The following is a 55,974-nucleotide window of genomic DNA, read 5'->3' on the forward strand; positions in this document are numbered from 1 at the left end:
GACGGGGGCGACTACGTTCTGATGCTCCCCACGGAGGTCTGAACGTTGCCGCTTGAGCGGGCCGCGCTAGCACAGGTCTGCCGGAAAAACGGCATACAGGACTGAGCCGCCGTGGCATCGCTCAAAGCGCTAGGTCACTTAACTGGTCACTCGTAAAGTTGTCACCGATGGTTACCCTGACGGGAGCCTGACCGGTGTTCCTCATGCTGACTCTCTTGTCGGCGCTCAACCCGAAGAAAAGCCTTGTGTATCTCCTCGCCTCACCCCGCCGACATCTTTAACCAGACACCCCGCATGTCTGCTTTCGCACCCGTAGCAGACCTCGATTTCAGCCCTGCGCGAGCCCCCAGCGAAGTCACCGCTAACGTTGATTACTGTATAAAAACCCAGTACATTTGTCTCACCCGAAACAAGGGTTTGCTGACTGTTTCCAGACTTCCTGCGGCAAGAACTGCCGACCTGGGCAGCAGCACGAGCACACGGAGAGAGGTGGCTTGTGGAAATGCATAGAACCCCCGTCAAAGGCACCCTAGATGCCACGGCACCGGCCCCAAGCAAGGCCGAGCAACTAATCGCCTCTATGGTGGCCCACGTGGCGCCCAGAGGGACGGGGACAGAGGCCGAAATGTGGGAACGGATCGCCACGGCGTATGCCGAGGTGACCGGAGTGCCGCTTGATCGGGCTGAGCCCTACAACGTCGCGCTCGCGTCTGCGGTCTTGAACCACCCGTCTATCGGACGGCTACTCCACGACGAACCGTTCGCTCGCTGAGAGCCGCGTTCGCGCATCTATCCCCGCCCCTATGGTCTAGCGGCTGGTTGGGCCAGCCACCTCTTGAAAGTTCTTCATGTTCGTGTCCGTGTTCCGTAAAGAAATCTGGTTCGAGACTATCTCGCTTTCGGATTCCTTGTTAGCATTCGAGCGTTTGCCTGGAGGGTTTGACCTGACGGTCGGCCCCTTGCATCTCATCATCGAAAACCGAAAGGATCACCGCAATGTCCCGCCAATCCTTCGAGGTGGACCGCATAGCGATCAACAAGCTGATGCGCATTCTGGATACCTTCCGACAGGCGTATCCGGGAATGACAGCCGACCAAGCAATGACCCTGCTGTGGATCGCATCAGAGCCTGACAACACTCAGATTGCCATTGCCGACATGGCAGGCATCAGCCGCCCCGCCATCTCCCGCCATGTGGAGGTGCTCGGCCCTCCCCGAACCAAGCTCGGAAAACAGGTGGGCGCGGACCTTGTGACCAATGACTACGCCGAAGACGACCACCGAAAGAAGGTTCTTCGGTTGACTGCTTCCGGCGAAAAGCTGGTGAAGTCCATCCAACATCTTTTGAAGTAACGGAGGCTACATGCCCATCACACCACGCGGAAATTCGTTCATGGTCTCGCATGGGTCCGGCAAGGACCGCGTGAGGCTGACCCGCAAGACCCTGGCCGAAGCCGAAACGCTCCTGGCCGAGTTGGAGGCTGCGGAGAAGGCCGAAGCAGCAGCCAAGCTCCTGGCGGCTCAGCGGGGCGACCCCACGAAGACCCTTCAGGACGCCTACGACCGCACGTATCGCGAGAAATGGAAGGGCTCCAAGGGCGAACGCACTACGGTGCTGAACGCAAAGCAGATGCTCGCCTTGCTCGGCCCTGATACTCTCGTGACCGAGATAGACTCGGATTCGATAGCCGATGCGCTCAACGCTCTGGAGGATGGCGATGACGACACGGACGGCAACTCGGCTGCGACGGTCAACAAGAAGCTCGCAGCGTTGAACGTGATGCTGAAGGGCTGCATGGATCGCGGGTGGCTGAAGGCGATCCCGCACACCAAGCGCCGCAAGGAAGGCAACCGGCGCACCTTCTGGTACACCGAGGACGACGAGCGCGAGATGCTCGCAGCCTGCTACCGCCTGGGCCTCCCTGAGCTGGCCGACTGGATCACCTTCGGGATCGACTCAGGCATGCGACGGTCAGAGATGCTGCGCCTCAAGACGGCCGACTGTTTCAACCGCCACATCCACCTCCACAACGGTGAGACGAAGAACGATCAGGGCCGCGTGATCCCCACCACGGACCTGGCCGAGGCCATCGTGCAGAAGGCCCGCGACCGGAACGACGTGCGGGTGTTCCAAGGGATGACCCAAGCGATTCTGCGGGGCCAGTGGGATGCCCTTAGGACCTACCTGAAGAAGGAGGAGGACCCGAAGTACATCGTTCACGTCCTCCGCCATACGTGCGCCACGCGGCTCGCTATTGGTGGCGCCACAGCGCCGCAGATCATGGCCTACATGGGCCACAAGGCCATCCAAACCTCGATGATCTATATCCACCTCACGGGGCACAACCTGGCGGGCGTCTCCGACCTCCTGAAGCGGACTCCGCTGCCGCGTCCTGAGCTGAAGGTGGTTGGGGGTTAGAGGTGCTCGCTCCCGTGGTAGCCCTCTAGGGTCTCCCGAGCGGGCACCAGCACCCACGTTTGGGCGTAGTCGCTGAAGCCTCCTATGCCATCTTCGATTCGCTCAATGCCGCTGTAGCTCCAGAAATCCACGCCCATGCAGATGGGCTGGGCATCCCACAGAGGCGGCGGCGCCGGTTCCGCCCGGCTGAGCATGTACATGCGCCCTACTTTGGCATAGCGATGGAGCATGTGAAGGTGCTCTGTCTCAAGCAAGAAGATGCCCCGGAACGGCCGCAATCGGCCTCGCTGCCAACCAGGGATGAGCTTCCCGTTCTCACGGGACCGAACCATGTCCATAACCTGCATCCTGCTCATACTGGATAAATATACAGTATTAAGGATGATTGAAAGCGAAGGAAACATACCGGCACAATTCCACATGCACCAGCCCAAGCAAATCTTTGACTACCACGTATTCATCGCTCGGCTTCAGAAACTTGTCGACCAAGTAGCGGAGACTCCGCAAGACCAAAGGCACGCTAAGTCAGAGTGGTTCCAAATGTGGCGACTTGAGGCGTCCGACTTGCTCAAGCGTGCTCAAAACCTGCACGACCGCAGTGAAGTGGCTTCTGGCTTGCCTGTCCGCGATTTTGGTAAGTCCTCAGGCCCACCATATTCGCGACAGCATTTCCGCGAAGACATGGACGCCACGCTCCGCGAGTTCAAGCTGATTATTAAGAACTATGAAGATTTCGGGGCACCAATGGAAAGCAAGTCATCCAGTGCCTCGACAACTACGCGAACTTTGCCTGATGAAAAATTGCCCTCAGGTCCTGCGCAGCCTCACGTCCCTGTAACACCTACAAGCCCGGCTGTCCCTGCCATGCCCTCTGTGCCAGCAGACGGCGAGTTAACCATTGCATGGCTGATTCACAAGATGCCACTGCCGTGGTGGGCATATATTTTTTCCGCAGGCGCTGCCCTTGTAGCCGTAGCGTTCTTCGTGGGTAGGGAGTGGGAGTCTTATCAACAGCAAAAGAGCCGGACCGCCCAAGTTCAGCCTGACCCAACACCACGTCCAGCGCCCAGTGCAGCACCTTCCGAAGCACTTCCGGCTGCATCAGTCGAAACCGCGCCACGGGCGACGTCCCCGGAATACCGTACCCCTACGGCCGCTCCTCTGCCACAAGTTGGCACAGGCTCGAAGCCACAATAGTCTCGAACCTTCACCATTTTCGCCCCCCTTCATTGGGGGACTAACTTGTGGATTTACTCTCGATGTCGAGACAATATGAGGAAAAAAGAAGCCAAAACAGTGGCTTTTAAGTCCGATGTGTCTACCAATTTCACCATCCGGGCGTCAGGTTGAACATCGACGATAACCCAAACAAAACAAGCCCCGGCAACGTGGGTTGGCGGGGCTTGGTGGTCGGGGTCGAATCGAGTTGAACGAGAAGGTGGAGGCGCGACCCGGAGTCGAACCGGGCTAGACGGATTTGCAATCCGTTGCATAACCGCTTTGCTATCGCGCCACGCAGAAAAACGAAATCGACCTAGCGAAAAAAAGGGAAGCTGGAGCTTCCCTTTTTCAAAACTGGAGCGGGAAAAGAGTCTCGAACTCTCGACCTCAACCTTGGCAAGGTTGCGCTCTACCAACTGAGCTATTCCCGCGTTTCGAGCCTCGAATTATATACCAATATTTCGGGGCTCCGAAAGTTTTGCGATCAATCGATCGATCAATGTTTGACGGAGCCCTCGGAAGCCGGTGCCGCCGCGCGCTGCTTGGCCAGTTCGGCCACTGCAGCAGCCGATGCGGCCACTTCTTCGTCGGACAGCGGCTCGGGCATCTTCTCCAGCGCGATCTCGAGCACCTTGTCGATCCACTTGACGGGCACGATCTCGAGGCCGTTCTTCACGTTCTCGGGAATGTCCTGCAGGTCCTTGGCGTTCTCTTCCGGGATCAGCACGGTCTTGATGCCGCCGCGCAGCGCGGCCAGCAGCTTTTCCTTCAGGCCGCCGATGGCCGTCACCTCGCCGCGCAGCGTGATCTCGCCGGTCATCGCGACATCGCTGCGCACGGGGATGCCCGTGAGCGCCGACACGAAGGCCGTCGTCATTGCAGCGCCCGCGCTCGGGCCGTCCTTGGGCGTGGCGCCGTCGGGCACGTGGATGTGGATGTCGCGCTTCTCGAACACCTCGTCCTTGATGCCGAGGCGGCGCGAGCGGCTGCGCACCACGGTGCGCGCGGCCTCGACCGATTCCTTCATCACGTCGCCCAGCGAACCCGTGCGGCTGATCACGCCCTTGCCGGGCATGGTCACGGCCTCGATCGTCAGCAGGTCGCCGCCGACTTCGGTCCATGCAAGGCCGACCACCTGGCCGACCTGGTTCTGCTTTTCCGCGAGGCCGAAGCTGTACTTGCGCACGCCCAGGAACTCGTTGAGGTTCGCGCCGTCGACCGTGACCTTCGGCTTGAGCTGCTTGAGCAACAGGCCCTTCACCACCTTGCGGCAGATCTTGGACAGCTCGCGCTCGAGCGAACGCACACCCGCTTCACGCGTGTAGTAGCGCACGATGTCGCGCACGGCCTCTTCGGTGACGAAGAGTTCTTCGTCCTTCACGCCGTTGTTCTTCATCTGCTTGGGCAGCAGGTACTTGATCGCGATGTTGGTCTTCTCGTCTTCGGTGTAGCCCGAGAGGCGGATGACTTCCATCCGGTCCAGCAGCGCCGGCGGAATGTTCATCGAGTTCGAGGTGGCGACGAACATCACGTCGCTCAGGTCGAAGTCGACTTCCACGTAGTGGTCGCCGAAGGTGTGGTTCTGCTCGGGGTCGAGCACCTCGAGCAGCGCGCTCGACGGGTCGCCACGGAAGTCCGTGCCCAGCTTGTCGATCTCGTCGAGCAGGAACAGCGGATTGCGCGTGCCGATCTTGCTCAGCCCCTGCAGCACCTTGCCCGGCAGCGCGCCGATGTAGGTGCGGCGGTGGCCGCGGATCTCGGCTTCGTCGCGCATGCCGCCCAGCGCCATGCGGGTGTACTTGCGGCCGGTCGCCTTGGCGATCGACTGCCCGAGCGAGGTCTTGCCCACGCCCGGCGGGCCCACGAGGCACAGGATCGGCGCCTTGACCTTGTCCACGCGCTGCTGCACCGCGAGATATTCCAGGATGCGGTCCTTGACCTTCTCCAGGCCGTAGTGGTCGGCGTTGAGCACGGCTTCGGCATTGGCCAGGTCGTGCTTGATCTTGGTCTTCTTGCTCCAGGGCAGGCCGATCAGCACGTCGATGTAGTTGCGCACCACGGTGGCCTCGGCCGACATGGGCGACATGAGCTTGAGCTTCTTGAGCTCGCCCTCGGCCTTCTTCAGGCCTTCCTTGGACATCTTGGCGAGCTTGATCTTCTTCTCGATCTCCTCGATGTCCGCGCCCTCTTCGCCTTCGCCGAGCTCCTTCTGGATGGCCTTGACCTGCTCGTTGAGGTAGAAGTCGCGCTGGTTCTTTTCCATCTGGCGCTTCACGCGGCCGCGGATCTTCTTGTCGACGTTCAGGATGTCGACTTCGCGCTCGAGCTGGCCGAACAGGTTTTCCAGGCGAGCCTTGACGTCGTCGAGGTCCAGCACGGCCTGCTTGTTGTCGAGCTTGAGCGGCAGGTGCGCGGCGATGGTGTCCGCCAGGCGGCCCGGATCGTCGATGCTCGAGATCGAGGTCAGGATCTCGGGCGGAATCTTCTTGTTCAGCTTGACGTACTGGTCGAACTGCTGCATCACCGCGCGGCGCAGCGCCTCGACCTCGGTACCCTTCTCGCCGCCTTCGGGCGCCTCGACGGGCGTCACGTTGGCCGAGAAATGGGTTTCGCCGTCATCGATGCGGTTCACGCGGGCGCGCTGCTGGCCTTCGACCAGCACCTTCACCGTGCCGTCGGGCAGCTTGAGCATCTGCAGGATGGTCGAGACGCAACCGACCTCGAACATGTCCTCGACCGAGGGCTCGTCCTTGGCGGCGGCCTTCTGCGCCACCAGCATGATGCGGCGCTCCGCTTCCATGGCCAGTTCGAGCGCCTTGATGCTCTTGGGGCGACCCACGAACAGCGGGATCACCATGTGGGGAAACACCACGACGTCGCGCAGCGGCAGCAGCGGCAGGTCGAGGGCTTCGGGAGGCAGAGGGGTATGGCCAGACATGCAGATCCTTCGCGTCTTTGGCTTTAAGCCTTTTTCGCAGCTTCGCGGTACACGAGCAGCGGGGGCTTGTTTTCGTCGATGGTCGATTCCTCGACCACCACCTTGTCGACATTGGTCGCGTTAGGCAATTCGAACATGGTGTCGATCAGCGACTGTTCAAGGATCGAACGCAGGCCGCGTGCACCGGTCTTGCGGGCCAGGGCCTTGCGCGCGATCGCCTTGAGCGCCGCCGGGCGGATTTCGAGGTCCACGCCTTCCATCTGCAGCAGCTTGGTGAACTGCTTCACCACGGCGTTCTTGGGCTCGGTCAGGATCTGGACCAGCGCATCCTCGCTGAGTTCCGCAAGCGACGCGACCACGGGCATGCGGCCCACGAGTTCGGGGATCAAGCCGAACTTGATCAGGTCTTCGGGCTCGACTTCGCGGAACACCTCGGTGATGCTGCGCTGCTGCTTGCTCTTGACCGACGCGCCGAAGCCGATACCCGAGGCCTCGGTGCGGTTTTCGATGACCTTTTCCAGGCCGGCGAAGGCGCCGCCGCAGATGAACAGGATGTTGGTCGTGTCGATCTGCAGGAAGTCTTGGTTCGGGTGCTTGCGCCCGCCCTGCGGCGGCACGCTGGCCATGGTGCCTTCGATGAGCTTCAGCAGGGCCTGCTGCACGCCCTCGCCCGATACGTCGCGGGTGATCGAGGGGTTGTCGGACTTGCGCGAGATCTTGTCGATTTCGTCGATGTAGACGATGCCGCGCTGGGCGCGCTCGACTTCGTAGTTGCAGCTCTGCAGCAGCTTCTGGATGATGTTCTCGACGTCTTCGCCCACGTAGCCGGCTTCGGTCAGCGTGGTGGCGTCGGCCATCACGAAGGGCACGTCGAGCATGCGAGCCAGCGTTTGCGCCAGCAGCGTCTTGCCCGAGCCCGTGGGACCGATCAGCAGGATATTGCTCTTGTTGAGCTCGACGTCCTCGCCCTTGGCCTTTTCCTTGTGGCGCAGGCGCTTGTAGTGGTTGTAGACCGCCACCGACAGCATGCGCTTGGCCGGCTCCTGGCCGATAACGTAGTTGTCGAGGTTGGTCTTGATCTCGAGCGGCGTCGGCAGGTCGCTGCGTGCCTCGCGCGCTTCTTCACCCGCGGGCAGTTCGTCGCGGATGATCTCGTTGCAAAGGTCGATGCACTCGTCGCAGATGAAGACCGAAGGGCCCGCGATCAGCTTCTTGACCTCATGCTGGCTCTTGCCGCAGAACGAGCAATAAAGCGTTTTTTCGCTGGAGGAGCCTTTTTTTTCGGCCATGGACAGATGCCTCGTTACAGGGTAGGGACAATGATAACTAAACAAAAACGGCGTTTCCCGTAAGGAAAACGCCGTTTCTGCCATTTGTTGGCGCCACCGGCGCCGGACTTCAACCGCGCTTGGCGACGACCTGGTCGACCAGGCCGTAGTCCTTGGCCTCGTCGGCAGTGAGGAAATAGTCGCGCTCGGTATCGGCCTTGACCTTTTCCAGCGGCTGGCCGGTGCGTTCGGCCAGGATGCGGTTCATCTGGTCCTTGGTGCGCAGGATGTCGCGTGCATGGATCTCGATGTCGGTCGCCTGGCCGCGTGCGCCGCCGAGCACCTGGTGGATCATGATCTTGGAGTTGGGCAGCGAGAAGCGCTTGCCCTTCTCGCCGGCCGCCAGCAGGAAGGCGCCCATGCTGGCCGCGAAGCCCAGGCACATGGTCGACACGTCGGGCTTGATGAACTGCATGGTGTCGTAGATCGCCATGCCGGCGCTCACGCTGCCGCCCGGGGAGTTGATGTAGAACGAGATGTCCTTGTCCGGGTTCTCGCTCTCGAGGAACAGCAGCTGCGCCACCACGAGATTGGCCGTCTGGTCGTTGACCTCGCCCACCAGGAAAATGATGCGCTCCTTGAGGAGGCGCGAGTAGATGTCATAAGACCGCTCGCCGCGGCCCGATTGCTCGATGACCATCGGGACCATGCCGAGGCCTTGGATTTCCTGTGCGCTCATGAATTTGCTCTCCGGAAAGTGAAATCGTTCGCTGTTTGTTAACTGTACGCCTGAGTGAAATGGGGCTCGTGCCGCAAAGCACAAGCCCCATTGGCGTAGCGGGCGAAGACGGAAATCAGCCCTGCTGCTGCGCCATCAGTTCGTCGAACGACACCGACTTTTCATTGACCTTGGCCTTGCCCAGGACGAAGTCGGTCACGTTGTTCTCGATGACCACGGCTTCGACTTCGGCCAGGCGGTTGTTGTCGCTGAAGTACCAGCGCACCACGTCGGCCGGCTTCTCGTAGCTGGCGGCCAGCTCGTCGATGTGGGCCTTGATCTGCTCGGGCTTGGCCTGCAGGTTGTTGGCACGCACCAGTTCGGCCACCACCAGGCCCAGGCGCACGCGGCGCTCGGCTTGCGGGCGGAAGACTTCGTCGGGAATCGGTGCCTTGTCGGCGTCCTTGATGCCGCGCTGCTTCAGCTCGGCGCGGGCGCCTTCGACCATGCGGTTCACCTCGGCTTGCACGCTGGCGTTGGGCAGGTCGAGTTCGGCGTTGGCCACCAGGGCGTCCATCACGGCGTTCTTGTTGCGTGCCAGCAGGCGGAACTTCACTTCGCGCTCGAGGTTGCGCTTGATGTCGGCACGCAGGCCTTCCACGGTGGCTTCGGCGATGCCGAGCGACTTGGCCAGCTGTTCGTTGACTTCCGGCAGGTGCGAGGCTTCGATCTTCTTCACGGTGACCAGGAAGTCGGCTTGCTTGCCGGCCACGTCCTTGCCGTGGTAATCGGCCGGGAACGACAGCGGGAAGGTGCGGCTGTCGCCGGACTTCATGCCGCGCACGGCGTCTTCGAATTCCTTGAGCATCTGGCCTTCGCCGACGATGAACTGGAAGTCTTCGGCCTTGCCGCCCTGGAAGGGCTCGCCGTCGATCTTGCCTTCGAAGTCGACCGTCACGCGGTCGCCATCTTGCGCCACGGCGTCTTGGGCGCGCTGGGCGAAGGTACGGCGCTGCTTGCGCAGGATGTCGAGGGTCTTGTCGATGGCGTCGTCGCCCACTTCGGCCGAGAGCTTCTCGACTTCGGCGCCCGACAGGTCGTTGATCTTGACTTCAGGGAAAACTTCGAAGACCGCGTCGAAGGCCAGTTCGCCTTCGGGTGCGTTTTCCTTCTCGGTGATGCGGGGCTGGCCGGCGACGCGCAGCTTGGCTTCGTTCGCGGCTTGCGAGAAGGCTTCGCCGACCTTGTCGTTCATGACTTCGTAGTGCACCGAGTAGCCATAGCGCTGGGCCACGACGTTCATCGGCACCTTGCCGGGACGGAAGCCGTCCATCTTGACGGTGCGCGCGAGCTTCTTGAGGCGCGAATCGACTTCGGACTGGATGGTGCCGACCGGCAGGGTCAGCGTGATCTTGCGTTCGAGCTTCTCGAGAGTTTCAACGGTCACGGTCATGATGTCTTCCTGGTAAGGGGGCTGTGCGCGGGGCCTGCATCTTTTTATCAATACAGATCAAGGACTTACACGCGCTGGCGGGATTTATGCGGAGGCACGCGGGTGCCGCCTGCAAAACTGGGCAACCCGGGATTCTAATCCGGCGGGAAAGCGGGTTTTCACGGGGTTGAAGCGCGGGGCGATCGGCGGTCAGGTTTGGCCAATATTCGAGTCGTACAGTGACTCTCGATTCATCCTCACTCACAGGGATGCACAGGAAAATTCTCATGCTCCAGCGAATGTTTGCCGCCCTCGCCCTCAGCCTTGCCGTGGCATTCGGCATGCCCTCCCTCGCGCAGGCCAGGACCGACGCGCCGGCTCCGAAAGACCCGACCATCCAGCAGATCTACGAGGCCGCCAACGGCGGCCGGATGTCCGACGCCGACGCGATGATCGCGAAGGTGCTGAAAGACCACCCCGACAGCGCCAAGGCGCATTTCGTGCACTCCGAGCTGCTCGCGGCCGAAGGCAGGCTCGACGACGCGAGAAGCGAACTCGCCAAGGCGAAGGCGCTGTCGCCCGCACTCGACTTCGCCAAACCCGAGGCCGTCGAACGGCTCACGAACAAGCTCGACAAGCCGGCTCCGCAGGCCAGGAGCACGCCCTCCCGCGTGAGCGAGCCCGCTGCGCCGGCACCGCGCGCCGCCGAGAGCCGGACAAGTTCCGTGCCGTGGATGCCCATCGCCCTGCTGGGGCTGCTGGTCGTCGGCTACCTCGCCTTCCGGCGCCGGGTCGCGCCGCCCGCCGCGCCGGCCGCGCCATCGTATGGCCCCGGGCCAGGCATGCCCGGCATGCAGCAAGGTGCGCCGGCGGGCTATGGAAACTATGGAAACTACGGCCCGGGCGGCAACTGGACGCCCGCGCCACCGCCCGCCGCCAGCCCCGGCATGGGCCTCGGCTCGGCCCTTGCCACGGGTGCGGCCGTGGGCGTCGGCGCGATGGTCGCGCAAGAGGCGGTGCGCCACTGGATGCATGGCAGCGACAACAACAGCGTGATCGACAACAGGGACAGCGGCACGACCCGCATCGCCGACAACGGCAACACCGAAATGGGCCGCGGCCTCTGGCCCTCGTCGACCACCCCGGAGCCCGACCGCATCGTCGACAACGACTTCGGCATCAAGGACACGAGTTCCTGGGACGACTCGAGCGGCGGCGGCAGTTTCGACAGCGGCAGCGACAGCAGCAGCGACAATGACTGGTAAAAGAGCCCGCCGAAAAGAAAAAGCCCCGTTCCTCACGAAACGGGGCTTTTTCAACTGCTCGATAGAACTGGCTACTTAGCAGAGGGCTGGTGCGCGGGGCCGGACTCGAACCGGCACGTTCTTGCGAACGTCAGGACCTAAACCTGGTGCGTCTACCAATTTCGCCACCCGCGCGATGCCAATCTTTTCAGGTGAATGCAAAAGCGGACGGGCTTTCTGCGCCACGGATTCCCGTGGGCCAAAGACCATCCGCTTGAAATCGGTCAGCTTTCTATTTTAGACGCTAATCGGCACCGCTTTCGGCTCGCGCTTCACACGGAATGCAGCGGCGTACATCGCAGGCAACGCGAGCAGGGTCAACACCGTTGCCACGATCAGCCCGCCCATGATCGCAACCGCCATCGGGCCCCAGAAAACGCTGCGCGACAACGGGATCATCGCCAGCACCGCGGCAGCTGCCGTCAGCACGATAGGCCGCAGCCGCCGCACCGCCGACTCGACGATCGCGTCCCACGCCGGCACGCCCGCCGCGCGGTCGATCTCGATCTGGTCGATCAGGATCACCGCATTGCGCTGGATCATGCCCATCAGCGCGATCACGCCCAGCAGCGCGACGAAGCCGAACGGCCGGTTCAGCACCAGCAGCGCGCCGGCCACGCCGGCAATGCCCATCGGCCCGGTGATGAACACCAGCAGCGAGCGGCTGAAGCTGTGCAGTTGCAGCATCAGCAGCGTGAACACCAGGAACAGCATGATCGGCACGCCCGCCACGATGGACGCCGAGCCCTTGCTGCTTTCCTCGGCGGCACCCGCCACCTCGATGCGATAGCCGCCCTGCCCGGCCGCGGCCCAGCCGGCCTCCAGCTCGCGCAGCTTCGGCAGCAACTGGGTGGTCACGGTCGCGCCCTGCAGGCCCTCTATGACGTCGCCCTGCACGGTGATGGCGTAGTCGCGGTTCTCGCGCCACATCACGCCCGGCTCCCAGGTGAACACCGGCTTGGCGATCTGCGCGAGCGGAATCGAGCGGCCCGAACTCGTCGGGATGTAGGCATTGCCGATGTCCGAGATGGCCTGGCGCTCGTCGGGCGCCTGGCGCAGCACGATGTCGATGAGAAGGTCGTTCTCGCGGTACTGGCCCACGGTGGTGCCGCTGAACATCGTCTTCGATGCCTGCGCGATGGCCTGGCTGGTCACGCCCAGGGCGCGGGCCTTGGCCTGGTCGACCTCGAGGCGGATCACCTTCACCGACTCGTTCCAGTTGTCGTTCACGCCGCGCATGTTGGCGTTGTCGCGCAGCACTGCCTTGACCTCGTCGGCATGGCCGCGAAGCAATGCGGGGTCCGGTCCGATCACGCGGAACTGCACCGGGTACGCCACGGGCGGCCCGTTGGGCAGCAGCTTGACGCGGCCGCGTACCTCGGGAAACTCCTGCGCCAGCAGCTGCGGCAGCTTCAGGCGCAGCGTTTCGCGCACCTTCAGGTCCTTGGCCAGCACGATGAGCTGCGACACGTTGGTCTGCGGGAACACCTGGTCCAGCGGCAGGTAGAAGCGCGGCACGCCCGAGCCGATCCAGGTGCTGACCGTGCTCACGCCGGCCTCTTCCATGAAACGCTTCTCCACGCGCCTGGCCACTTCCTCGTTCGCGGCGAACGAGGTGCCTTCGGGGAACCAGATGTCCACCAGGATCTCCGGCCGGCTCGAGTCCGGGAAGAACTGCTGCTGCACCTTGCCCATGCCGACGATGCCGAGCGCGAAGATCAGCACGGTGGCGCCGATGGTCATCCAGCGGTGCTGCACGCACCAGTTCACCGCACGGCGGAAGGCGTTGTAGAACGGCGTGTCGAACAGCTCGTGCGGGGGCGCATCGGGGTCGTGCGGCTTCACCTTGAGCAGCAGCGTGCCGAGGTACGGCACGAAGTAAACCGAGACGATCCACGACAGCACCAGCGCGATCACCGTCACCGCGAAGATCGCGAAGGTGTATTCGCCCGTCACCGATTTCGCCAACCCGATCGGCAGGAAGCCGGCCGCCGTGATGAGCGTGCCCGTGAGCATCGGCTTGGCCGTGACGTCGTAGGCGTAGGTGGCGGCGCGCGCCTTGTCGTAGCCCTCTTCCATCTTCCGCACCATCATCTCCACCGCGATGATGGCGTCGTCCACCAGCAGGCCGAGCGCGATGATGAGCGAGCCCAGCGATATCTTGTGCAGCCCGATGCCGAAGTAGTTCATTGCCAGGAAGGTCACCGCCAGCACCAGCGGAATGGTGATCGCCACCACCAGCCCGGGACGCATGTCGATGTACCAGCCGAAGCGCCCGCCCCTGTGCAGCCCGAGCGAGATGATGCTCACGGCCAGCACGATGGCCACGGCCTCGATCAGCACGCCGACGAATTCGTTGACCGAGCTGGCCACCGACACCGGCTGGTCCTGCACCTGCGCCAGCTTCACGCCGGCCGGCAGGCGCTTGTCGATGGTGGCGGTGGTGGCCTTCAGCGCCTTGCCCAGCGCGATGATGTCGCCGCCCTTGGCCATCGACACACCCAGCGCAATCACTTCCTTGCCCTGGTGGTGCACCTTGACCGCCGGCGGATCGACGTAGCCGCGATGGATGTCCGCGATGTCGCCCAGCTTGAGCTGGCTGCCCGAGCTGCCGCGGATGGGCATGTCGCGCAGCTGGTCGACGCTGGTGAACTGGCCGGCCACGCGCACCTGCACCACGTCCTGCGGCGACGAGATGGAGCCCGCGCTCTCCACCGCGTTCTGCGAGCCGAGCTGCTGCAGCACCGCGTTGAAGTCGAGCCCGAGCTGTGCCAGGCGCTTCTGGGAGATCTCGATGTAGACCTTCTCGTCCTGCACGCCGAACTGGTCGACCTTGGCCACGTCTTTCACGCGCAGCAACTGCTGGCGCACGTCGTCGGCCATCGTCTTGAGCTCGGCGTAGCTGAAGCCTTCGCTCTCCAGCGCGTAGATCACGCCGTAGACATCGCCGAAGTCGTCATTGAAGAACGGGCCTTGCACGCCGGCCGGCAAGGTGGCGCGCATGTCGCCGATCTTCTTGCGCACCGTGTACCAGACGTTCGCCACCTCGGTGGACTTCGACGAGTCCTTGATGTTGAAGATGATCTGGGACTCGCCCGGCTTCGAATAGCTGCGGATCTTGTCGGCGTAAGGCGCTTCCTGCAGCGTGCGCTCGAGCTTGTCGGTGACCTGCTCGGCCACCTGCTGCGCGGTGGCGCCGGGCCAGTAGGTCTTCACGACCATGGCGCGGAAGGTGAACGGCGGGTCTTCGTCCTGCCCGAGCTGGAAGTACGCGAACACGCCCAGCACCATCAGCACCACCATCAGGTAGCGCGTCAGGGGCGCGTGGTCCAGCGCCCATCTGGAGAGGTTGAAGCCGGCGGGCTTGTCGTTGGGGTTCGCAGGGCTGCCGCTCATTTGGCAGCACCGCCGGTTGCGCCTGCAGCGATCTCCTTGCCGCTCGCGGCGACGGCCGCCACGGGCTGGGCCGATGCCTTCGCGCCGGCATTGGCGGCGGCCGCGGCCGCCTCCTTCGACTGGTAGATGGTGACCTTCTGCCCCGGCGACAGCACGTGCACGCCGGCGGCCACGACCATCATGCCGGGCGTGATGCCGCTGGCGATGACGGCCTCGTTGCCGTCTGCCGTGGCCACCTGCACGGCCTGCGAGCGCACCGTCATGGTCGATTGGTCGAGCACCCACACGGCCGTGCCCTTGCCCTCCTGGCGCAGCGCGCTGGTCGGCAGCTTCATGACAGCGGTGGTCGCGTGCGCCAGCGCCTGCGGCCGTGCATAGACCGTGGCGCCGAGCGGCGGCGAGGCGGCCGCGTCGATCGCGACCTTGACCGAATACGTGCGCGTCACGGCATCGGCGCTGGCCGCCACCTCGCGCACCTGGCCCTGCAGTTCGCTGCCGCCCGACCAGCCGCGCACGGTGACCGGCGAGCCGATCTTGACGAGCGTGGCGCGGTCTTCCGGCACCGCGAACACCACGTCGCGCGCGCCGTCCTGTGCGATGCGCACGACCGGCGTGCCGGCCTGCACCACCTGGCCCGGCTCGGCCTCTATGGCGGTGACGATGCCGGCCACGTCGGCCACCAGCGTCGTGTAGTTGGCCTGGTTGCCCTGCGAGGAAAGCTGTGCCTGCGCCTGTTCGAGCTGGGCCTGCGCGGCCTTCCAGGTGGTTTCGCGGCGTTCCAGTTCGGCGCCGCTGATGAAGTTCTGCTCGCGCAGTTCGCGATAGCGCTTCAGGTCGGCTGCCGCGAGGTCACGGTTGGTCAGCGCGGCGGCCTGCTGGGCGCGGGCGGCTTCGGCGGCGAGCCGGTAGTCCTGCGGATCGAGTTGCGCCAGCACCTGGCCGGCTTGCACGTGCTGGCCCAGTTCCGCCTGGCGCCGGGTGATCTTGCCCGCCACGCGGAAGCCCAGCCGCGACTCGACGCGCGCCCGCACCTCGGCGGAGAACTCGGGCTGGGCGTCGAACTCGCTCGCCCCCACGGTCACGACCTTGACCGCGCGAACGGGGTCCTCGACTGCGGATTTAGGCGAGCAGCCGGCCAGGAAGACGGCGGGAAGCAGCAGCCATGCGGCGCTGCGGGCGCGGGAAAAGACAGTGGTGGAGGCGGTCATGAGACACCCAGGAGAGGACGAACCGGGCCATTAATGACCCACTGGTTAGTAATCTAGGATAAACCCGAACCACTGTCAATGACCCGCTGGTCACTAGAACCCGATGTGGGCTCCGGCCGCCGCCTACGTACGCTGCCCCATCTCCACCAGCCGGTTGTCCGGCAGCTCGAAATAGTCCGATGCCCGGCCCGCATTGCGCTGCAGCCAGCCGAACAGCGCGCGCCGTATCGGGTTCAGGCCCGGCAGGTTCTCCTCGCCGACCGAGGCGCGCGAGACGAAGTACGAGGTCTTCATCGAGTCGATCGCCAGCGTCTTCTGGTAGGCCAGGATGCGGATGAACTCGGGCACGTCGGGCCGCTCCATGAAGCCGTGCCGCGCGGTGACCACCCATATGCCCTCCATCAGCTGCTCGGCCTCGATGCGGTTGCGCGCATCGACACGCGGCGTGTCGCAGGGCAGCACGCGCAGCACGATGACCTGCTCATGCAGCACCTGGTTGTGCTTGAGGTTGTGCAGCAGCGCATGCGGCACCGCCGTGGCGTCGGGGTTCAGGAACACCGCCGTGCCGCTCACCCGGTGCGGCATGTGCAGCGCCAGCGACTCGATGAAGGGCCGCAGCGGCAGGCTCTCCGCTGCGGCTGCCTCCAGGCCCAGCCGGCGGCCCTTGGCCCAGGTGGTGAAGACCACCATCACCACGACCGCCACCGCCAGCGTGAGCCAACCGCCCTCGGCAATCTTCAGGCTGTTGGCCACCACGAAGGTCAGGTCGACCACCGCGAAGGCCGCCACGCCGACCACCACCGCCACCTTGTTCCAGCGCCACAGCCCCCAGGCCACGATGCCGGCCAGCAGCGTGGTCGTCACCATGGTGATCGACACGGCGATGCCGTAGGCCGCCGACAGCGCGCCCGAGCTGCGGAAGCCCAGCACCAGCAGCAGCACCCCCACCATCAGCAGCCAGTTCACCGTCGGCACGTAGATCTGCCCGATCGCCGTGCCCGAGGTCTGGATCACCCGCATGCGCGGCAGGTAGCCCATGCGCATCGCCTGCGCCGTGAGCGAGAAGGCGCCCGAGATCACGGCCTGCGATGCAATAACCGTGGCCATTGCCGCGAGCACCACCATCGGCAGCACGCCCCACGCGGGAAAGAGCCGGAAGAACGGGTTGTCGATGGCCGCCGGGTTGGCCAGCACCAGCGCCCCCTGCCCGAAGTAGTTCAGCACCAGCCCCGGCAGCGCGATGAACAGCCATGCGAGCCGGATCGGCTTGGCGCCGAAGTGCCCCATGTCTGCATACAGCGCCTCGCCGCCCGTGAAGGCCAGGAACACCGCGCCCAGCACCGCCAGCGACTGCGCCCGGTGCTCGACCAGGAAGCCCAGCGCCCGGCGCGGATCGAGCGCCGCCAGCACCTGCGGCTGCTGCAGCACCTGCCACAGTCCGGCCGCGGCCAGTATCAGGAACCACAGCAGCATGACCGGCCCGAACACCTTGCCGACCACGCCCGTGCCCTTCTTCTGCACCGCGAACAGCCCGATGAGAATGACCACCGTGATCGGCAGCACCGCCTTCTGCAGCACCGGCGCCTGCACCTCCAGGCCCTCGACCGCCGACAGCACCGAGATGGCCGGCGTGATCAGGCTGTCGCCGTAGAACATGGCCGCGCCCACCAGCCCAAGCATGCCGATCACGTTCCATACCCAGGGCTTCGTCTTCGGCCCCGACACCGCGTTGCGCGCCAGCGCCTGCAGCGCCAGGATGCCGCCCTCGCCGTCGTGGTCGGCACGCAGCACGAACACCACGTACTTCAGCGTGACCACGAACATCAGCCCCCAGAAGATCAGCGAGAGCAGGCCCAGCACCGAATCGGGCGAGAACGGAACGCCGTGCTCGGGGTTCATCGTCTCCTTGAAGGCATAGAGCGGCGAAGTGCCGATGTCGCCGAACACCACCCCCAGCGCGGCGATCATGAGCGTCGGCCCCGCCGGGTGCGCCGCCTCGCCGTACGCTGAAACCTGGGACCCGGAAGCCGGTGCGGATGCTTTCATGAGAAGCAGGAAGTTCAAAGTGGCGACGCTGCGAGCATAGTGCCGGGGCGCTGCGTCGTCGCGGACAATCGTGGCGTGTCCGCCACTCCCCACCTTGCCAACCCGCCGGCCCACTACGAGAACTTCCCCGTAGCCTCCTGGCTGTGCCCGCCGCACCTGCGCCCGCCCATTGCCGCGATCTACCACTTCGCGCGCACCGCCGACGACATCGCCGACGAAGGCGAGGCCTTGCCGGATCAGCGGCTGGCCGATCTGCGCGCCTACCGAGAGGAACTGGCTGCCGCCGCGCAGGGCGAGGTGCTGCCGTCATCGCGCTGGCCCCGTGTGTTCGGCCCGCTGGCCCACAGCATCGCGCAGCACAAGCTGCCCGAAGACCTGCTCGCCGACCTGCTGAGCGCCTTCATGCAGGACATCGAGAAAACCCGCGACCACGGCACCTACGCCGACCGCGCCGAGCTGCTCGACTACTGCCGCCGCTCCGCCAACCCGGTCGGCCGGCTGCTGTTGCACCTCTACGGCGTGCACGACGCGCAGGCGCTGGCGCAGAGCGACGCCATCTGCAGCGCGCTGCAGCTCATCAATTTCTGGCAGGACCCGAGCGTCGACCTGCCGCGCGGGCGTTTCTATTTCCCGCTGACCGACTGCGACCGGCGCAGCCTGACGCGCGAGAACTTCAAGGTGTTCGCGCCGCTGTCGCCGGCCCCGCCGCCGCAGGAAGCTATCAATCTGATAGCAGTGGTGTCTTACTGGGCGCGCGAGCTCATGACGGAAGGCGCGCCGCTGGTGCACCGGCTGCCCGGCCGCGCGGGCTGGGAACTGCGGCTCGTGGTGCAAGGCGGGCTGCGCATCCTCGACAAGATCGTCGACCTCGGCTTCGACACCTTCTCGCAGCGCCCCACCGTCGGCAAGGCCGATGCCCCCCTGCTGCTCTGGAAGGCCATGCGGATGCGGAGACAATCACGGCCCATGAAAGCAGCGCCTCCCCGATGAATCCCGAGCAATACGTGCAAGACAAGGCCGCCGCCTCGGGCAGCAGTTTCTATTACGCCTTCCTGTTCCTCCCCAAGCCGCGCCGCGCCGCGATCACGGCTTTCTATGCGTTCTGCCGCGAGGTCGACGACGTGGTCGACGAGGTCAGCGATCCCGGCGTGGCCGCCACCAAGCTCGCCTGGTGGCGCACCGAGGTGGCCCAGTCTTTCGCGGGTACGCCCCGCCACCCGGTGATGCAAGCGCTGATGCCGCATGCCGCGGCCTACGGCATCGAGGCGCGCCAGCTCAACGAGGTGATCGACGGCTGCCAGATGGACCTGGACCAGACCCGCTATCTCGACTTCCAGGGACTCGCGCGCTACTGCCACCTCGTGGCCGGCGTGGTGGGCGAAGTCGCGGCGCGCATCTTCGGCCAGACCGATCCGCAGACCACCGCCTATGCCCACAAGCTGGGCCTGGCGCTGCAGCTCACCAACATCCTGCGCGACGTGGGCGAAGACGCCCTGCGCGGGCGCATCTACCTGCCGGTGAACGAGCTGCAGAAGTTCGACGTGAAGGCGCACGAGATCCTGAACCGCGTGCACTCGGAACGCTTCGTCGCGCTGATGAAGTTCCAGGCCGCGCGCGCCCACGCGGCCTACGACGAAGCGCTCGCCCTGCTCCCGCTGGCCGACCGCCGCGCGCAGAAACCGGGCCTCATGATGGCCAGCATCTACCGCACCCTGCTGCGCGAGATCGAACGCGACGATTTCCAGGTGCTGAACCAGCGCGTAAGCCTGACGCCGGTGCGCAAGTTCTGGCTGGCGTGGAAAGTCCAGGCGCTGGGCAGAATATGACTCGCCCCCAGGCTTCGCGCACTTCGTGTCGCTTCGCCACCCCCCTACCGGGGGCAACACCCGAGGCCCGGCAGAGCCGGCTCCTCGGTGTTCCTGGAAATGGCCCCACGCCAGCGGCACTGCGCGCATGAAAACAGCCGTCATCGGCGCCGGCTGGGCCGGCCTGGCCTGCGCGGTCGAGGCCACGCGGCTCGGGCATGCCGTCACGCTGTTCGAAGCTGCGCACATGCCCGGCGGCCGCGCGCGGCGCGTCGACGACATGCACGGGCTGGCGCTCGACAACGGGCAGCACATCCTGATCGGCGCATACACCGCCACGCTGAAGCTGATGCGCGATGTCGGCGTGGATGTCGACGGCGTGCTGCTGCGCCTGCCGCTGTCGCTGCGCTTTGCGGACGGTGGCGGGCTCAAGCTGCCGCGGCTGCCCGCGCCGCTCGACCTGCTGGCCGGCATCTTCGGCGCGCGCGGCTGGACATGGCGCGACAAGTCGTCGCTGCTGCGCACCGCCATCGGCTGGCGCCTTTCGGGCTTTCGCTGCACCGACAGCGCCACGGTCGCCGACCTGTGCGCCGGCCTCACCCCGCGCGTGATGAAGGAGCTGATCGAGCCGCTGTGCGTGTCGGCGCTCAACACACCCGTGGGGCAGTCGAGCGGCGAAGTGTTCCTGCGCGTGCTGAAGGATGCCCTCTTCAGCGGCAGCGGCGGCGCCGACCTGCTGCTGCCCCGTGCCGACCTGGGCGCGCTGCTTCCCGACGCGGCCATCCGGTGGCTGACCGCACAGGGCGCGCAGGTGCGCATCGGCACCCGCGTGCGCGCCATCGCATCCGAGGGCGGCCGGTGGCGCGTCGACGATGAAATCTTCGACCAGGTCGTGCTGGCCTGCGCGCCGTGGGACGCCGCCCGGCTGGTGCGTGCATCCGGCCTGCAGGCGGATGCCTGGTGCGCAACCACCGAGGCCCTGCGCTTCGAGGCCATTGCCACCGTCTATGTGCGCGGCGCCTCGCCGCTGGCCGAACCGATGCTGGCGCTGCGCAGCGACCCGGCCACCGCCCCCGCGCAGTTCGCTTTCGACCGGGGCCAGCTCGGCGGCATGCAAGGCGTGCTCGCGATGGTCGTCAGTGCCAACGAGGCTTCGCGCGAAGTGCTGGAAGAACAGGTGATCGCGCAGGCCGCCAAGCAACTGGGCCAGACGCGGTTGCAGCTCGTGCAGACCGTGGTCGAGAAACGCGCCACCTTCGCCTGCACACCCGCCCTCGCCAGGCCTCCGTCGGCCATCGTGCCCGGCCTGCAGGCCTGCGGCGACTACACCGAAGGCCCCTACCCGGCCACGCTCGAAGGCGCCGTCCTCAGCGGCCTCGCCGCCGCAAAGGCAATGACCCCATGACCACCGAACTGCGCTACCTCGACTTCGACTACAGCGAAGACACCGAAGGCCACGGCACCTTCGACGCGATGGCGTCGACCACGCCCGAGAAGACGCCCGAGGTCAAGCAAGAGATTGCCGTCGTGCTGGCGTGGGCCGAGGCCACGTTCCCGCACGTACGCGGCGCCCTCGACGAAGGCGCCATGTGGGACTACGACCTGCAGGAAACGCGCGAAGAAAACCCGCGCTTCGACACCGTCACCCTCTCGCTCAGCGGCACCGCAGACTTCTGCGCGGCGCTGCGCGAGCAGTTCGCGCTCGACTGACCGCCCGACAGGAAGCTCAGGCGGCTGTCTTGTTGCGCAACCGCAGCAGGCTCAGGCCCAGCAGCACGAAGGCCCCGCCCGACACCTTGTTGAACAGCCGCGTGCGGCGCGGATCCGAGAGCTGCTTGCGCAGAAGTCGCGCCAGCAGCACGTAGAACGCATGCGACAGCACCGAGGCGGTCGCGAAGGTGGTCGTCAGCACCACGAACTGCATGGCCAGCGGCGCGTCCTGCGTCAGGAATTGCGGGAACAGCGCGGAGAAGAAAAGAATGCCCTTCGGGTTGGTCAGCGCCACCGTCAGGCCGTTGCCGAACAGGCGCAGGCCCGAACGCGGCACCGCACCGGCCGGCGCGCCCTGCAGGTCGGCGAACACGCTGCCCTGGCTGCGCCACTGCTTGATGCCCAGGTAGATCAGGTAAGCCGCGCCGGCCAACTTCAGCAGCATGAAGGCATGGGCGGAGGTCGAGAGCACCACGCCCAGCCCGGCCATGGCCGCGGCCGACACCATGAACAGCCCCGTCGCATTGCCGAGCGAGCTGATCATCGCGCGTCGCGGGCCCACGCTCATCGAGTTCGAGACCGCGAGCAACACCGCCGGTCCGGGCGTGAAGGCGACGAGCAGCGTGACGCCGCAGAAGACGAGCCAGTTCGAGAAATGCACTTTGGGGTTCCTGCCCGGCGCGAGGCCGCAAGAAGTTGAGGACGACGGGAAACTATAGTCAGCCCCGCGAATCGGCGCAGACGCCGCGCCAATACCCTCTCACTCCCGGAACCCCACCCATGGTCACCTGCTACCTGCGCTACATCGTCGACGCCTACAAGCTCAAGGAGTTCGAGCACTACGGCAGGCTCTGGATCCCGCTGGTCGAGAAGTTCGGCGGCCAGCACCACGGCTACTTCCTGCCCTCGGAAGGCACGAACAACGTCGCGCTGGCGATGTTCACCTTCCCGAGCCTGGCCGCCTACGAAAAGTACCGCGCCGACTCGATGCAGGACCCGGAATGCCAGGCCGCCTTCAAGTACGCGGAAGAAACCCGCTGCATCCTGAGTTACGAACGCAGCTTCTTCCGCCCGGTATTCAAGTAAGGCCTCAGGCGCCGAGCGCAACGCACAGCGCGTGCAGGTTCGGCACGATCAGCTGCGGCCGGGCGTCGTGCACCCAGGGCCGCTCGTCGCGCACGAGCCAGGCGGCCTGCATGCCGGCATTGAGCGCGCCGACCACGTCGAGCTCGGCGTCGTCGCCCACGTGCAGCACGTCCTTGGGCAGGAAGCCGACCGATGCCGCGGCGGCACGGAAGATGGGCGCATGCGGCTTGCCGCTGCCGAAGGCCCGCGCATTGAAGGCGGTGCGGAACCATCGGCCGACGCCGGTCTTGTGGATGTCGGCGTTGCCGTTCGAGATGGCCACCAGCGGATAGCGTTCGCTGAGCCACTTGAGTGCGGGCAGCGCGTCTTCATACAGCGTCACGCGCTGGCGCTCTTCGAAGAACGCCTCGAAGGCCGGATCGGCCAGCGCCGGGTCTTCGCCCGCGCGCTTGAGCGCGGTGCGGATCGACTCCCGGCGCAGCGCGCTCAGGTCGTGCGCAAGGTCGGAGCGTTCCTTGGCCGTGGCTTCGCGCAGTTCGCGAAGAATGCCGGGCGTCAGCAGCAGCGAGGCCGTCTTGGGCGCCTCGCGCAGCAGCCATTCCTGGAGCACGCCCTCTGCGCGCTCGATGGTCGGCCAGATCGGCCACAGCGTGTCGTCGAGGTCGAGCGAGATCGCGGAAATACGTTGGAGGTCGAGGGGTTCGGCGCCTGCTGGCGCCGTCGAAGCGGAGGTCATGACCGAGAATATCGCATGCCTCCACATCCCGAGAACGCCCCGCCGGGCACCCCGCGCACCGCCGTGCTCTGGTGCAACCTGGGTTCGCCCGATGCACCGACCGCCGCCGCCGTGCGCCCCTACCTCGCAGACTTCCTGGGCGACCCGCGCGTGGTCGAGATTCCCAGGGCGATCTGGGCGCTCATCCTGCACGGCATCATCCTGCGCGTGCGCCCGGCCAAGTCGGCCGCCAAGTACGCGAGCATCTGGATGCCCGAGGGCTCGCCGCTCAAGGTGTTCACCCAGAAGCAGGCCACGCTGCTGGCGGGCTGGCTCGGTGAGCGCGGCCACCGCGTGACGGTGCGCGACGCGATGCGCTACGCCAACCCGTCGATCGCCTCGCGCCTCGACGCGCTGCAGGCCGAGGGCGTCACCCGCGTGCTGGTGCTGCAGGCCTACCCGCAATACTCGGCCACCACAACGGCCAGCGTGATCGACGCGGTGAACGACTGGAGCCGCAAGCAACGCCGCCTGCCGGAGTTCCGCTTCGTGAATGACTTCCACGACGACCCGGCCTACATCGAGGCGCTGGCCCAAGGCATCGAGAAACACTGGAAGACCGAAGGCCGCGGCGAGGTGCTGCTGATGAGCTTCCACGGCATTCCCGCGCGCAACATCGCGCTCGGCGATCCGTACCAGTCTCAATGCCTGGAAACCGCGCGCCTGCTCGCAGAGCGACTGGGCCTTTCGGCGGCGCAGCACCGCGTCACCTTCCAGTCGCGCTTCGGCCGCGCCAAGTGGCTCGAGCCCTACACCGAACCCACGCTGCGCGAACTCGGTGCCTCCGGCATCCAGCGCGTCGACGTGGTGTGCCCCGGCTTCCCGGCCGACTGCCTCGAAACGCTCGAGGAAATCGCCATGGAAGGCCGCGAGGCCTTCATGCACGCGGGCGGCAAGACATTCAGCTATATCCCGTGCCTGAACGACAGCCCGGCATGGATCACCGCGCTCGCGGGCATTGCCGAGCGCAACCTGGCGGGCTGGCCCACGCAGTCGACCGCGCGCTGAAGCGGCTTCAGCCCGCCGATTTGCGCGCCAGCAGCGCCTGGATCGCGGCTTCCATCTCGGCGTATTCGCCCTCGCCGAAGTGCTGCCGCATCACCTGACCCTTGCTGTCGACCAGGTAGAAGGCCGGCCAGTACTGGTTGTCGTAGGCCTTCCAGGTGGCAAAGGCGTTGTCCTGCGCCACCGGATAGCGAATGTTGAAGCGCCGGATCGCATCTTCCACGTTGCGCGTGAGCTTCTCATAGGCGAATTCGGGCGAGTGCACGCCCACCACCACGAAGCCCTGGTCCTTGTACTTCTCGTACCAGCTCACCACGTGCGGCAGCGTGCGGATGCAGTTGATGCACGAGTAGGTCCAGAAGTCGACCAGCACCACCTGCCCGGCCAGCCTCTTCAGCGTGAGCGGCTCCGAGTTGAGCCACTTGTCGATGCCCGCGAACTCGGGGGCCTTGCCGTAGTCGCGCAGGCCCGGCGACGCGGCCAGGGCACTGCGTACCGGCCACCCGCCACCGGCCGCCGCAGCCAGGGCCGACGCCCCCGCGGCGAGCCCCGAGAACGCTCTCCTGGACAGCATGTTCTTCATGATCGCAACCCCGTTCCTTGTGTCAGACCGACAGCGGTCAGGCGCGATTGTTTGCGGCGCATCCCGGGCGTGCGCATGTGTCACGGCAATTTGAACTTTGTCCCGGCGGCGTGAAGGCCGGGAGCGACTCAGAACTTGCCGAGGTAATCCATCTTGCCGATCGGGATGCCCTTGTGGCGCAGCACGTCGTAGGCCGTGGTCACATGGAAGAAGAAGTTGGGCAGCGCGAACTGCAGCAGGTAGCGCTGCGCGGTGAAATGCGCCTCGCCTTCGCGCGCCTTGATGGTCACGGGACGCTCTTCCTGGCCGTCGATCAGCGCGCGGTCCACGCTCGCGAGGAAGTCCTGCGTCTTCGCGATGCGGGCGAGCAGGTCGTCCCAGGTCTTTTCCTCGTCGGGAAAGCTCGGCGCGGTGATGCCGGCGATGCGGGCCGTGCCCAGCTTCGAGGCATCGCTGGCGCGCTGGATCTGGCCGGCCAGGGTGAGCATGTCGGGCGCCAGGCGCGCCTCGACCAGCGTGGCCGGGTCGATGCCGTTGGCCTTAGCGTGCGCCAGGCCCTTGTCGAGCAGATGGGTGAGTTGGCCGAGTCCGCGTGCGAAGACGGGCACCGACAGGTCGTACAGAGAGAGCGCCATGATGGTCGAGGCCTTGTTGTGGTTGAAGCGGCGGCGATTGTCCTGCCGCCGGGGCTTCAACGACCGGCCGCGCGGATAAACCCTTCGATCGGCTCCAGTTGTTCGGGCACGTTGAGCGCCGGCGCGTGGCCGCAGGCAGGCACTTCGATCACCTGCAGCCGGCCGGCCGCGCCGGGACCGCGCCGGCGCATCTGCTCGACCACTTCGGGCAGCACCAGGTCGGACTCCACGCCGCGCAGGCACAGCACAGGCACCTCGATGGCGTCGTAGTGCGGCCAGATCAGGTAGTCGTTGTCGTGCGCGCTGAACTGCCGGACCATGGCCGGGTCGTAGTGCGGCGTGACGCGGCCGTCGGACAGCCGGCGCGTGGAGCTTTCGGTCAAACGGCGCCATTGCGCATCGCTGAGCCAGCCGTAGGGCTTGTAGACGGTGCGAAAGAACGCCTCCAGCTCGGCCACGGTGTCGAACGCGGGCGGCTGGCCCGCGTAGGCGCGGATGCGCTCGATGGCGGGCTGGGCCAGTTCGGGCGCGTTGTCGTTGAGCACCAGGCTCGCGATGCGCGCCTTCATGCGCGGCTCGAACAGCCCCGACGCGCAGACCGTGCCGATGGCACCGCCCATCGAGGTGCCGACCCAGTGCACACGCCCCAGCCGCAGTTCGTCGCACAGCGCGTTGGCGATGCGTGCGTAGAACGACAGCTTGTATTCCTCGTCGGGCAGCGGGCTCCATTGGCTCAGGCCGCGGCCAATGGTGTCGGGGCAGATCACGCGGAAGCCGCGCGAGGCGAAGTGCTGCGCCAGCTCGTCCATGTCGCGGCCGGTGCGCGCCAGTCCGTGCCAGGCGATGACCACGGGTGCGTCTTCGGCGCCCCACTCAAGCCAGTGGATCTCGCGGCCCGCGAGCTGCGCATAGCGCGAGAGTGGAATCTGATTGTTGTTGTTGTCGCTCATCGCGCAGCCCTTGCTCGCAGTTTGCCGACGATGCCGGTGGGAAAGTAATAGACGGACAGCACGAAAAGCACGCCGAGCCACAGCAGCCAGCGGTCGGGCGACAGCAGCGCGGCCAGCCAAGGCAGGCCGCTCGCGGCCTCGTTGCCGATGCGCAGCAGGTCCTGCAGGTAACTCTGCGCAATGACGAACAGCACCGCGCCGATGGCCGCGCCGTAGATGGTGCCCATGCCGCCGATCACCACGATGAGCAGCACGTCGATCATGATCTCGAAGCTCAGCGAGGTGTCGGGCCCGTTGTAGCGCAGCCAGATCGCCAGCATCGCGCCGGCCAGCGTGGCGAAGAGCGCCGACAGCACGGCGGCCGTGGTGCGGTACACCACCACGCGGTAACCGATGGCCTCGGCGCGGAACTCGTTCTCGCGGATCGCCTGCAGCACGCGGCCGAACGGAGAATTCACGATGCGCAGCAGCGCCAGCACCAGCACCACCGCCGCCACGAAAAGCAGGTAGTAGCACAGCAGCCGGCCGTCGAGCGACACGCCGAGGAAAGGCTCCTCGGAGAACTCGAAGCTCGGCGAGATCAGCTCGGGCAGCTTGAAGGTCAGGCCGTCTTCGCCGCCGGTGAAGTCCGACAGCTGCGAGGCCAGCGTCTGGAACGCCGAGGCCACGGCCAGCGTGATCATCGCGAAGAAGATCGCGCGCACCCGCAGCGAGAACAGCCCGATGGCGAACGACAGCACCAGCGAGACCGCCAGCGACGCGCCCAGCCCCACCAGCACCGCGCCCCAGTTGGGCCCGAGCCGCGAGGCCGAGATGGCGATGCCATAGGCACCGATGCCGAAGAACATCGTGTGCGCGAAGCTCACGATGCCGGTGTAGCCCAGCAACAGATCGAAGCTGGCCACCAGCACCACGAACACCAGGATCTTGGCCGCGACGCTCAGCGCCTTCACGCCCGGGAAGATGAAAGGCGCGAACGCCAGCGCAAGGAACAGCACCACCAGCAGCAGCGCCAGAAGGCGGCTGCGCGGCATGTCGTTGGAGAGAAGTCGTTTCAGGAACACGGCGGCTTTCTCCTTCTCAGCGGTTCGCCACGGGGTACACACCCTGCGGACGCCACAGCAGCACGGCGACCATCAGGAAGATGCTCGCGAACTGCGTGAGCGTGGGCAGCAGGAAGCCGATGTAGTTGGTCATCAGCCCCACCAGCAGCGCGCCGATGAGCGCACCGCCCGTCGAGCCCAGCCCGCCGATGATGATGACGATGAAGATCAGCACGTTGACCTGCGCGCCCATCTGCGGCACCAGGTTCTGCTGGAACAGCCCCCACATCACGCCGCCCAAGCCGGCCAGCGCGCTGCCCACCACGAACACCCCGACGAACAGCCGGCCGATGCGGTAGCCCAGCGACTCGACCATCTCGCGGTCCTGCACGCCGGCGCGGATGAGCAGGCCGATCTTGGTGCGGCCCAGCGTCCAAGCGAGCACGCCGAACACCACCACGCCCACGGCCACCGCAAGCAGGCGGTACTTGCTGATGGCCGCATCGCCCACCAGCAGCGAGCCGCGCAGGGCCTCGGGCAGCGGCAGCGGAACCTGCGCCGGGCCCCAGATCACCTTGATGAGCTCCTCGCCGATGATCATGCCGCCCATCGTGATGAGGATCTGCTTCAGATGCTGGCCGTACACAGGCCGCACGATGAAGCGCTCGAAGGCCAGCCCCACCGCGCCGGCCACGAGCATCGCGACCAGCATGGCGGGGAACACCGCCACGAGGTTGCGCCACAGCTCGCCCGAACCGGTCCAGTCGCCCATCAGGCCGAGCACGCTGCTCGCCACGAAGGCGCCCAGCGCAATGAACACGCCGTGGCCGAAGTTCAGCACGTCCATCAGGCCGAACACGAGCGTGAGGCCCGAGGCGATGATGAAGATGATCATGCCCATGGCCAGGCCCGCCACGGTGAGCGTGAGCCAGGTGGAGAAGGAGCCGGTCAGCGGCAGCGCGGCGAGCGCCAGCACCGGGGCCAGCAGCAGCGGCTTCCAGTCGAAGTCGAGTTTCATAGAGCCAGTCCGAGCAGCGATTGCTGCAGTTGCGCGTCGGCGGAGAACTCCGCCATGGAGCCCGCGTGCACCACGCGGCCGTTGTCCATCACCGCGACGGTGTCGCCCAGGCGCTGGGCGAAGTTGATGTTTTGCTCGACCAGCAGGATGGTCACGCCGCTGCGCTTGAGCTCGGCGAAGGCATCGATCATGTTGTTGATCATCACGGGCGCCAGGCCCTTGCTGGGTTCGTCGATGATGAGCAGCTCGCGCGGCTCCACGATGGCGCGAGACACGGCCAGCATCTGCTTCTGCCCGCCCGACAGCTTGCCCGCCGGGTGGTTCCAGAATTTCTCGACCGCGGGGAAGAGCTTGAAGATCCACTTCAGGCGCGTGTCGTCGATCTGCTGCGCGTTCTTGGCGCCACGCGCGGCCAGCAGCATGTTCTCCTTCACCGTGAGGTCGGAGAAGATGCCCATGTTCTCGGGCACGTAGGCAATGCCCAGGCCGGCGATCTGCGGCGTGTGCTGGGCGGTGATTTCCTTGTCACCGAAGCGCACCCTGCCCTGCGACGCATGCCACAGGCCCATGATGGTTCGCAGCGTGGTCGTCTTGCCCGCGCCGTTGCGGCCCAGCAGCATCGTGAGCTGACCACGCGGCACGGCCAGGTCCACGCCGTGCAGGATGTGATACGCCCCGATGTGCGTGTGCACGCCTTCGAGACTCAACAGGTTCTGAGTTGTCATCGGTCTTGCTCCTTCCCCTTCCGGGGGAAGGTCGGGATGGGGGCAAGCGGCGCCTGCAAGGCTGCGGTGGTGTGGAGGCCGCGAGCCCCCACCCCGGCCCTCCCCCGGGAGGGGAGGGAGAAACTCGAATTCATCGGCACGCGCGTCATGCAGCCACCTCCTTCGCCACGCCCAGGTAGGCCTCCTGCACCACCGGCGAGGCGATCACCTCGGCCGGTTCGCCGTCGGCCACCAGCGTGCCGTTGTGCAGCACGATGATGCGGTCGGCCAGTTCGCGCACCACGTCCATCTTGTGTTCGACCAGCAGGATGGTCTTGGTCTTGTCCTGCTTGAGCTTGCGGATCAGGTCGAGGATGACGGGCGCCTCGGCCGCGTTCATGCCGGCCGTGGGCTCGTCGAACATGAAGACCTTGGGCTCCAGCGCCATCAGCAATGCCACTTCCAGCTTGCGCTGGTCGCCGTGCGGCAGGCTGGCCACCGTCGCGTGTTCGCGCGATTCCAGCGCCACGTCGGCCAGGATCTGGTCGGCGCGCTCGGTCAGCGCCTGGTGGTCGCTCCAGATGCTCCAAAGATTGAGCCCCCGCCGGTGCGCGCCCTCGCGCGTGGCCTGCACCGCCAGGCGCACGTTCTCCAGCACGGTGAGGTTCGGGAACAGGTTGGTGAGCTGGAAGGCCCGCCCCAGCCCCGCGTGCGTGCGCGCGGACGGCGACAGGCCCGACAGCGGCTGCCCGTCGAGCGACACCGTGCCGGCGCTCGCCTTGAGCTGGCCCGAGATCAGGTTGAAGTAGGTGGTCTTGCCCGCGCCGTTGGGGCCCACGATGGCCGTCAGCGTGCCCGGCGCGAAAGCGCAGCTCACATTGTTGACGGCCACGTGCCCACCGAAGCGGATGGTCAGATCTCGGGTCTCAAGCATCTTTGGTCATTGCGAATCAGGAGTCGAAAGATTGCACGGCGGCCTCAGCAGCTGCCGATCACGTAGTAGTTGGGGCCGGTCTGCTTCAGCGTGGTGGTCGCGTAGATGTTCCACAGCCCCATGGACTGGTTCGAGCCGTAGGCATAGGTCAGCCCGTACAGGGCATAGGCGCGTCCGGCGATGGTATGGGTGTAGTTGCTCGCGGTGTAGCAGGTGCCGGTGCCGCCGCCGCCGCTGCCCGCCGTGGTGGCGCCGGTGGCCGCCGTCGACATGGCGCCTTCGGCGTTGCTCGCGTTCAGCGCGGCCACGGTCCAGCTGTAGCTGGTCGACGCGGCCAGGCCGCTGTCGGTGTAGCTGGTGGCGGTGACCGGCGAGGCGTTGACCTTGCTGCCGCCGCGGTACACGTTGTAGCCGCTGGCGCCGCTCACGGCGTTCCAGCCGATCACCATGCTGGTGCTGGTCGCGCCCGAGGTACCCACGCCGGTGGGCGCGGGCAGGCCGCTGCCGCCGCCGCCGACGCTGGTCACGCGGTCGATCATGGCCTTGAACGCCGCCATCTGCGGGCCCGACTTCTTCGCATAGTTGGCGCTGTCGTAGCCCCACCAGTCCCAGCAGCTGTTGGTGGCCGCGGTGCTGGTCTGCGGATAGATCAGCACGATGTTGTTGGTGTCGGCCCAGCGGTTGTAGCCGGTCTTGCGCACGTACTGGTCGCTCACGTCCGAGTAGTTCTGCTTGCAGCCGTGCAGCACCAGGTGCACGCGGCACGAGGTGGTGGTGCAGGCCTGCGGCACGTAGATCCAGCCGGTCGCGGCCATGCCGTGGCCAGTGACGAATTCCGACTGGTTGAACTCGGTGAAGGTGCCGCCCAGCGTGCCGTTGTTGCGCGGATTCAGCGGGCCGTAGATCTGCGTGAGGATCTCGCCCGCCAGGTCGAAGCCGCAGTTGTTGATGTACGGCGCCGCGGTGGTGCTGCAGGCGCCGCCGTAGTCGTCGGTGACCATCGCGTGGCCGGCGCCGATGTTGTTCTTGTAGACGATGTTGGCCGCCGGCACGAAGCTCTGGTAGTAGGTCTTCAGGTCGTCCATCACCGCCTGCTTGACGGTGTTGTCGGAGGTGCCCGAGAACATGTACACCTTGGAGGCGCTCAGGTTGGACACCGGGTCGATCGCGCCGCTGGCGGCCCAGCTGTTGGTGGTGCTCACGAGCGACGACACCGGGATGCTGCTGCCGTGCGTCATGCACCGGCCGGTGGCGTTGAGCACCGAACCCTCGGCGCAATAGAACGGCCCGCCGGCCACCACGCCGGCGCCGCGCTTGAAGGTGGCCGAATAGGCCACGTGCAACTGCACCGCCGCGAAACCGCCGGCCGACAGGCCGGACACGCTCACCTCCGCCGGGTTGGCGCCGAGCGACGGCAGCGGCACCGCCGCCATCGCGGCCTGCGCCGCCACCGCCATCGCCGCAGCGGCGGCAAGTCCCTTCCAGTTCAATCGCATCGCTGGCATCGCTGTCTCCTTCTGTTGTGGTTTGTCGAACGCTTGCTTGCTCAAGAATCGAATCGGCCGTGGATCGCGCGGGCACTCGCCCCGTCAGGAAAAACGGGCGCAGGCTACCGCTTCGCCCGGCGGCCATCCGGGGCGAAAAGGGAGCGGCGCCTTTCTTGCGCCGCGGGGTTCAGGTAACGATCGGCGCCGTGGTCAGCGCTTGTTCTTGATGGGAATGTCCATCTCTTCCGGCTTGATCTCGTGCACCAGCTCCGGCACGCCCCAGGCGAACGCCGGGTCGACCTTGATCTTGAAGTGGTACATCGACTGCATCGCCTGATGGTCTTCCTTGCGGAAAGTCATCTTGCCCTTGGGCGTGTCGAAGCTCATGCCTTCCATGGTGCTGATGAGCTTGTTGGTGTTGGTGTCGCCGCCCGTCTTCTTGAGCGCCGTCACCACCGCCATCGCGGCCGAGAAGCCGCCGGCCGTGAAGAAGTCCGGCGGTGTCTTGAATTCCTTGTAGTGGGCCGACACCATCGCGTCGTTCACCGGGTTCTTCGGGATGCCGAAGTAGTAGTACGCCGCGCCTTCCATGCCCGGCAGTGCCTTGTAGGCGGCCATGGCCGGCAGGATGTTGCCGCCGGTGGCGATCTCGATGCCGTAGCGCTTCAGGTCGAGGTCGACGATCTTGAACGGGTTGCCCGCGCCGGCCCAGACGATCCAGATGATCTTGCGGCCCGGCTGGTCCTTCAGCTTGTCGATCAGGCGCTGCGCGCCGGCGGTGAAGTCGGTGGTGGCGGGCGGCAGGTACTCTTCATGGACCAGCTTGGCCTTCTTGAGCGCGGAGCCGAAGGCCTTCACGCCGTCGCGGCCGAACGCGTTGTCCTGTGCCAGCGTGGCCACGGTCACGCCGGGCTTGTCGACCGCCACGGCATTGGAGATCGCGTCCTGGCTCGAATTGCGGCCGGTGCGGAAGATGTACTTGTTCCACTTGTCGCCGGTGATCGAGTCGGCCACGGCGGGCTCGACCAGCAGGATCTTCTTGTATTCCTCAGCCACCGGCAGCATGGCCAGCGCCACGCCCGAGGCGGTCGGGCCGATGGCCAGCGCGGCCTTGTCGTCCGAGTAGGCGGCCGCCAGCAGCGACTTGCCGAGGTCGGGCTTGCCCTGGTCGTCCTTCTCGATGACGACGATCTTCTTGCCGTTGACCATCATCGTGCCTTCGGTGGCGTAGTTCAGGCCCATCATCAGGCCGGTCTGCGTCTGCTTGCCGTAGGCTTCCAGCGCGCCCGTCTTGCTGTAGATGTGGGCGATGCGGATTTCGTTGGACTGGGCCCAGGCGGGAGCGGCAACTGCGCAGGTGGCGAGCGCGGCAAGGGCGACGAGGTGGCGACGGTTCATTCTTTGTCTCCTGGAAAAGGTGACTGAATATTGCACAGTTCGTGCCACCTGCCTAAGCCATTGATAACTAACGCTTCTTCATTCGGAAGCAGCGTCGTTCGACTGAATTCAGAACATTGCGCGTGTTCGATTTTCAGCCAACTGTCTATTTTTCGTTCAGGGTTTTCGCGGAGGCCTGGCGCTCGGCGATCCACTGCCTGAACTGCCGCTCCGCCTGCATGCGGAACTCGTTGCGCGCATGGTTGCAGGCCGCATGCGCGAGCCGCCGGTGCTTTGGCGAACGCATGCCGCCGAAGGTCGAGTCGACAAGGTGTTCGATGGTGGCGGACTCGGGCCGGCCGAAGGGCTCGCTGAAGTCCATCGCGAGGCCGCACCAATGGCAATTGGGGCCGAAGGTGGAACGCAGGGCCTGGACGCTCACAGGCTTGCGTACTCCAGGATTTCCTGTCCCATCAAGTTGCAGTCCTTGCCCGACACGTAGTAGATGAGCCGCATGCGGTAGCTGCCCTTGTAGATCGAGCCCCACACCTCCAGCACCTTGAACTGCTGCTTTTTGTTGGCGGGGTTGCGGATGGGCGCCACTTCCTTCACGGCGGGGTCGATCTGGATGCGGTCGTCCTCGCCGAAGTGGAAGGTCAGCAGCTTCCTGGCGCGGGACACGGCTTCGCTCGCACACTGGGGCGCGGGCGCCGCGCTGGCAAAGCTGGCGGCGGCGCATGCCGCAACGAGCACAAGGGAGCGGATCGATGTCTTCATGAATGCAGGAACAGGAGGATGGCAGGAGGAAGCGCAATTGTCGGGCGTCATGTGGGCGTGTCGACGTCGTCCCAGTCGTGGTCTTCGAAGCGCACCAGCCAGTTCAGCGCGCGATGCCGCTCCAGCACGACACCGGGGTCGACGCCCGCAGGAGCCGCCTCTTCCTTCAGGCGCGCCTGGCGCACGAGCCAGTGCAGCCGGTAGTGCAGATCCAGCGCATCGAGCAGTTCGCTGTCCGTGCGCACCTTGGCAGCCCGCATCACGCCGTCGACGTCGCCGGCATCCAGCATCAGGCGCGTGGCCAGCGGCACGTCGCAGATGGCCCCGGGAAACGGCAGCGCATCGACCAGGCCCAAGGCCCATTCAAGCACGAAGAGGCACTCGAAGCGCCAGCCGAACTGCGCCACCGCGGACTCGCCTGGAGCCTCATCGGCAATGAAGGCCTGCTCGTCGGGCGACAGGTTCGCCTGCGCGGACGGCAGCCGCGCGAACAAGTCGGCCACAGGCAGCGGCTCGCCGCTCGCGACCGACTCGGCGCGGGCCGATACGGCCAGCAGCGCGAACGCCCTGCCCGCCAGCTCCCGCGGCGTGCGCGGGCGCAACTCGGGCTCCGAAACAAGAGGCGGCAGGTGCTGCGGCACCGGCATGCCGCGCGACGCGAGCAGCGCCTCGGTGCGCGCCTTGCGCTGCCACGCCTCGGCGGGATAGGGAACCGCGGCTTCCCGGTCGGGCTCCTCGCCCGCCGCCGACAGCAACACCCGCCCGTTGGGGTCGCGGATGCCGCCATCGGGCAGGAACACGATGGCGTTCGCACGCTCCGCCCACTCGGAAAACGCGTCGAGCTGCGACTCGTCGATGGAGAGACTCAGGTGCTGGCGTACCCGCTGGATGTGCCGCATCGCGTGATAGCGGTTGCGCGACATCTCGCCGTTGCCCCTGCTCAGCACATAGCCCACGAAGCCCGAAAGATGGGCCGCGAGTTCCGGATCGGAAAGATCGCGGCGGGCATGCAGCGTGTGCGGAAAGCCGAGCGCGGGCACGTCGGCGCGCGTGCAGTAGGCATTGATTAGCACGCCTTCGCGCCCCCCTGCGTCAGTCGATGCAGTGGATGCGGCCGGTGCAGCGCCCGAGCCGGCCAGCGCCTTCAGTCGTGTCAACAGACCCTTCATGGAAATCCTCTCCCTTGTCGATCGAAATCCGGCCGCCGTCGGCGGCCGCTACTTACTGGTTCGTCATGCGCTCATACAGCGTGGCGCGCGAAATCCCGAGCAGCCGCGCCGTTGCCAGCTTGTTGCCGCCGGTGGATGCCAGCGCGGCCGCAATCGCTTTGCGCTCCAGCTCGGCCACCTGCTGCGCCAGCGGCCGCAGCAGTGCCGCTTCTTCATCGCCGTCGTGCGCGCTCTGCAGGGTGGCCGGCAGCTCGATCTGCTCCAGCCCCGCCTCGCGCAGGATGCGTTCGAGCTGCACAGCGTCGATGCGCTGCGAGTCGCTGCGCATCGTCACCTGCTCCAGCACGTTGCGCAGCTCGCGGATGTTGCCGCGCCAGTGCTGGCCGGCCAGCAGCGCGAGCGCGTCGGGCGTGAGTTCGGGCGGCGCCTCGCCGCTGCGCAGCGCCATGTCCTCGCCCAGCGCCTCGACCAGCGCGGGAATGTCGGCGCGCCGCTCTCGCAGTGGCGGCACGCGCAGCGGCAGCACGTTGAGGCGGTAGTACAGGTCTTCGCGGAACTGGCCGCGGCGCACCAGCTCCGGCAGGTCGCGCGAGGTGGCGGCGATCACGCGGGCGTCGAAGGGCACGAGCTTGTTGGAACCCAGCGGCTCGATCTCGCCTTCCTGCAGCGCGCGCAGCAGCTTGGCCTGCAGGCCCAGCGGCATGTCGCCTATTTCGTCGAGGAAGAGGCTGCCGCCGTCGGCCAGCTTGAACTTGCCCTCGCGGCCCTTGCGGTCGGCGCCGGTGAAGGCGCCGGGCGCGAAGCCGAAGAACTCGGCTTCGAGCAGGGTGTCGGGCACGGCCGCGATGTTGACGCTGACGAACTGCCCCTTGGCACGCGCGGACGACGCATGGATGGCATGCGCCAGCAGCTCCTTGCCGGTGCCGGTTTCGCCCAGCAGCAGCACCGGGCTGGCCGACTGCGCGGCGCGGCGCGCATGGCGCTTGACCTCCACCGCCGCCGGGCTGCTGCCGATGAAGCTGGCAAAGGTGTACTTGGAGCGCCGCTGGCCGTCCGCATGGTGGTAGAGCGGGTTGTTGCGCTGGCTGGCCAGTTCGCGCCGCGCGTCGTCGAGGTCGCGCTGCAGCAGCGCGAACTTGCTGATGAGCGGCTGCAGCGTGGTCTCCGGCTGGTCGAACAGCACGATGCCGATGGCGCCGATCACCTCGCCCATGCCGCCGTCCGCGCCCTCGCGTTCCTCGCGCAGCGGAATGCGGCTGACCACGAAGGTGCCTGCCTTGTTGGTGAGCAGGTCGATCAGTATCGGCTCGCCTGTTTCAAGCACGCGGCGCATCTGCGTGTTCGGGATCACATCTTCCACCATGTGCCCCATGAACTGGTCGATGGACGAGAAACCCAGCGCCGGCAGGAAGCGCCGGTAGCCCTCGTTCACCCACACGATGCGCCCGCCGCGGTCGACCAGGAACATGCCCTGGCTGATGCTTGAAAACAAATGAAACATCGAGCGCGCGGCCAGCGCAAGAATTCCCTGGGCGTCGAGCGGCAGGGCGGGCGGCAGAGAAGGAGAAACTGGCATGGCGGCATCGTAGCGTGCCTCGATCGGCAGCAGATCGGGCGCCGCTTCCCTTCAGCAGGTACTCGTGTTCGCGTGCAACCCAGGCTCTTCATGAAACCTTAAGTTAATCAATCGTTTGATTTTTTGCGTGGTGTAATGCCGGGCATGAACGCGAAAGCCACCACCACCCAGGCCGCGCGCCGCGCACCGCGCAGCGACGGCGCGGAGGCACGCCACCGTCTGCTTCACACGGCGCTGCGGCTGTTCGCGCAGAAGGGCTTCGCCAAGACCTCCACGCGCGAGATCGCCAAGGAGGCAGGCGCCAACATCTCGGCCATCAGCTACTACTTCGGCGACAAGGAAGGCCTCTACGCGGCCACCTTCAACGAGCCGATGGGCGGCGACTCCAGCGACCTCGTGGCGGCCTGCAAGGTGCCGGGGCGCCCTCTGGAGGAAACGCTGCGCATCTGCATGGTGTCGATGATCGATCCGCTCAAGCAGGGCGAGATCGTGCGCCAATGCATCCAGCTGCACATGCGCGAGATGCTCGAGCGCACCAGCCGATGGGCCAAGGAGCTCGAGCACGACATCAAGGGCCCGCACCGCGCCATCGCCGAGCTGCTTTGCCGCCACCTGGGCGTGGCGCGGCCCGACGACGACATCCACCGCCTCACCTTCGCTATCACCGGGCTGTCGATGCAGCTCTACGTGAGCCAGGACTTCATCGAGGCCATCCGTCCGTCGCTGCTGCGCACGCCGCGCGGCATCGACACCTGGGCCGACCGCCTGACCGGCTACGCAATGGCGCTGGTCGCGGCCGAGGCGGCACGCCGCCGCGCCGACAGAAAGCCAACCCAATGAGAAAACTCCGACTGATCGCCTCCCTGTGCCTGCCGCTGGGCTTCGGCCTCGGCCTGTCGGGCTGCGGGCTGACCCGCCCGCCGGCGCAGGTCGAGGCGCCAACGCCCGCGCAATGGCGCGCTCCCCTGCCCCACGGCGGCTCGCTCGCCTCGCTGGCCGACTGGTGGCGCCAGCTCGACGATCCGCTGCTGGTCGAGCTGATCGCCGCCGCCGAGGCCGCCAGCCCCAACGTCGCGAGCGCCGCGGCGCGCGTGGCGGAGGCCCGCTTCACGCGGGTGCAGACCGGCGCTGCGCTGCTGCCGAGCCTGGACGGCACGGCATCGGCGAGCCGGGGCACCTCGGGCTTCGCATCCGGCGCGCCTTCGGGCGGATCGGCCTCCAGCGCTGGCAGTGGCAGCAGCAGCAGCCTCGGGGCCACCACACCCATCACCACTCTGCAGGCCGGCCTGCAGTCGAAGTGGGAGGTCGACCTGTTCGGCCGCCTGCGCGCCGACCGCGACGCCGCCCAGGCCAAGCTGGGCAGCGCCGACGCCAAGTGGCATGACGCCCGGGTGTCGGTGGCGGCCGAAACCGCCAACGCCTACTTTGCAGAGCGGGCCTGCCAGCAGCAACTGCGCGTGGCCGAGTCCGACACCCGCTCGCGCGCCGAGACCGCGCGCCTGACCGACCTGTCGATGCGCGCCGGCTTCACCGCGCCCGCCGACGCCGCACTGGCCCGCGCCAGCGCGGCCGACGCCTCCGGCCGCCTGACCCAGCAGCGCGCCCAGTGCGCGGTGCAGCGCAAGGCGCTGGTCGCGCTCAGCGGCATCGACGAGGGCACGCTCGAGCAGAAGCTCGCGGCCGCCCCCGCGCAGCGCGCGCTGCCCGAGGTGGGCAGCATCGCCAGCGTGCCGGCGCAAGCCATTTCGCAGCGGCCCGATGTGTATTCGGCGGAACTCGGCGTGGCATCGGCCAGCGCCGACGTCGGCTCGGCCGAGGCCGAGCGCTATCCCAAGCTCAGCATCTCGGGCTCCATCGGGCGCACGCAGTACCGCGTCGGCGGCCTGCAGCAGTCGCTCGAGAACTGGACCGTGGGCCCCGTGTCGCTGAGCGTGCCGCTGCTGGACGGCGGCTCGCGCAAGGCCAATGCCGACGCGGCCAAGGCGCGCTACGCCGAGGCGGTGTCGATCTACCGCGCCAACGTGCGGCAGGCCGTGCGCGAGGTGGAGGAAGCGCTGGTCAACCTCGACGCCACCAACGGCCGCGCGACTGACGCCGACACCGCGGTGAAGAACTACCAGGCCTCCTTCGACGCCACCCAGGCGCGCTACAGCAGCGGCCTGGCCAGCCTGTTCGAACTGGAAGACTCGCGCCGCACGCTGTTCGCGGCGCAGACCGCGCGCGTGTCGCTGCAGCGCGAGCGCACCGAAGCCTGGGTCGCGCTGTACCGCTCGATGGGCGGCGGCTGGAGCCGGCCCGGTCAGCCTTCCGAGTCGTCCGAAACATCCTCAATGAACACCACCCCGGCCGCCAAGGTCGCGACGTCGCCATGAAAACAATGAAGCGTTCCACCCTCGTCACCGTGCTGATCGTGCTGGCCGTCGTCATCGCGGCGGCCGTGTTCATGACGCGCAAGCCGGCCGACAAGGCCGCGGCCGCCGGCCCCGCGCCCAAGCCCGCGCTGACCGTCACCGTCGCCGCGCCCGAGGCCACCGAACTCACGCTCACGCTTCCGGCCAACGGCAACGTGGCGGCCTGGCAGGAGGCCGTGGTCGGCTCCGAGTCGAACGGGCTCAAGCTCGCCGAGGTGCGGGTGAACGTGGGCGACGTGGTCAAGAAGGGCCAGGTGCTGGCCGTGTTCTCGCCCGAGACGGTGCGCGCCGACATCGCGCAGTCGCGCGCCTCGCTGGCCGAAGCCCGCGCCACCGCCGCCGACGCCGCCGGCAACGCAGCCCGCGCCCGCACGCTGCAGGCCACCGGCGCGCTGAGCCAGCAGCAGATCAACCAATACCAGACCACCGAGCAGACGGCCAAGGCGCGGGTCGAAGCGGCCGAAGCCGTGCTGGCCGCGCAGGAAGTGCGCGGGCGCAACACGCAGGTACTGGCGCCCGACGACGGCGTGATCTCGTCGCGCACTGCCACGGTCGGCAGCGTGGTGGCGGCCGGCACCGAGCTCTTCAAGCTGATCCGCCAGGGCCGGCTCGAATGGCGCGCCGAAGTCACCTCGGCCGAGCTGAGCCGCATCTCGGTGGGCACCACCGCCTTCGTGGTCAGCGCCAGCGGCGCGCAGGTGCGAGGCAAGGTGCGCAGCATCGCGCCCACGGTCGATCCGCAGACGCGCGCGGCGCTGGTGTACGTCGACCTGCCCAATGTGCAGCAGAACACCGGCATCAAGGCCGGCATGTTCGCGCGCGGCGACTTCGAACTCGGCCGCAGCTCGGCGCCCACGGTGCCGCAGAGCGCCATCGTGCCGCGCGACGGCTTCAACAACGTCTTCCTTCTCAAGCCCGACAACCACGTGGCACAGCAGAAGGTGCAGATCGGCCGCCGCCTGAACGACCGCATCGAGATCACCAGCGCACTGCCCGAAGGCGCGAAGGTGGTGGTGCAAGGCGCCGGCTTCCTCAACGACGGCGACCTGGTGCGCGTGGTCGACGCGCCCGCGCCAGCCGCCCCTGCCGCAGCCGCCCCCGCCGCAGCCAAGTAAGCAGAAACAAAGGACTCGCCCATGAATGTTTCCGCCTGGTCCATACGCAACCCGATTCCGGCGGTGATGCTGTTCGTGCTGCTCACCTTCGGTGGGTTGCTGTCGTTCAACGCGATGAAGGTGCAGAACTTCCCGGACATCGACCTGCCGACCGTGACGGTCTCGGCCTCGCTGCCCGGCGCCGCGCCTTCGCAGCTGGAAACCGACGTCGCGCGCAAGCTCGAGAACTCCATCGCCACGGTGCAGGGCCTGAAGCACATCACCACCAAGGTGCAGGACGGCGCCGCCACGCTGATCGTCGAGTTCCGCCTCGAAAAGCCCGTGCAGGAAGCCGTGGACGACGTGCGCTCCGCCGTGCAGCGCGTGCGCGCGGACCTGCCCGCCGACGTGCGCGACCCGGTCGTCACCAAGCTCGACCTGGCGGGCCAGCCGGTGCTGGCCTTCACCATTGCGTCCTCGCAAATGGACAACGAGGCGCTGAGCTGGTACGTGGACAACGACGTCACCAAGCGTCTGCTGGCGCTGCCGGGCGTGGGCGCGGTGAACCGCGTGGGCGGCGCCACGCGCCAGGTGCACGTGGACCTCGACCCGGTCAAGCTGCAGGCGCTCGGCGCCTCGGCGGGCGACATCTCGCGCCAGCTGCGCCAGGTGCAGACCGAGAGCGCGGGCGGCCGCTTCGACCTGGGCGGCAGCGAACAGCCGGTGCGCACCCTGGCCACGGTGAAGTCGGCCGACCAGCTCGCCGACATGCAGATTGTGCTGACCGACGGCCGCCGCATCCGGCTCGACCAGGTGGCGCGCATCAGCGACACCATCGCCGAGCCGCGCGCGGCCGCGCTGCTCAACGGCAAGCCGGTGGTGGGCTTCGAAGTGGCCCGCAGCCGCGGTGCCAGTGAAGTGGAAGTGGGCCGCGCGGTGCAGAAGGCGCTGGCCGACATGCGCGCGCAGCGCCCCGACATCGAGCTGACCGAGGCCTTCAACTTCGTCGACCCGGTGGAAGAGGAATACAACGGTTCGCTGCACCTGCTGTACGAAGGCGCCATCCTGGCGGTGGTCGTGGTGTGGCTGTTCCTGCGCGACTGGCGCGCCACTTTCGTGTCAGCTGTGGCGCTGCCGATGTCGGTGATCCCGGCGTTCATCGGCATGCACCTGCTGGGCTTCTCGGTCAACGTGATCTCGCTGCTGGCGCTGTCGCTGGTGGTGGGCATATTGGTGGACGACGCCATCGTGGAAGTCGAGAACATCGTGCGCCACCTGCGCATGGGCAAGACGCCCTACCAGGCGGCCATGGAGGCGGCCGACGAGATCGGCCTGGCGGTGATCGCCACCACCTTCACGCTGATCGCGGTGTTCCTGCCCACGGCCTTCATGAGCGGTGTTGCGGGCAAGTTCTTCAAGCAGTTCGGCTGGACCGCGGCGCTCGCGGTGTTCGCCTCGCTGGTCGTGGCGCGGGTGCTCACGCCGATGATGGCGGCCTACATGCTCAAGCCCGTGGTCACGGCCGAGAAGGAACCGGGCTGGCTGCGCTGGTACATGCGCGCCGTGGAGTGGAGCACCCACAACCGCTTCAAGACGATGGTGCTGGCCACCCTCTTCTTCTTCGGTTCGCTGGCGATGATCCCGCTGCTGAAGACCGGCTTCATTCCGCCGGACGACAACTCGCAGACGCAGGTGTACCTGTCGCTCGCGCCGGGCTCCACGCTGGCGCAGACCACCGCCGCGGCGGAGGAAACCCGCCGCCGCGTGATGCAGATCGCGCACGTGAAGAGCGTCTACACCACGGTGGCCGGCGGCAGCGCGGGCGGCGACCCGTTCGCCAGCTTCGGCACGCCCGAGACGCGCAAGGCCACGCTCACCATCAAGCTCGACCCGCGCGGCGACCGGCCGCGCAAGCAGGTCATCGAGAACCAGATCCGCACCGCGCTCGAAACGCTGCCCGGCGTGCGCAGCACGGTGGGCCTGGGCGGCTCGGGCGAGAAATACATCCTGGCGCTGACCGGCGAAGACCCGGTGGCCCTGGCCAGCGCGGCGAGCGCGGTCGAGAAAGACCTGCGCACCGTTCCCGGCCTGGGCAACATCACCTCCACCGCGAGCCTGGTGCGCCCCGAGATCGCGGTGCGCCCCGACTTCGCGCGCGCCGCCGACCTGGGCGTGACCAGTTCCGCCATCGCCGAGACCCTGCGCGTGGCCACGCTGGGCGACTACGACCAGTCGCTCGCCAAGCTCAACCTCGCGCAGCGGCAGGTGCCGATCGTGGTGAAGCTGGAAGACTCCGCGCGGCAGGACATCGACCTGCTCGGCCGCCTCTCGGTGCCCGGCACGCGCGGCCCGGTCATGCTCAACCAGGTGGCCTCGCTCACCATGGAAGGCGGCCCGGCCGTCATCGACCGCTACGACCGCTCGCGCAACGTGAACTTCGAGATCGAACTGTCGGGCGTGGGCCTGGGCGACGCGAAGGCCGCGGTGCAGAAGCTGCCGTCGATCCAGAAGCTGCCGCCGGGCGTGCGCATCGCCGAGGTCGGCGACGCCGAGGTCATGACCGAGCTGTTCGCGAGCTTCGGCCTGGCGATGCTGACGGGCGTGCTGTGCATCTACATCGTGCTGGTGCTGCTGTTCAAGGACTTCCTGCACCCGGTGACCATCCTGTGCGCGCTGCCGCTGGCGCTGGGCGGGGCCTTCGTGGGGCTGCTGATCGGGCAGAAGGCGCTGTCGATGCCTTCGCTGATCGGTCTCATCATGCTGATGGGCATCGCGACCAAGAACTCGATCCTGCTGGTCGAATACGCCATCGTGGCGCGCCGCGACCACGGCATGAGCCGCTGGGACGCGCTGCGCGACGCCTGCCACAAGCGCGCGCGGCCCATCATCATGACCACGCTCGCCATGGGCGCCGGCATGCTGCCGATCGCGGTCGGCTTCGGCGCGGCGGACTCGAGCTTCCGCTCGCCGATGGCGATGGCGGTGATCGGCGGGCTGATCACCTCGACCGTGCTGAGCCTGCTGGTGGTGCCGGCGGTGTTCACCTACGTGGACGACATCGAGCACTGGATCCGCCGCACGGTGCGCAAGCTGCGCGGGCAGCCGGCGGATCCGCATATCGACGACGATCTGGTGGAAGCGCCCCAGCGCTGAGCCGCTAGCGTGCATCCATGTTGAGCACGATCACGCCCGCGACGATCGCCGCCAGTCCGGCGATTCGGGGCAGCGTGACGGGCTCGCCGAACCACAGCATGCCGAGCACGGCGATCAGCGCGGTGCCGCTACCGGCCCAGACCGCATAAGCGAGCCCCACGCCAAGCTCGCGCACCGCGAGCGACATGAGCCAGATCGCGGCGGCATAGCAGGCACCGGTCACGACGGACGGAACAAGGCGGGTAAAGCCCTCGGCATGACGCAGGGCGACGGTGCCGGCGACTTCTGCAGCCACGCTGGCGGCCAGCAGGAGCCAGGCAAGGGTTTGGGGACTCACGGAATACCTCACGGCAACCCCGAGCCGTACCGGGCTCGGAGTGCGCGCAGGGAAAGCGGTACCCAAAAACGAAAACCGGATGCTCGCGGCATCCGGTTTCGCAGTCATGACACGAAGAGCGTCAGGCGTCCAACTGCGCCAGCCGCTTCAGCTTGCGTTCGCTCATGCGCTTGGCAAGCCGCGGCAGCACCAGCACGGCCAGCACGATGACGATCAGCGTCAGCGACATCGGACGCTGCAGGAACACCATCGCGCTGCCCTCGCCCATCGACATCGCGTTGCGCAGCTGCGCTTCGGCAAGCGGGCCGAGGATCATGCCGACCACCACCGGCGCGGTCGGGAAGTCGAAGCGCCGCATCAGCACGCCCAAGAGGCCGATGCCGTAGAGCAGGAACAGGTCGAACGCGCTCTGGCGCATGCCGTAGGCACCCACGGTGGCGAAGATCAGGATGCCGGCGTAGAGCTGGGGCTTCGGAATCTTCAGCAGCTTGACCCACAGGCCGACCATCGGCAGGTTCAGCACCAGCAGCATCACGTTGCCGATGTACAGCGACGCGATCAGCGCCCACACCAGCGCGGCCGAGGTGGTGAACAGCTGCGGGCCCGGCTGGATGCCGTAGTTCTGGAACGCGCCCAGCAGGATGGCGGTGGTGTTGGAGGTGGGAATGCCCAGCGTGAGCAGCGGAATCAGCGCGGCGGTCACCGTGGCGTTGTTGGCGGCCTCGGGGCCGGCCACGCCTTCGATGGCGCCCTTGGTGCCGAACTCGGCCTTGGCGTCCGCGTCCTTGGCCAGCTTCTTTTCGGTCGCGTAGCTCAGGAAGGTCGGAATCTCGGTGCCGCCGGCGGGAATGCAGCCGAAAGGCGTGCCGATGGCGGTGCCGCGCAGCCACGCGGGAATCGAGCGCTTCCAGTCGCGCTTGCTCATGTGCACCCGGCTCAGCTTGTTCTGGGCCTCGACCACCTTGCCTTCATACAGCACGGCGTAGAGCACCTCGGCCACGGCGAACAGGCCGACGGCCACCAGCACGATCTCGATGCCGTCGAGCAGTTCGGGCACGCCGCCGGTGTAGCGGCCCTGGCCCGAGATCTGGTCGAGCCCGACGCAGCCCGCGGCCAGGCCGACGAACAGCGCCGTCATGCCGCGCAGCGTGCTCTTGCCGAGCACCGCGCTCACCGTGGTGAAGGCCAGCAGCATCAGCATGAAGTATTCGGGCGGGCCGAGCTTGACCGCGAATTCGGCCACGAACGGCGCGAACAGCGTGACGATCACCGTGGCGATGGTGCCGGCCACGAAGGAGCCGATGGCGGCGGTGGCGAGCGCCGCGCCCGCCCTGCCGCTCTTGGCCATCTTGTTGCCCTCCATCGCGGTCACCATGCTGGCGGTTTCGCCGGGCGTGTTGAGCAGGATGGACGTGGTCGAGCCGCCGTACATGGCGCCGTAGTAGATGCCCGAGAAGAAGATCATCGAGGCCGTGACGTCGACCTTGCCGGTGATGGGCAGCAGCATGGCCACAGCCACCGCCGGGCCGATGCCGGGCAGCACGCCCACGGCCGTGCCAAGGGCGCAGCCGACCAGGCACCAGAGCAGATTGACGGGGGTGATCGCCGCGGCGAAGCCCGCCATGAGTGCGTTGAAGATGTCCATGTCAGAGCCAGCCAGTCGAAGTGAGGCCGGGCAGGTTGATGGCCAGGAATTGCGTGAAGGTCCAGAACACCGGCGCCGAGATGAGCACGCCGGCCAGCAGGTCGGTCGCCCAGGTGCGCGGCGAATTCACGCCGCCCTGCCCGCTCGCGCGGCGCAGGCCCTGCACCGCCAGCACGTAGCACAGCGTGCAGCTGATGATGAAGCCGAGCGTGGTGATGAGCGCGGCGTTGAGCAGCAGCCCTGCCGACACCCAGATGAAGCCCGGCCAGTAGGCGTGCTCGGCACCCGAGGGCGCGTCGAGTTCGCGGAAGCCGCCGGTGCGCGCCTCCCACACGATCCAGGCGCCGCACAGCACCAGCACCACCGACACCAGCCAGGGCAGGAAGTTGGGGCCGACGCCGCCGTAGCCGGCTTCGGAGGAAATGCCGATCGCGCCGAACGCCAGCGCGAGGCCGGTCAGCAGCACGCCGGCGCCGACCAGGGTTTGCGGCCACGTGGCCGCGGATTGCGGCGGGGCCGAGGAGTCTGGAGTTGTCATTTTTTGCTCCCGAATCGGGCGAAAGAAAAGCCCCCTTCAGGAACACCGAGGAACCGGCTCAGCCGGGCCTCAGGTGTTGCCCCCGGTAGGGGGTAGGCGAAGCGACACGAAGTGCGCGCAGCCTGGGGGCGAGCCGATGTCAGACCATGCCGGACTTGGTCATGATCGCGCGCAGGCTCGCGAAGTCGTCGTCGACGAACTTCGTGAAGGCTTCGCCCGACAGCACGGCGGGCGTCCAGTCGTTCTTCTTGAGCGATTCGGCCCAGGACGCGCTCTTCATGGCGGCCAGCACCATGTCGGTCAGCGCCTTGCGCTGGTCGGCGGAGATGCCGGGCGCGCCGTACACGCCGCGCCAGTTGCCGATTTCCACGTCGATGCCCTGTTCCTTCAGCGTGGGCACGTCGATGCCCGGCAGGCGCTGGGCCGAGGTGACGGCAATGGCCTTCATCTTGCCGGCCGCGATGTATTCGGCGAACTCGCTGTAGCCGCTGCCGCCGATGGTGACGTTGCCGCCCAGCACGGCGGCGGTGGCCTCGCCGCCTCCGCGGAAGGCCACGTAGTTGATCTTCGAGGGGTCGGCACCGACCTTCTGCGCGATCATGGCCGCGGCGATGTGCTCGGTGGAGCCGCGCGAACCACCGCCCCACTTGACGCTGCCCGGGTCCTTCTTGAGCTGCTCGACCACGTCCTTCATGGTCTTGAACGGCGAGTTCGACGGCAGCACGAACACGTTGTATTCGGTGGTCAGGCGCGCGATGGGCGTGGCCTGCGACAGGTTGACCGGCGGCTTGCCGGTGATGATGCCGCCCAGCATGACCGAGCCCATGACCATCAGCGCGTTGGCGTCGCCCTTGGAACCGTTCACGAACTGGGCCAGGCCCAGCGCGCCGGCGGCACCGCCCTTGTTGTCATAGGTGACGGTGTCGGCCACCTTGGCGTCGGTCAGCGCCTTGCCCAGGGCGCGGCCGGTGGTGTCCCAGCCGCCGCCGGGGTTGGCCGGGATCATCATCTTGACGTTGGCCGCGGCCCGGGCGGACAGTGGCAGGGCACCGGCGGCGGCCAGCGCGGCCAATGACTTCAGAAAGGTGTCGCGACGCATTGTTGTCTCCTGGTGCTGAAAGTAACTTGAAAGGAAGCTGACTTGAAGCTGAGTATCATGCGCCGCCCCGCTGTCAGTTGGCTGTCCGACAAACTGGGGAAAACACCGAATTCCCACCAATCCGTGCCCGTATGAAGCTGCTGCTGGTCGAAGACGACCCCTCGATGCAAATCACCCTGCAGCGCACCCTCGGGCGCCAGCGGATCGACGTGCGCGTCTGCGGCGACGGCGCCGAGGCCGTCGCCATGTGGCGCGCCCTGGAGCCCGACGTGGTGGCGCTCGACCTGAGCCTGCCCAACCTCGACGGCCTGCAGGTGCTGGCCCAGGCCCGGGCCGAGGGGCTGCGCACGCCGGTCCTGCTGCTGACGGCGCGCGGCACCGTCGGCGACCGCATCATGGGCCTGAATGCCGGCGCGGACGACTACCTGCCCAAGCCCTTCGACCTCGACGAACTGGAAGCGCGCATCCGTGCGCTGCGCCGCCGCAGCCATGGCGTGATGACCGACATGGGGCTGAACCCCCAGCAGATCGGCGGGCTGCGCTTCGAGCCCGCGAACGGCGCCATCTACAACCGCGCGGATCTGCTCGAACTGACCCCGCGCGAACTGGCGCTGCTGAAGGCGCTGATGATGAAACCGGGCCACGCCGTCACCAAGGAGCGCCTGTTCGAGCTGGTGTTCCCCGGCGAGACCGAGGTGCAGTACGAGGCCATCGAGGTGGTGGTCTACCGCCTGCGCAAGAAGCTGGTGGGCACCGGCGCCGTGCTCATGACGATGCGCGGGCTGGGCTACCTCTTGCGACCGGAAGCATGAGGCACATTTCCTCGCTTCGCGCGCGGCTGCTGCTCGGCATCCTCGCGCCGATCGCCGTGTTCATCGTGATCAACAGCGTGAGCCTGTACCGCCAGAGCCTGGCTGCCGCCACCACCGCCTACGACCGCACGCTGCTGGCGTCCGCCAAGACCATCGGCGAGCAGCTCGACGTGGAAGGCTACGACCAGATGGCGCGGCTGCGCGCGATCGTGCCCTACTCCGCGCTCGAGGCCTTCGAGGCCGACAACCGCAGCCGGCTCTTCTACCGCGTGTCGGCGCTCGACGGCGAGATGATCTCGGGCTTTGCCGAGCTGCCGTTCTGGCGCGGGCGCATTCCGGACCGCAGCGCCTACGCGGCGCTGGTCGATTTCTACGACGCCCAGTTCCGCAACCAGCCGGTGCGCGTGGCGGTGCTGCTGCAGCCGGTGGCCAGCGCGCGTGGCCGCGGCATGGCGGTGGTTCAGGTGGCCGAGACGCTGGAGATCCGCGAGACGCTGGCGCGCAAGCTGCTGGTCGACACGCTGTGGCGGCAGTTCCTGCTGATGGGCGTGATCGCGCTGGCGACGCTGTTCGTGGTGCAACGCGCCACGCGCCCGGTGCGCGAGCTGGGCGAAGCCATCGAGAAACGCGCGGCCGACGACCTCTCGCCCATCGACGCGCCCGACGCCCCGCGCGAACTGCGCCCGCTGATCGACGCCACCACCGAAGTCATGGGCCGCCTGCAGCGGCTGCTGGACCATCAGAAGCGCTTCGTGCGCGACAGCGCGCACCAGTTGCGCACGCCGCTGGCGGTGCTCAAGGCGCAGGTGCAATCGGCGCGGCGCGGCGACGTGGCACCGGAGCAGGCGCTCGGTGAAATCAGCCAGACCGTGGAGCGCGCCACCACGCTGGCCAACCAGATGCTGTCGCTCGCCAAGGTCGAGCAATTGCGCCAGCAGCCGGAATCGGTGGCGCTCGACCTGGGCGCCATCGTGCGGCAGATCGCGCTCGACCTGTCGCCGCTGGTGGCCGACAAGGCACTCGACTTCGAGCTGGCCATCGACGCGCCGGTGGTGGTGCGGGCCCACCAGTGGATGCTGCAGGAGCTCACGCGCAACCTGCTGCACAACGCCATCAAGCTGAGCCCGGCTGGCGCGGCGCTGCTGGTCTCGGTGCGTGCGCAGGCCGACGAGGCCGTGCTCACCGTGCGCGACGAAGGCCCGGGCATCTCGCCGGAGCTGCGCCAGCGGCTGTTCGCTCCGTTTTCGGCGGGCAGCGCGTCGAGCGGCTCGGGGCTGGGGCTGGCGATCTGCCGCGAGATCGTGCTGGCGCTGGACGGTCGCATCGCGCTCGACAACCGTGTCGCGCCCGCCACGTCGGACGGCGCCGCACGCGTGGTCGGGCTGGATGCGGTCGTGCACCTGCCGCTGTGGCGGCACAATTCCTGATATTCACTCCTGATATCCATGGAACGTCTGCGCATCGACAAATGGCTCTGGGCCGCACGCTTCTTCAAGACGCGCTCGCTGGCCGCGGAGGAAATCGGCAAGAACCGCGTGCAGGTGAACGGCGACGTCGCCAAGGCCTCGCGCGAGGTGAAGGCCGGTGACACGGTCGCCATGCGGCTGGGCACGCTCACGCGAACGGTCACGGTGCGCGGCCTCAGCGGGCAGCGCGGGCCGGCGCCGGTGGCGCAGCAGCTCTACGAGGAAACGCCCGAGAGCATCGCCGCCCAGGCCGCCTTCCGAGAACTGCGCCGCATGGGCAGCGAGCCGGCCCTGGCCATCGAACAGGGCCGGCCCACCAAGCGCGACCGGCGCGAACTCGACGGCGCGGTGCGGCACGCCGAATGGGACAGCCGCTGGAGCGCATCGATCGACGCGGACGACACGGAACGCTGATCGCTTACGCTGTGGGCTTTCTTTCTTCGAGGAGTCCCGTTGCATGGCCAGCTTCAAGAAATACCGCGTCGGCGACAAGTTCAAGCTATCGCACATCGACCCCGACGACACGCCCTTCTGCGAAGGTGACGAAGCCTCGCAGCGCGCGGAAGTCGACGCGCTCGCCGTCGAGCTCGACGAACTGCAGGACCTGCTGCACGCCGAGGGCCGGCGCAAGCTGCTGGTGGTGCTGCAGGGCATGGACACCAGCGGCAAGGACGGCACGGTGCGCTGGGTGTTCTCGCGGACCTCGCCGCTGGGCGTGCGCGTGACGGCCTTCAAGGCGCCCAACGACGAGGAGCGCGCGCACGACTACCTCTGGCGCTGCCATGCAGCAGTGCCGCGCACCGGCGAGATCATGGTGTGGAACCGCAGCCACTACGAAGACGTGCTCGTTCCGGTGGTCGAAGGCTGGATCGACAAGGCGGAAGCCAAGCGCCGCTACGCGCAGATCAACGACTTCGAGCGGCTGCTCACGGAGACCGGCACGGTCGTCATCAAGTGCATGCTGCACATCGACAAGGACGAGCAGCGCGAGCGCCTGCAGGCGCGCATCGACACGCCCGGCAAGCAATGGAAGTTCAGCATGGACGACCTGCGGGTGCGCACCAAGTGGAACGCCTACCAGCAGGCCTACCAGAGCGCCCTGGGCGCCACCTCGACCGAGCATGCCCCCTGGCACGTGATACCCGCCAACAGCAAGCGCCACCGCAACGTGATGGTCGCCCAACTGCTGGTGAAGACGATGCGGCAGATGAAGCTCAAGCCGCCGCCGCCGGACCCGGCGCTCAAGGGCATGATCATCAAATAAGGCGTGCGGCCCTTCCTTGGTGTCCCGCTTGTAAAGTGCGACTTCGCCTACGGAGCCGCGCCGAGCGGCCCACTAAGCTGGGCCGCGTACCAATTCAGGTGCAACCCAAAGAAGGACTCCAACATGAAAAAAATACTCTTCGCACTTGCAGCCTGCATGCTTGCCTCCACCGCCGCCATGGCCCAGCCCATGCCGCCGCGCCACGGGCCTGGCTATGACCGGCCGCATCACCGTCCGCACAAGGTCTGGGTGCCTGCGCACCGCGAGCATGGCCGCTTCGTGCGCGGCCACTACGTCTGGCGCTGAGCGCCGCTGACCCGATGGCTCAGGAGCGGCGAATGAGCGCCTGGGCCAGCACGCGGCACTTGCCGAACTCGCATCGCACCGCCCAGGTGGCACCGTTGTCGCACGGCACGTTGTAGGTTTCATAGCCCGGGCCCTTGGCAGTGAGTTCGGCGCGCGGCTGCAGGTTGCAGCGCCCGGCCTTGGCCAGCTTCTCGACGTTGTAGGTGTCGACACCGGTACGGCGCGGCTTGTAGACGATGGCCGGGTCGAAGGTGTTGCCGTAGAAAGAGTCGCGTACGTTGGGATCGAGATTGCGATAGCCGCGCTTGGCCATGCAGTGCACGATCGCGATCTGCTGGTGCTCGGCGATCAGCGTGGCCGAGGGCTGCCCCGCGTAGTCGACGGCCGAGGTGCCGATGCCGGCCACCGCGAAGCCTGTCGCCATGCCCTGGCTGTACCAGGTGACCAGCCCCACACCCACGGCGGCCCACATCAGATCGGTGTTGGCGTCGCTGCGCGCGATGATGCGCGTGGCTGCCTCGCGACAGGCGCTGACGTCGCTCGCGTAGCGCGCCTTGTCCACGCCTTCCATGGCGACCATCGGCACATAAGAGAGACCGGTCCCCGTTCCGGGTTCGGTCGGCGTCATCGGCTGGCTGGCACAACCAGCCAGTGCGACAGCGGCGGCCGCAATGCTCAGCAGGAACTTCATGGGAATCCCTCGTCTTCTAACGATTGTTCGCAGGATTTAACCATACATATAGTTACTCCTGAATCGCCTTGTCGCGAATGAACGACGCCCGGCATTTGCGACGATGCAGCGATTCCTCCAGCCGGCAGACCCATGAAGTTCGAGACATTCGCCAAGTACCTTTTCGCGCTCATCGGCGTCGCCCTGCTCGGGCTGTGCGGCTACCTGGCCTTCGGCAAGCTGAGCTTCATTGCCTCCGCCGACCGCGTCCAGGGCCAGGTGGTGGAACTCCAGCACGTGCGCAGCAGCAACAAGAACAATACCGACGGCACCTGGCGGCCGCTGGTGCGTTTCAGGGCACCGTCGGGCGCGCTGATCGACTTCACCACCTCGAGCAGTAGCGGAACGCCGCGCTACGAGGCCGGCGAGAGCGTGCAGGTCTATGCCCAGCCCTCGAACCCGGCCAACGTGATGCTCGACGACGCATTCGAACTGTGGGGCGGACCGGCCATGGCAGGCATCATCGGGGGAGTCTTTCTGCTGTTCGCGGAAATCCTGCGGCGCATCCAGCGCGACCAGGAACCGGGAACCTGATCTGTCCATTCCGCCGAGCTTTTCCATCCATGCATCTCCTTCCCGCCTGGCTCATGCTTGCGGCGATCACCGCCACGGCCCAGACGCCGCCCGCCGACCTGGCCCGCAAGAACGGCTGCCTGTCGTGCCACGGGCTGGTCCACAAGCAGGTGGGCCCGGGTTTCGCACAGATTGCCGAGCGCTACCGCAACGATGCCGACGCACCCGCCCGGCTGGCCGGCAAGATCCGCGATGGCAGCGTCGGCACCTGGGGCCGCGTCATCATGCCGCGGCAGGCCCACGTGACGGAAAACGATGCACGGGCGCTGGCCCAATGGGTGCTGTCCCAGCCTGCGCCTCGCTGAAACCGCCGGGCCTTTCTCAAGATTGGTAACAAAGAGCGAGAATGGGTTACATACGCGGCGCGTCGGATTTGGACGCCCCACCTGAACGCCCTGCCTTGAACTCCCGTCCCGCGCCTTTCTTCGCCAACGTGGTACTCGTGCTGTCGATGACGCTGCTGGCCGTCATCGGCGCCTTCTTCGGCGGGATGTCCGGCCTGCAGCAGTCCAGGGCCGCGCTTCACCTGGAGCGCGCCGACTGGCAGGTCGAGGACACCTCGGGCTTCAGCACGCCGCCCCCGCGGCAGCAGGCAAGCGACCTGCCGGATGCCTGGAACCCGATCCGGCTGCCGCTGGCCCTGCCCATCGCGCTGCTGCGCCAGGCCGATGGCGACGCCACCGTCGGCACGCCCAGCGCGGCCCGCCCGACGCGCATCACCTGGCTGCGAGTCTCCACGCGCCACCTGCCTTCCTCCAACGGCCCCCTGGCGCTGTACGGCGCCCGCATCAAGACCGACGGCACCATTGCCGTCTACGCCGACGGCCGCCTGGTGCACCGCGCCCAACAACTGGGCCCGCTGTGGAACAGCACGCGCACGCCGCTGTGGGTCGAGCTGGACCGCGGCCCCGCCAGTACGCCGCCGCAGGAGATCCTCATCCGCCTGGAGCACTCGCGCAACACGCAGGTGGCGGTGTCCTCGCTGTGGCTCGGCCCCGTCGAAACGCTGCGGGGCCGCCACGGCCTGCGCCAGTGGCTGCAGCAGGAGCTGCCGGCGATGCTCAGCGCCTCCTTCCTGGCCGTGGGCGTCTTCGCGCTCTTCGTCTGGTTCAGGCGCCCCGGCGAAACCGGCTACCTGCTGTTCTTTAACCTGTCGGCCACCTCCTTCATGCGCGGCCTGCATTTCTACGTGGGCCAGCCGATCGCCAACGACTGGTTCGCGTGGCTGACCGTCAATTCGCTGTTCTGGCTGGTGCTGGTGGTGCATTTCTTCCTGCGGCAGCTGCACCAGCGCCCGCTCAGGTGGCTGACCTGGGCCGTGGTGCTGGCCACCACCGCGGTCGGCGTGCTGACCATGCCGGGGCTGAACCTGGTGCAGAACACCCCGCGCGTGACGCCGCTGATCTATGCCGTGGCGGCCCTCATGGGCGCGGCCGTGTGCCTGGTCGGCGGCGTCAGCGCGTGGCGCCGCTCCACCGAGGGCCGGCTGGTGGCTGCAGGCATCGGCATCTGCGTGCTGCTGGGCATCACCGACTGGCTGCTGCAGAACAATTTCATCAGCCCCGAGGGCTGGTACCTGGGCGCCTACACCAACGCCGTGACCTTCAGCGTGTTCGGCGTGCTGATGTACCGGCGCTACGTGTATGCCATCGGCGCCGTGGAGCAACTGAACGACAGCCTTGCCGAGCGGCTGCGCAAGCGCGAGGCCGACCTGGAGCTGAGCCACCAGCGGCTGCGAGACGTCGAGCGCCTGCGCACCATCAGCGACGAGCGCCAGCGCCTGATGCAGGACATGCACGACGGCCTGGGCTCCTCGTTGATCAGCGCGATCCGCTCGGTCGAGGGTGGCGGCATGAGCGACGAAAAGATCTCGCAGATCCTCAAGAGCTGCCTCGACGACCTGAAGCTCACGCTCGATTCGCTGGAGCCGGTGGAAGCCGACCTGCTGCTGCTGCTCGCCACCCTGCGCTACCGCCTGGAGCCGCGGCTCGAAGGCACCGGCGTGTCGCTGCGCTGGGAAGTGCAGGAGCTGCCCGCCCTTGAATGGCTCGACCCGTCGAGCGCGCTGCACATACTGCGCATCGTGCAGGAGAGCATCTCGAACATCCTTCGCCACACCCGCGCGACCGAAATCCGTGTCGAGACCGCGCTGGACGGTGCCGGCGTTCGCGTGACGATCGAAGACAACGGGCAGGGTTTCGACGTCGACAAGGTGCTGTCCTCGCCTTCCGGCCGGGGTCTGCAGAACCAGCGGCGGCGGGCGCGGTCGATCCAGGGCACCATCAGCTGGGAATCGCGCCCGACGGGCACGCGCTTCATGCTGTGGCTGCCGCTGGCGCGCGAGGCCGTTGCGGCCTGAGGAACTGCAGCGGCCTGCGACGGCCGGGAGCTGATGTCGTCGCCGAAGACCGCGTAAGCCGGCCTTGGCAGGCCCGTCAGAGCCCGAGCAGACTGCGCCCCTCTTCGGCCAGCAGGTCGTGCGTTTCCGGGTGCGACCGCATGTACGCGGCGAACACCGGGCACTGCGCAATCACGCGCAGCCCGCGTTCGCGCGCCGATGCCAACCCTGCCAGCACCAGTTGCTTCGCGATGCCCTGGCCCTGCAGCGCTTCAGGCACCAGCGTGTGGATGAAGGTAATGACGTCGCCCTCGAGCGAGTAGATGGCCACCGCGCGCTCCCCCTGCGATTCGTATTCGAATCGATGCTTCGCGGGGTTGTCGTGAACCGTGCTGGAAAGGGTCATGGGAAATCTCGATGCGGGGCGGAGGGCGCCGGCTCAGCCCTTGACGAACGCCAGCAGGTCGGCGTTCACCTGGTCGGCGTGCGTGTTGCAGGTGGCGTGCGGCGCGCCGGCATAGACCTTGAGCTGGCTGTCCTTGATCATCTCGGCCGCGAGCTTGCCCGTGGCCTCGAAGGGCACGACCTGGTCGTCGTCGCCGTGGATCACCAGCGTGGGCACGTCGATCTTCGCCATGTCGGGGCGGAAGTCGGTTTCCGAGAACGCGGTCACGCAGTCGATGGTGGCCTTGAGCGAGGCTTGCAGCGCGATCTGCAGCGTCTGCTTGAACACGCCCTGCGACACCTTGGCGCCGGGGCGGTTGGTGCCGTAGAAGACCGTGCTGAAGTCGTCGAGGAACTGCGGGCGATCGGCCGCCAGACCGGCGCGGATGCCAGCGAAAAGCGAGGCGTCGGGGCCCACGGGGTGGTCGGCCGTCTTCATGAACAGCGGCGTCACGGCGCTGATGAGCGCCAGCTTGGCGATGCGCGACGAGCCCTTGCGTGCGATGTAGCGCGTGACGTCGCCGCCGCCCATGGAGAAGCCCGCGAGGATCACGTCCTTCAGGTCCAGCTTCTCGATCAGCTCGGCGATGTCGTCGGCGAAGGTGTCGTAGTCGTAGCCCGTCCACGGCTGGCTCGAACGGCCGAAGCCGCGGCGGTCGAACGCGATGGCGCGGTAGCCGCGTTCCGCGAAGAACAGCATCTGGGCGTCCCACATGTCGGCGCTGAGAGGCCAGCCATGGCTGAAGAGAATGGGCTGGCCCGAGCCCCAGTCCTTGTAGTAGAGCTCGGTGCCGTCGCGCAGGGTGAGTGTGGTCATGGTTGTGTCCTTTGGGTCGAGGTGGCGTGAAGGGAAGAAAGAAAAGAACCGATGCCGACAACCGCACAGCCCGTGAATTCGGTTGAACTCATGATGGGTGAGGGATGAAGTTTCTTCGGCATGGAATGAATCTTCGGGCTTCGCGCCTGCGCCGTCGGCGAAACCTTTTGCCGTCTGCCATCGAATTTTTTGAATGTTCGGCCGAGGACTCGCGGACGCAAAAACAAAAAAGCCCAGCAGCTTGAAAGCTACTGGGCTTGATTGGCGGAACCGGAGGGATTCGAACCCTCGATGAGGCTCTACACCCCATACTCCCTTAGCAGGGGAGCACCTTCGGCCACTCGGTCACAGTTCCTGAAAGAA

Annotated in this window: 52 protein-coding genes and 4 tRNA genes (1 of these 56 cut by a window edge); 23 read left to right on the plus strand and 33 right to left on the minus strand. The window is 66.8% G+C overall.

Features of this window, described 5'->3' with window-relative positions; translation table 11 throughout:
- The 4 genes from C4F17_RS07290 to C4F17_RS32700 form a co-directional block, all read left to right on the plus strand.
- Positions 1-42 carry the end of a DUF6876 family protein gene (locus tag C4F17_RS07290; RefSeq protein WP_106934790.1) on the plus strand. The gene continues 258 nt to the left of window position 1, outside the view, so the window shows 42 of its 300 coding nt (coding positions 259-300); the start codon falls outside the window, past its left edge; the stop codon is at positions 40-42.
- Between the two features lie 954 nt (positions 43-996).
- Positions 997-1,353, plus strand: a complete 357-nt coding sequence (locus tag C4F17_RS07300) for a MarR family winged helix-turn-helix transcriptional regulator (RefSeq protein ID WP_106934792.1) — start codon at positions 997-999, stop codon at positions 1,351-1,353.
- A 10-nt stretch (positions 1,354-1,363) separates the two neighbouring features.
- On the plus strand, positions 1,364-2,419 hold the full coding sequence (locus C4F17_RS07305) for a tyrosine-type recombinase/integrase (RefSeq protein ID WP_106934793.1): 1,056 nt from the start codon (positions 1,364-1,366) through the stop codon (positions 2,417-2,419).
- A 330-nt stretch (positions 2,420-2,749) separates the two neighbouring features.
- Positions 2,750-3,616, plus strand: a complete 867-nt coding sequence (locus tag C4F17_RS32700; RefSeq protein ID WP_159053615.1) for a hypothetical protein — start codon at positions 2,750-2,752, stop codon at positions 3,614-3,616.
- Positions 3,617-3,858: 242 nt separating this feature from the next.
- Here the strand turns inward: C4F17_RS32700 and C4F17_RS07315 are convergent.
- The 6 genes from C4F17_RS07315 to tig all read right to left on the minus strand — a co-directional run bounded on the left by C4F17_RS07315 (position 3,859) and on the right by tig (position 10,017).
- Positions 3,859-3,932 (minus strand) — tRNA-Cys (locus C4F17_RS07315).
- Positions 3,933-3,995: 63 nt separating this feature from the next.
- Positions 3,996-4,071 (minus strand) — tRNA-Gly (locus tag C4F17_RS07320).
- 65 nt (positions 4,072-4,136) lie between these two features.
- On the minus strand, positions 4,137-6,578 hold the full coding sequence (gene lon, locus C4F17_RS07325; RefSeq protein ID WP_081270878.1) for an endopeptidase La: 2,442 nt from the start codon (positions 6,576-6,578) through the stop codon (positions 4,137-4,139).
- Positions 6,579-6,601: 23 nt separating this feature from the next.
- Positions 6,602-7,867, minus strand: coding sequence for an ATP-dependent Clp protease ATP-binding subunit ClpX (clpX, locus tag C4F17_RS07330; protein WP_081270879.1), 1,266 nt, complete (start codon positions 7,865-7,867; stop codon positions 6,602-6,604).
- Between the two features lie 109 nt (positions 7,868-7,976).
- Complete coding sequence (clpP, locus tag C4F17_RS07335) at positions 7,977-8,585, minus strand: ATP-dependent Clp endopeptidase proteolytic subunit ClpP (protein WP_081270880.1); 609 nt, start codon at positions 8,583-8,585, stop codon at positions 7,977-7,979.
- Positions 8,586-8,700: 115 nt separating this feature from the next.
- Positions 8,701-10,017: a trigger factor gene (gene tig / locus C4F17_RS07340; RefSeq protein ID WP_081270881.1), complete on the minus strand. Its 1,317-nt coding sequence runs from the start codon at positions 10,015-10,017 to the stop codon at positions 8,701-8,703.
- Between the two features lie 266 nt (positions 10,018-10,283).
- Between tig and C4F17_RS07345 the strand changes: the two genes are divergently transcribed.
- Positions 10,284-11,261 carry a tetratricopeptide repeat protein gene (locus C4F17_RS07345; RefSeq protein WP_159053616.1) on the plus strand — a complete coding sequence of 326 codons (978 nt, stop codon included), beginning with the start codon at positions 10,284-10,286 and terminating at the stop codon, positions 11,259-11,261.
- A gap of 87 nt (positions 11,262-11,348) precedes the next feature.
- Here the strand turns inward: C4F17_RS07345 and C4F17_RS07350 are convergent.
- The 4 genes from C4F17_RS07350 to C4F17_RS07365 form a co-directional block, all read right to left on the minus strand.
- A tRNA-Leu gene (locus C4F17_RS07350) sits at positions 11,349-11,435 on the minus strand.
- Between the two features lie 102 nt (positions 11,436-11,537).
- Positions 11,538-14,696, minus strand: coding sequence for an efflux RND transporter permease subunit (locus tag C4F17_RS07355; RefSeq protein WP_106934796.1), 3,159 nt, complete (start codon positions 14,694-14,696; stop codon positions 11,538-11,540).
- Positions 14,693-15,904 (minus strand): efflux RND transporter periplasmic adaptor subunit, encoded by a 1,212-nt coding sequence (locus tag C4F17_RS07360; RefSeq protein WP_106934797.1) that lies wholly within the window; start codon positions 15,902-15,904, stop codon positions 14,693-14,695. The genes C4F17_RS07355 and C4F17_RS07360 overlap by 4 nt, the downstream gene beginning before the upstream one ends.
- Before the next feature lie 123 nt (positions 15,905-16,027).
- Positions 16,028-17,872: a potassium transporter Kup gene (locus C4F17_RS07365; protein ID WP_106934798.1), complete on the minus strand. Its 1,845-nt coding sequence runs from the start codon at positions 17,870-17,872 to the stop codon at positions 16,028-16,030.
- A gap of 153 nt (positions 17,873-18,025) precedes the next feature.
- Here C4F17_RS07365 and hpnC point away from each other — a divergent pair, with 153 nt between their 5' ends.
- The 4 genes from hpnC (at position 18,026) to C4F17_RS07385 (ending at position 21,465) form a co-directional block, all read left to right on the plus strand.
- Entirely contained in the window at positions 18,026-18,940 is a 915-nt protein-coding gene (hpnC, locus tag C4F17_RS07370; RefSeq protein WP_106934799.1) for a squalene synthase HpnC, read from the plus strand.
- Positions 18,937-19,776 carry a presqualene diphosphate synthase HpnD gene (hpnD, locus tag C4F17_RS07375; RefSeq protein WP_106934800.1) on the plus strand — a complete coding sequence of 280 codons (840 nt, stop codon included), beginning with the start codon at positions 18,937-18,939 and terminating at the stop codon, positions 19,774-19,776. The genes hpnC and hpnD overlap by 4 nt, the downstream gene beginning before the upstream one ends.
- 127 nt (positions 19,777-19,903) lie before the next feature.
- Positions 19,904-21,160 (plus strand): hydroxysqualene dehydroxylase HpnE, encoded by a 1,257-nt coding sequence (gene hpnE / locus C4F17_RS07380; protein ID WP_106934801.1) that lies wholly within the window; start codon positions 19,904-19,906, stop codon positions 21,158-21,160.
- Complete coding sequence (locus tag C4F17_RS07385; protein ID WP_106934802.1) at positions 21,157-21,465, plus strand: hypothetical protein; 309 nt, start codon at positions 21,157-21,159, stop codon at positions 21,463-21,465. Before hpnE ends, C4F17_RS07385 begins: the two co-directional genes overlap by 4 nt.
- Before the next feature lie 16 nt (positions 21,466-21,481).
- On the opposite strand, the gene C4F17_RS07390 is transcribed toward C4F17_RS07385, so the two are convergent.
- Entirely contained in the window at positions 21,482-22,126 is a 645-nt protein-coding gene (locus C4F17_RS07390; RefSeq protein WP_106934803.1) for a LysE family translocator, read from the minus strand.
- Between the two features lie 119 nt (positions 22,127-22,245).
- Here C4F17_RS07390 and C4F17_RS07395 point away from each other — a divergent pair, with 119 nt between their 5' ends.
- On the plus strand, positions 22,246-22,551 hold the full coding sequence (locus tag C4F17_RS07395) for an NIPSNAP family protein (protein WP_081270890.1): 306 nt from the start codon (positions 22,246-22,248) through the stop codon (positions 22,549-22,551).
- A 4-nt stretch (positions 22,552-22,555) separates the two neighbouring features.
- On the opposite strand, the gene C4F17_RS07400 is transcribed toward C4F17_RS07395, so the two are convergent.
- Positions 22,556-23,287 (minus strand): HAD family hydrolase, encoded by a 732-nt coding sequence (locus C4F17_RS07400; RefSeq protein WP_106934804.1) that lies wholly within the window; start codon positions 23,285-23,287, stop codon positions 22,556-22,558.
- A 15-nt stretch (positions 23,288-23,302) separates the two neighbouring features.
- Here C4F17_RS07400 and hemH point away from each other — a divergent pair, with 15 nt between their 5' ends.
- Positions 23,303-24,334: a ferrochelatase gene (gene hemH, locus C4F17_RS07405; protein WP_081270892.1), complete on the plus strand. Its 1,032-nt coding sequence runs from the start codon at positions 23,303-23,305 to the stop codon at positions 24,332-24,334.
- A 7-nt stretch (positions 24,335-24,341) separates the two neighbouring features.
- Here the strand turns inward: hemH and C4F17_RS07410 are convergent, their stop codons facing one another.
- From C4F17_RS07410 to C4F17_RS07470, 13 genes are all read right to left on the minus strand, one after another.
- Positions 24,342-24,905 (minus strand): thioredoxin family protein, encoded by a 564-nt coding sequence (locus C4F17_RS07410; protein WP_106937472.1) that lies wholly within the window; start codon positions 24,903-24,905, stop codon positions 24,342-24,344.
- A 137-nt stretch (positions 24,906-25,042) separates the two neighbouring features.
- A complete protein-coding gene (locus tag C4F17_RS07415) occupies positions 25,043-25,549 on the minus strand; it encodes a DUF1993 domain-containing protein (RefSeq protein WP_106937473.1) in 507 nt (168 codons plus the stop codon).
- 56 nt (positions 25,550-25,605) lie between these two features.
- Positions 25,606-26,499, minus strand: a complete 894-nt coding sequence (locus C4F17_RS07420) for an alpha/beta fold hydrolase (protein ID WP_106934805.1) — start codon at positions 26,497-26,499, stop codon at positions 25,606-25,608.
- Positions 26,496-27,563 carry a branched-chain amino acid ABC transporter permease gene (locus C4F17_RS07425; RefSeq protein ID WP_106937474.1) on the minus strand — a complete coding sequence of 356 codons (1,068 nt, stop codon included), beginning with the start codon at positions 27,561-27,563 and terminating at the stop codon, positions 26,496-26,498. Before C4F17_RS07425 ends, C4F17_RS07420 begins: the two co-directional genes overlap by 4 nt.
- Positions 27,564-27,579: 16 nt before the next feature.
- Positions 27,580-28,560: a branched-chain amino acid ABC transporter permease gene (locus tag C4F17_RS07430; protein ID WP_081270895.1), complete on the minus strand. Its 981-nt coding sequence runs from the start codon at positions 28,558-28,560 to the stop codon at positions 27,580-27,582.
- Positions 28,557-29,285 carry an ABC transporter ATP-binding protein gene (locus C4F17_RS07435; RefSeq protein WP_106934806.1) on the minus strand — a complete coding sequence of 243 codons (729 nt, stop codon included), beginning with the start codon at positions 29,283-29,285 and terminating at the stop codon, positions 28,557-28,559. Before C4F17_RS07435 ends, C4F17_RS07430 begins: the two co-directional genes overlap by 4 nt.
- Positions 29,286-29,430: 145 nt before the next feature.
- The gene (locus C4F17_RS07440) at positions 29,431-30,198 is read right to left on the minus strand and encodes an ABC transporter ATP-binding protein (protein WP_106934807.1); all 768 of its coding nucleotides are present in this window, start codon (positions 30,196-30,198) and stop codon (positions 29,431-29,433) included.
- Positions 30,199-30,242: 44 nt separating this feature from the next.
- A complete protein-coding gene (locus C4F17_RS07445) occupies positions 30,243-31,703 on the minus strand; it encodes an extracellular catalytic domain type 2 short-chain-length polyhydroxyalkanoate depolymerase (RefSeq protein WP_106934808.1) in 1,461 nt (486 codons plus the stop codon).
- A gap of 192 nt (positions 31,704-31,895) precedes the next feature.
- On the minus strand, positions 31,896-33,083 hold the full coding sequence (locus tag C4F17_RS07450; RefSeq protein WP_081270899.1) for a substrate-binding domain-containing protein: 1,188 nt from the start codon (positions 33,081-33,083) through the stop codon (positions 31,896-31,898).
- Between the two features lie 145 nt (positions 33,084-33,228).
- Positions 33,229-33,504: a hypothetical protein gene (locus tag C4F17_RS07455; RefSeq protein ID WP_106934809.1), complete on the minus strand. Its 276-nt coding sequence runs from the start codon at positions 33,502-33,504 to the stop codon at positions 33,229-33,231.
- Positions 33,501-33,839 (minus strand): hypothetical protein, encoded by a 339-nt coding sequence (locus tag C4F17_RS07460; protein WP_106934810.1) that lies wholly within the window; start codon positions 33,837-33,839, stop codon positions 33,501-33,503. Before C4F17_RS07460 ends, C4F17_RS07455 begins: the two co-directional genes overlap by 4 nt.
- Positions 33,840-33,886: 47 nt before the next feature.
- A complete protein-coding gene (locus C4F17_RS07465) occupies positions 33,887-35,008 on the minus strand; it encodes a DUF4272 domain-containing protein (protein WP_106934811.1) in 1,122 nt (373 codons plus the stop codon).
- Positions 35,009-35,060: 52 nt separating this feature from the next.
- Positions 35,061-36,584, minus strand: a complete 1,524-nt coding sequence (locus C4F17_RS07470) for a sigma-54 interaction domain-containing protein (RefSeq protein ID WP_081270935.1) — start codon at positions 36,582-36,584, stop codon at positions 35,061-35,063.
- Positions 36,585-36,728: 144 nt separating this feature from the next.
- Here C4F17_RS07470 and C4F17_RS07475 point away from each other — a divergent pair, with 144 nt between their 5' ends.
- From C4F17_RS07475 to C4F17_RS07490, 4 genes are read left to right on the plus strand one after another with little or no spacing between them, the layout of a single operon-like run.
- Positions 36,729-37,424 (plus strand): TetR/AcrR family transcriptional regulator, encoded by a 696-nt coding sequence (locus C4F17_RS07475; RefSeq protein ID WP_106937475.1) that lies wholly within the window; start codon positions 36,729-36,731, stop codon positions 37,422-37,424.
- Positions 37,421-38,956, plus strand: a complete 1,536-nt coding sequence (locus C4F17_RS07480) for an efflux transporter outer membrane subunit (RefSeq protein WP_106934812.1) — start codon at positions 37,421-37,423, stop codon at positions 38,954-38,956. Before C4F17_RS07475 ends, C4F17_RS07480 begins: the two co-directional genes overlap by 4 nt.
- A complete protein-coding gene (locus C4F17_RS07485) occupies positions 38,953-40,110 on the plus strand; it encodes an efflux RND transporter periplasmic adaptor subunit (RefSeq protein ID WP_106934813.1) in 1,158 nt (385 codons plus the stop codon). Before C4F17_RS07480 ends, C4F17_RS07485 begins: the two co-directional genes overlap by 4 nt.
- A gap of 21 nt (positions 40,111-40,131) precedes the next feature.
- A complete protein-coding gene (locus C4F17_RS07490) occupies positions 40,132-43,242 on the plus strand; it encodes an efflux RND transporter permease subunit (protein WP_106934814.1) in 3,111 nt (1,036 codons plus the stop codon).
- A gap of 4 nt (positions 43,243-43,246) precedes the next feature.
- Here C4F17_RS07490 and C4F17_RS07495 read toward each other — a convergent pair whose 3' ends face one another.
- From C4F17_RS07495 to C4F17_RS07510, 4 genes are all read right to left on the minus strand, one after another.
- Positions 43,247-43,579, minus strand: coding sequence for a DMT family transporter (locus C4F17_RS07495; protein WP_234382644.1), 333 nt, complete (start codon positions 43,577-43,579; stop codon positions 43,247-43,249).
- 121 nt (positions 43,580-43,700) lie between these two features.
- Complete coding sequence (locus tag C4F17_RS07500; protein ID WP_106934816.1) at positions 43,701-45,224, minus strand: tripartite tricarboxylate transporter permease; 1,524 nt, start codon at positions 45,222-45,224, stop codon at positions 43,701-43,703.
- 1 nt (position 45,225) lies between these two features.
- Positions 45,226-45,762, minus strand: a complete 537-nt coding sequence (locus tag C4F17_RS07505; RefSeq protein WP_081270909.1) for a tripartite tricarboxylate transporter TctB family protein — start codon at positions 45,760-45,762, stop codon at positions 45,226-45,228.
- A gap of 139 nt (positions 45,763-45,901) precedes the next feature.
- A complete protein-coding gene (locus C4F17_RS07510; protein WP_081270910.1) occupies positions 45,902-46,861 on the minus strand; it encodes a Bug family tripartite tricarboxylate transporter substrate binding protein in 960 nt (319 codons plus the stop codon).
- Between the two features lie 131 nt (positions 46,862-46,992).
- On the opposite strand from C4F17_RS07510, the gene C4F17_RS07515 reads away from it, so the two are divergent.
- The 5 genes from C4F17_RS07515 (at position 46,993) to C4F17_RS32705 (ending at position 50,709) form a co-directional block, all read left to right on the plus strand.
- Positions 46,993-47,673 carry a response regulator transcription factor gene (locus C4F17_RS07515; RefSeq protein WP_106934817.1) on the plus strand — a complete coding sequence of 227 codons (681 nt, stop codon included), beginning with the start codon at positions 46,993-46,995 and terminating at the stop codon, positions 47,671-47,673.
- Positions 47,670-49,100, plus strand: coding sequence for a sensor histidine kinase (locus C4F17_RS07520; protein WP_081270912.1), 1,431 nt, complete (start codon positions 47,670-47,672; stop codon positions 49,098-49,100). Before C4F17_RS07515 ends, C4F17_RS07520 begins: the two co-directional genes overlap by 4 nt.
- 18 nt (positions 49,101-49,118) lie before the next feature.
- Positions 49,119-49,553, plus strand: a complete 435-nt coding sequence (locus tag C4F17_RS07525; protein ID WP_081270913.1) for an RNA-binding S4 domain-containing protein — start codon at positions 49,119-49,121, stop codon at positions 49,551-49,553.
- A 43-nt stretch (positions 49,554-49,596) separates the two neighbouring features.
- Complete coding sequence (locus C4F17_RS07530; protein WP_081270914.1) at positions 49,597-50,403, plus strand: polyphosphate kinase 2 family protein; 807 nt, start codon at positions 49,597-49,599, stop codon at positions 50,401-50,403.
- A 123-nt stretch (positions 50,404-50,526) separates the two neighbouring features.
- Positions 50,527-50,709, plus strand: coding sequence for a hypothetical protein (locus tag C4F17_RS32705; RefSeq protein WP_155742654.1), 183 nt, complete (start codon positions 50,527-50,529; stop codon positions 50,707-50,709).
- A gap of 19 nt (positions 50,710-50,728) precedes the next feature.
- On the opposite strand, the gene C4F17_RS07535 is transcribed toward C4F17_RS32705, so the two are convergent.
- The gene (locus C4F17_RS07535; RefSeq protein WP_106934818.1) at positions 50,729-51,400 is read right to left on the minus strand and encodes a hypothetical protein; all 672 of its coding nucleotides are present in this window, start codon (positions 51,398-51,400) and stop codon (positions 50,729-50,731) included.
- Between the two features lie 132 nt (positions 51,401-51,532).
- Between C4F17_RS07535 and C4F17_RS07540 the strand changes: the two genes are divergently transcribed.
- The 3 genes from C4F17_RS07540 (at position 51,533) to C4F17_RS07550 (ending at position 54,371) form a co-directional block, all read left to right on the plus strand.
- The gene (locus tag C4F17_RS07540) at positions 51,533-51,973 is read left to right on the plus strand and encodes a DUF3592 domain-containing protein (RefSeq protein ID WP_106934819.1); all 441 of its coding nucleotides are present in this window, start codon (positions 51,533-51,535) and stop codon (positions 51,971-51,973) included.
- 29 nt (positions 51,974-52,002) lie between these two features.
- Positions 52,003-52,317 carry a c-type cytochrome gene (locus tag C4F17_RS07545; RefSeq protein WP_081270917.1) on the plus strand — a complete coding sequence of 105 codons (315 nt, stop codon included), beginning with the start codon at positions 52,003-52,005 and terminating at the stop codon, positions 52,315-52,317.
- Between the two features lie 146 nt (positions 52,318-52,463).
- Positions 52,464-54,371: a sensor histidine kinase gene (locus C4F17_RS07550; RefSeq protein ID WP_106937476.1), complete on the plus strand. Its 1,908-nt coding sequence runs from the start codon at positions 52,464-52,466 to the stop codon at positions 54,369-54,371.
- A 76-nt stretch (positions 54,372-54,447) separates the two neighbouring features.
- On the opposite strand, the gene C4F17_RS07555 is transcribed toward C4F17_RS07550, so the two are convergent.
- The 3 genes from C4F17_RS07555 to C4F17_RS07565 form a co-directional block, all read right to left on the minus strand.
- The gene (locus C4F17_RS07555; protein WP_106934820.1) at positions 54,448-54,756 is read right to left on the minus strand and encodes a GNAT family N-acetyltransferase; all 309 of its coding nucleotides are present in this window, start codon (positions 54,754-54,756) and stop codon (positions 54,448-54,450) included.
- A 33-nt stretch (positions 54,757-54,789) separates the two neighbouring features.
- Positions 54,790-55,611, minus strand: coding sequence for an alpha/beta fold hydrolase (locus C4F17_RS07560; RefSeq protein WP_106934821.1), 822 nt, complete (start codon positions 55,609-55,611; stop codon positions 54,790-54,792).
- 262 nt (positions 55,612-55,873) lie between these two features.
- Positions 55,874-55,966: transfer RNA gene (locus C4F17_RS07565), tRNA-Ser, on the minus strand.
- Positions 55,967-55,974 lie beyond the last annotated feature (8 nt).

Origin of the sequence: Variovorax sp. PMC12 (assembly GCF_003019815.1) — a bacterium.
Classification (GTDB): Bacteria; Pseudomonadota; Gammaproteobacteria; order Burkholderiales; family Burkholderiaceae_C; genus Variovorax.

Coding starts and splice junctions, on each gene's coding strand:
- C4F17_RS07550 (WP_106937476.1), top strand. CDS start 52,464: ATGACGCTGCTGGCCGTCATCGGCGCCTTCTTCGGCGGGATGTCCGGC.
- C4F17_RS07545 (WP_081270917.1), top strand. CDS start 52,003: ATGCATCTCCTTCCCGCCTGGCTCATGCTTGCGGCGATCACCGCCACG.
- tig (WP_081270881.1), bottom strand. CDS start 10,017: ATGACCGTGACCGTTGAAACTCTCGAGAAGCTCGAACGCAAGATCACG.
- C4F17_RS07535 (WP_106934818.1), bottom strand. CDS start 51,400: ATGAAGTTCCTGCTGAGCATTGCGGCCGCCGCTGTCGCACTGGCTGGT.
- C4F17_RS07530 (WP_081270914.1), top strand. CDS start 49,597: ATGGCCAGCTTCAAGAAATACCGCGTCGGCGACAAGTTCAAGCTATCG.
- hpnE (WP_106934801.1), top strand. CDS start 19,904: ATGAAAACAGCCGTCATCGGCGCCGGCTGGGCCGGCCTGGCCTGCGCG.
- C4F17_RS07485 (WP_106934813.1), top strand. CDS start 38,953: ATGAAAACAATGAAGCGTTCCACCCTCGTCACCGTGCTGATCGTGCTG.
- C4F17_RS07465 (WP_106934811.1), bottom strand. CDS start 35,008: ATGAAGGGTCTGTTGACACGACTGAAGGCGCTGGCCGGCTCGGGCGCT.
- clpP (WP_081270880.1), bottom strand. CDS start 8,585: ATGAGCGCACAGGAAATCCAAGGCCTCGGCATGGTCCCGATGGTCATC.
- C4F17_RS07540 (WP_106934819.1), top strand. CDS start 51,533: ATGAAGTTCGAGACATTCGCCAAGTACCTTTTCGCGCTCATCGGCGTC.
- C4F17_RS07505 (WP_081270909.1), bottom strand. CDS start 45,762: ATGACAACTCCAGACTCCTCGGCCCCGCCGCAATCCGCGGCCACGTGG.
- C4F17_RS07460 (WP_106934810.1), bottom strand. CDS start 33,839: ATGAAGACATCGATCCGCTCCCTTGTGCTCGTTGCGGCATGCGCCGCC.
- C4F17_RS07415 (WP_106937473.1), bottom strand. CDS start 25,549: ATGGCGCTCTCTCTGTACGACCTGTCGGTGCCCGTCTTCGCACGCGGA.
- C4F17_RS32705 (WP_155742654.1), top strand. CDS start 50,527: ATGAAAAAAATACTCTTCGCACTTGCAGCCTGCATGCTTGCCTCCACC.
- C4F17_RS07355 (WP_106934796.1), bottom strand. CDS start 14,696: ATGAGCGGCAGCCCTGCGAACCCCAACGACAAGCCCGCCGGCTTCAAC.
- C4F17_RS07500 (WP_106934816.1), bottom strand. CDS start 45,224: ATGGACATCTTCAACGCACTCATGGCGGGCTTCGCCGCGGCGATCACC.
- C4F17_RS07420 (WP_106934805.1), bottom strand. CDS start 26,499: ATGAGCGACAACAACAACAATCAGATTCCACTCTCGCGCTATGCGCAG.
- C4F17_RS07385 (WP_106934802.1), top strand. CDS start 21,157: ATGACCACCGAACTGCGCTACCTCGACTTCGACTACAGCGAAGACACC.
- C4F17_RS07480 (WP_106934812.1), top strand. CDS start 37,421: ATGAGAAAACTCCGACTGATCGCCTCCCTGTGCCTGCCGCTGGGCTTC.
- C4F17_RS07470 (WP_081270935.1), bottom strand. CDS start 36,584: ATGCCAGTTTCTCCTTCTCTGCCGCCCGCCCTGCCGCTCGACGCCCAG.
- hemH (WP_081270892.1), top strand. CDS start 23,303: ATGCCTCCACATCCCGAGAACGCCCCGCCGGGCACCCCGCGCACCGCC.
- C4F17_RS07345 (WP_159053616.1), top strand. CDS start 10,284: ATGCTCCAGCGAATGTTTGCCGCCCTCGCCCTCAGCCTTGCCGTGGCA.
- C4F17_RS32700 (WP_159053615.1), top strand. CDS start 2,750: ATGTCCATAACCTGCATCCTGCTCATACTGGATAAATATACAGTATTA.
- C4F17_RS07560 (WP_106934821.1), bottom strand. CDS start 55,611: ATGACCACACTCACCCTGCGCGACGGCACCGAGCTCTACTACAAGGAC.
- C4F17_RS07395 (WP_081270890.1), top strand. CDS start 22,246: ATGGTCACCTGCTACCTGCGCTACATCGTCGACGCCTACAAGCTCAAG.
- C4F17_RS07475 (WP_106937475.1), top strand. CDS start 36,729: ATGAACGCGAAAGCCACCACCACCCAGGCCGCGCGCCGCGCACCGCGC.
- C4F17_RS07305 (WP_106934793.1), top strand. CDS start 1,364: ATGCCCATCACACCACGCGGAAATTCGTTCATGGTCTCGCATGGGTCC.
- C4F17_RS07450 (WP_081270899.1), bottom strand. CDS start 33,083: ATGAACCGTCGCCACCTCGTCGCCCTTGCCGCGCTCGCCACCTGCGCA.
- C4F17_RS07360 (WP_106934797.1), bottom strand. CDS start 15,904: ATGACCGCCTCCACCACTGTCTTTTCCCGCGCCCGCAGCGCCGCATGG.
- C4F17_RS07490 (WP_106934814.1), top strand. CDS start 40,132: ATGAATGTTTCCGCCTGGTCCATACGCAACCCGATTCCGGCGGTGATG.
- hpnD (WP_106934800.1), top strand. CDS start 18,937: ATGAATCCCGAGCAATACGTGCAAGACAAGGCCGCCGCCTCGGGCAGC.
- C4F17_RS07300 (WP_106934792.1), top strand. CDS start 997: ATGTCCCGCCAATCCTTCGAGGTGGACCGCATAGCGATCAACAAGCTG.
- C4F17_RS07515 (WP_106934817.1), top strand. CDS start 46,993: ATGAAGCTGCTGCTGGTCGAAGACGACCCCTCGATGCAAATCACCCTG.
- clpX (WP_081270879.1), bottom strand. CDS start 7,867: ATGGCCGAAAAAAAAGGCTCCTCCAGCGAAAAAACGCTTTATTGCTCG.
- C4F17_RS07520 (WP_081270912.1), top strand. CDS start 47,670: ATGAGGCACATTTCCTCGCTTCGCGCGCGGCTGCTGCTCGGCATCCTC.
- C4F17_RS07555 (WP_106934820.1), bottom strand. CDS start 54,756: ATGACCCTTTCCAGCACGGTTCACGACAACCCCGCGAAGCATCGATTC.
- C4F17_RS07435 (WP_106934806.1), bottom strand. CDS start 29,285: ATGACAACTCAGAACCTGTTGAGTCTCGAAGGCGTGCACACGCACATC.
- C4F17_RS07510 (WP_081270910.1), bottom strand. CDS start 46,861: ATGCGTCGCGACACCTTTCTGAAGTCATTGGCCGCGCTGGCCGCCGCC.
- C4F17_RS07430 (WP_081270895.1), bottom strand. CDS start 28,560: ATGAAACTCGACTTCGACTGGAAGCCGCTGCTGCTGGCCCCGGTGCTG.
- lon (WP_081270878.1), bottom strand. CDS start 6,578: ATGTCTGGCCATACCCCTCTGCCTCCCGAAGCCCTCGACCTGCCGCTG.
- C4F17_RS07365 (WP_106934798.1), bottom strand. CDS start 17,872: ATGATCGCCGCGCTGGGGGTGGTGTTCGGCGACATCGGCACTTCGCCG.
- C4F17_RS07445 (WP_106934808.1), bottom strand. CDS start 31,703: ATGCCAGCGATGCGATTGAACTGGAAGGGACTTGCCGCCGCTGCGGCG.
- C4F17_RS07400 (WP_106934804.1), bottom strand. CDS start 23,287: ATGACCTCCGCTTCGACGGCGCCAGCAGGCGCCGAACCCCTCGACCTC.
- C4F17_RS07410 (WP_106937472.1), bottom strand. CDS start 24,905: ATGCTGTCCAGGAGAGCGTTCTCGGGGCTCGCCGCGGGGGCGTCGGCC.
- C4F17_RS07440 (WP_106934807.1), bottom strand. CDS start 30,198: ATGCTTGAGACCCGAGATCTGACCATCCGCTTCGGTGGGCACGTGGCC.
- C4F17_RS07525 (WP_081270913.1), top strand. CDS start 49,119: ATGGAACGTCTGCGCATCGACAAATGGCTCTGGGCCGCACGCTTCTTC.